The sequence below is a fragment of the Nocardioides sp. AN3 genome (genome assembly GCF_054653495.1).
In genome coordinates, this window is record NZ_BAAIGC010000031.1 from 1 (window position 1) to 57239 (window position 57239).

Annotated in this window: 49 protein-coding genes and 1 pseudogene (1 of these 50 running past the window's edge); 20 read left to right on the plus strand and 30 right to left on the minus strand. The window is 68.8% G+C overall.

All coding sequences use genetic code 11. The annotated features are described in order from the left end of the window. The first annotated feature begins 169 nt into the window (after positions 1 to 169). Positions 170 to 1636 (plus strand): MFS transporter, encoded by a 1467-nt coding sequence (locus ACYQ1K_RS23135; RefSeq protein WP_459985701.1) that lies wholly within the window; start codon positions 170 to 172, stop codon positions 1634 to 1636. A gap of 94 nt (positions 1637 to 1730) precedes the next feature. After that, entirely contained in the window at positions 1731 to 2870 is a 1140-nt protein-coding gene (locus tag ACYQ1K_RS23140; protein WP_459985702.1) for an acyl-CoA dehydrogenase family protein, read from the plus strand. 134 nt (positions 2871 to 3004) lie between these two features. Here ACYQ1K_RS23140 and ACYQ1K_RS23145 read toward each other — a convergent pair whose 3' ends face one another. Continuing rightward, on the minus strand, positions 3005 to 3760 hold the full coding sequence (locus tag ACYQ1K_RS23145; protein WP_459985703.1) for an SDR family NAD(P)-dependent oxidoreductase: 756 nt from the start codon (positions 3758 to 3760) through the stop codon (positions 3005 to 3007). 204 nt (positions 3761 to 3964) lie between these two features. Then, entirely contained in the window at positions 3965 to 5035 is a 1071-nt protein-coding gene (locus ACYQ1K_RS23150) for a zinc-dependent alcohol dehydrogenase (protein ID WP_459985704.1), read from the minus strand. A gap of 101 nt (positions 5036 to 5136) precedes the next feature. On the opposite strand from ACYQ1K_RS23150, the gene ACYQ1K_RS23155 reads away from it, so the two are divergent. From ACYQ1K_RS23155 to ACYQ1K_RS23165, 3 genes are all read left to right on the plus strand, one after another. Beyond that, positions 5137 to 5622 carry a VOC family protein gene (locus tag ACYQ1K_RS23155; protein WP_459985705.1) on the plus strand — a complete coding sequence of 162 codons (486 nt, stop codon included), beginning with the start codon at positions 5137 to 5139 and terminating at the stop codon, positions 5620 to 5622. Next, positions 5619 to 6065: a VOC family protein gene (locus tag ACYQ1K_RS23160; RefSeq protein ID WP_459985706.1), complete on the plus strand. Its 447-nt coding sequence runs from the start codon at positions 5619 to 5621 to the stop codon at positions 6063 to 6065. Before ACYQ1K_RS23155 ends, ACYQ1K_RS23160 begins: the two co-directional genes overlap by 4 nt. A gap of 103 nt (positions 6066 to 6168) precedes the next feature. Then, a complete protein-coding gene (locus ACYQ1K_RS23165; RefSeq protein WP_459985707.1) occupies positions 6169 to 7017 on the plus strand; it encodes an enoyl-CoA hydratase/isomerase family protein in 849 nt (282 codons plus the stop codon). Between the two features lie 64 nt (positions 7018 to 7081). Here ACYQ1K_RS23165 and ACYQ1K_RS23170 read toward each other — a convergent pair whose 3' ends face one another. The 9 genes and pseudogenes from ACYQ1K_RS23170 to ACYQ1K_RS23210 all read right to left on the minus strand — a co-directional run. After that, positions 7082 to 8233, minus strand: coding sequence for an acyl-CoA dehydrogenase family protein (locus ACYQ1K_RS23170; protein ID WP_459985708.1), 1152 nt, complete (start codon positions 8231 to 8233; stop codon positions 7082 to 7084). Between the two features lie 48 nt (positions 8234 to 8281). Then, the gene (locus ACYQ1K_RS23175) at positions 8282 to 9490 is read right to left on the minus strand and encodes a CaiB/BaiF CoA transferase family protein (RefSeq protein ID WP_459985709.1); all 1209 of its coding nucleotides are present in this window, start codon (positions 9488 to 9490) and stop codon (positions 8282 to 8284) included. A 163-nt stretch (positions 9491 to 9653) separates the two neighbouring features. Then, a complete protein-coding gene (locus tag ACYQ1K_RS23180; RefSeq protein ID WP_459985711.1) occupies positions 9654 to 10550 on the minus strand; it encodes an SDR family NAD(P)-dependent oxidoreductase in 897 nt (298 codons plus the stop codon). A gap of 39 nt (positions 10551 to 10589) precedes the next feature. Continuing rightward, complete coding sequence (locus ACYQ1K_RS23185) at positions 10590 to 11726, minus strand: CapA family protein (RefSeq protein WP_459985760.1); 1137 nt, start codon at positions 11724 to 11726, stop codon at positions 10590 to 10592. 60 nt (positions 11727 to 11786) lie between these two features. Continuing rightward, the gene (locus ACYQ1K_RS23190) at positions 11787 to 12428 is read right to left on the minus strand and encodes an SRPBCC family protein (RefSeq protein WP_459985713.1); all 642 of its coding nucleotides are present in this window, start codon (positions 12426 to 12428) and stop codon (positions 11787 to 11789) included. Positions 12429 to 12467: 39 nt separating this feature from the next. Then, the gene (locus ACYQ1K_RS23195) at positions 12468 to 14801 is read right to left on the minus strand and encodes a xanthine dehydrogenase family protein molybdopterin-binding subunit (protein ID WP_459985714.1); all 2334 of its coding nucleotides are present in this window, start codon (positions 14799 to 14801) and stop codon (positions 12468 to 12470) included. Then, positions 14798 to 15628 carry an FAD binding domain-containing protein gene (locus tag ACYQ1K_RS23200; protein WP_459985716.1) on the minus strand — a complete coding sequence of 277 codons (831 nt, stop codon included), beginning with the start codon at positions 15626 to 15628 and terminating at the stop codon, positions 14798 to 14800. Before ACYQ1K_RS23200 ends, ACYQ1K_RS23195 begins: the two co-directional genes overlap by 4 nt. Further along, the gene (locus tag ACYQ1K_RS23205; protein ID WP_459985761.1) at positions 15628 to 15930 is read right to left on the minus strand and encodes a (2Fe-2S)-binding protein; all 303 of its coding nucleotides are present in this window, start codon (positions 15928 to 15930) and stop codon (positions 15628 to 15630) included. The genes ACYQ1K_RS23200 and ACYQ1K_RS23205 overlap by 1 nt, the downstream gene beginning before the upstream one ends. A gap of 93 nt (positions 15931 to 16023) precedes the next feature. Next, a pseudogene (locus ACYQ1K_RS23210) lies at positions 16024 to 16161 on the minus strand (hypothetical protein); the annotation flags it as partial. Between the two features lie 356 nt (positions 16162 to 16517). On the opposite strand from ACYQ1K_RS23210, the gene ACYQ1K_RS23215 reads away from it, so the two are divergent. The 3 genes from ACYQ1K_RS23215 to ACYQ1K_RS23225 all read left to right on the plus strand — a co-directional run bounded on the left by ACYQ1K_RS23215 (position 16518) and on the right by ACYQ1K_RS23225 (position 19609). After that, positions 16518 to 17345, plus strand: coding sequence for a TauD/TfdA dioxygenase family protein (locus ACYQ1K_RS23215; protein WP_459985717.1), 828 nt, complete (start codon positions 16518 to 16520; stop codon positions 17343 to 17345). A 237-nt stretch (positions 17346 to 17582) separates the two neighbouring features. Then, positions 17583 to 18185 carry a glutathione peroxidase gene (locus tag ACYQ1K_RS23220; RefSeq protein ID WP_459985719.1) on the plus strand — a complete coding sequence of 201 codons (603 nt, stop codon included), beginning with the start codon at positions 17583 to 17585 and terminating at the stop codon, positions 18183 to 18185. Next, positions 18185 to 19609, plus strand: a complete 1425-nt coding sequence (locus tag ACYQ1K_RS23225; protein WP_459985720.1) for an MFS transporter — start codon at positions 18185 to 18187, stop codon at positions 19607 to 19609. The genes ACYQ1K_RS23220 and ACYQ1K_RS23225 overlap by 1 nt, the downstream gene beginning before the upstream one ends. A gap of 266 nt (positions 19610 to 19875) precedes the next feature. Here the strand turns inward: ACYQ1K_RS23225 and ACYQ1K_RS23230 are convergent, their stop codons facing one another. After that, positions 19876 to 20742, minus strand: coding sequence for an MBL fold metallo-hydrolase (locus ACYQ1K_RS23230; RefSeq protein ID WP_459985721.1), 867 nt, complete (start codon positions 20740 to 20742; stop codon positions 19876 to 19878). Between the two features lie 82 nt (positions 20743 to 20824). Here ACYQ1K_RS23230 and ACYQ1K_RS23235 point away from each other — a divergent pair, with 82 nt between their 5' ends. Next, on the plus strand, positions 20825 to 21433 hold the full coding sequence (locus ACYQ1K_RS23235) for a TetR/AcrR family transcriptional regulator (protein ID WP_459985722.1): 609 nt from the start codon (positions 20825 to 20827) through the stop codon (positions 21431 to 21433). A 236-nt stretch (positions 21434 to 21669) separates the two neighbouring features. On the opposite strand, the gene ACYQ1K_RS23240 is transcribed toward ACYQ1K_RS23235, so the two are convergent. After that, on the minus strand, positions 21670 to 22566 hold the full coding sequence (locus tag ACYQ1K_RS23240; protein ID WP_459985723.1) for an SDR family oxidoreductase: 897 nt from the start codon (positions 22564 to 22566) through the stop codon (positions 21670 to 21672). A 136-nt stretch (positions 22567 to 22702) separates the two neighbouring features. Here ACYQ1K_RS23240 and ACYQ1K_RS23245 point away from each other — a divergent pair, with 136 nt between their 5' ends. After that, positions 22703 to 23650, plus strand: a complete 948-nt coding sequence (locus tag ACYQ1K_RS23245) for a helix-turn-helix domain-containing protein (RefSeq protein ID WP_459985724.1) — start codon at positions 22703 to 22705, stop codon at positions 23648 to 23650. Positions 23651 to 23930: 280 nt separating this feature from the next. Here the strand turns inward: ACYQ1K_RS23245 and dmpG are convergent, their stop codons facing one another. Genes dmpG through ACYQ1K_RS23260 form a run of 3 tightly spaced genes read right to left on the minus strand, consistent with a single transcriptional unit; the run spans position 23931 to position 26616 of the window. Next, positions 23931 to 24956, minus strand: coding sequence for a 4-hydroxy-2-oxovalerate aldolase (dmpG, locus tag ACYQ1K_RS23250; RefSeq protein ID WP_459985725.1), 1026 nt, complete (start codon positions 24954 to 24956; stop codon positions 23931 to 23933). Next, positions 24953 to 25903, minus strand: coding sequence for an acetaldehyde dehydrogenase (acetylating) (locus ACYQ1K_RS23255; RefSeq protein WP_459985726.1), 951 nt, complete (start codon positions 25901 to 25903; stop codon positions 24953 to 24955). Before ACYQ1K_RS23255 ends, dmpG begins: the two co-directional genes overlap by 4 nt. Next, entirely contained in the window at positions 25900 to 26616 is a 717-nt protein-coding gene (locus ACYQ1K_RS23260; RefSeq protein WP_459985728.1) for a 2-keto-4-pentenoate hydratase, read from the minus strand. Before ACYQ1K_RS23260 ends, ACYQ1K_RS23255 begins: the two co-directional genes overlap by 4 nt. Positions 26617 to 26803: 187 nt before the next feature. On the opposite strand from ACYQ1K_RS23260, the gene ACYQ1K_RS23265 reads away from it, so the two are divergent. Continuing rightward, positions 26804 to 27586, plus strand: a complete 783-nt coding sequence (locus ACYQ1K_RS23265; RefSeq protein WP_459985729.1) for an IclR family transcriptional regulator — start codon at positions 26804 to 26806, stop codon at positions 27584 to 27586. A gap of 504 nt (positions 27587 to 28090) precedes the next feature. Here ACYQ1K_RS23265 and ACYQ1K_RS23270 read toward each other — a convergent pair. Both ACYQ1K_RS23270 and ACYQ1K_RS23275 read right to left on the minus strand, forming a co-directional pair. Beyond that, positions 28091 to 29152 carry a DUF4192 domain-containing protein gene (locus ACYQ1K_RS23270; RefSeq protein ID WP_459985730.1) on the minus strand — a complete coding sequence of 354 codons (1062 nt, stop codon included), beginning with the start codon at positions 29150 to 29152 and terminating at the stop codon, positions 28091 to 28093. 203 nt (positions 29153 to 29355) lie between these two features. Beyond that, positions 29356 to 29667 carry a hypothetical protein gene (locus ACYQ1K_RS23275; protein ID WP_459985731.1) on the minus strand — a complete coding sequence of 104 codons (312 nt, stop codon included), beginning with the start codon at positions 29665 to 29667 and terminating at the stop codon, positions 29356 to 29358. 337 nt (positions 29668 to 30004) lie between these two features. Between ACYQ1K_RS23275 and mobF the strand changes: the two genes are divergently transcribed. Continuing rightward, on the plus strand, positions 30005 to 36958 hold the full coding sequence (gene mobF, locus ACYQ1K_RS23280; RefSeq protein WP_459985732.1) for a MobF family relaxase: 6954 nt from the start codon (positions 30005 to 30007) through the stop codon (positions 36956 to 36958). A gap of 387 nt (positions 36959 to 37345) precedes the next feature. Here the strand turns inward: mobF and ACYQ1K_RS23285 are convergent, their stop codons facing one another. Next, positions 37346 to 37570 (minus strand): hypothetical protein, encoded by a 225-nt coding sequence (locus tag ACYQ1K_RS23285; protein WP_459985733.1) that lies wholly within the window; start codon positions 37568 to 37570, stop codon positions 37346 to 37348. Positions 37571 to 37953: 383 nt separating this feature from the next. Here ACYQ1K_RS23285 and ACYQ1K_RS23290 point away from each other — a divergent pair, with 383 nt between their 5' ends. The 4 genes from ACYQ1K_RS23290 to ACYQ1K_RS23305 all read left to right on the plus strand — a co-directional run bounded on the left by ACYQ1K_RS23290 (position 37954) and on the right by ACYQ1K_RS23305 (position 40908). After that, entirely contained in the window at positions 37954 to 38391 is a 438-nt protein-coding gene (locus ACYQ1K_RS23290; RefSeq protein ID WP_459985734.1) for an SRPBCC family protein, read from the plus strand. A 135-nt stretch (positions 38392 to 38526) separates the two neighbouring features. Then, positions 38527 to 39036: a putative immunity protein gene (locus ACYQ1K_RS23295; protein ID WP_459985735.1), complete on the plus strand. Its 510-nt coding sequence runs from the start codon at positions 38527 to 38529 to the stop codon at positions 39034 to 39036. 382 nt (positions 39037 to 39418) lie between these two features. Further along, entirely contained in the window at positions 39419 to 39670 is a 252-nt protein-coding gene (locus ACYQ1K_RS23300) for a helix-turn-helix transcriptional regulator (RefSeq protein ID WP_459985736.1), read from the plus strand. Between the two features lie 62 nt (positions 39671 to 39732). Then, complete coding sequence (locus ACYQ1K_RS23305; RefSeq protein WP_459985737.1) at positions 39733 to 40908, plus strand: tyrosine-type recombinase/integrase; 1176 nt, start codon at positions 39733 to 39735, stop codon at positions 40906 to 40908. Here the strand turns inward: ACYQ1K_RS23305 and ACYQ1K_RS23310 are convergent. The 3 genes from ACYQ1K_RS23310 to ACYQ1K_RS23320 all read right to left on the minus strand — a co-directional run bounded on the left by ACYQ1K_RS23310 (position 40878) and on the right by ACYQ1K_RS23320 (position 42513). Then, entirely contained in the window at positions 40878 to 41198 is a 321-nt protein-coding gene (locus ACYQ1K_RS23310; protein WP_459985738.1) for a type II toxin-antitoxin system RelE/ParE family toxin, read from the minus strand. The genes ACYQ1K_RS23305 and ACYQ1K_RS23310 overlap by 31 nt on opposite strands. Beyond that, positions 41195 to 41437, minus strand: a complete 243-nt coding sequence (locus ACYQ1K_RS23315; RefSeq protein WP_459985740.1) for an addiction module protein — start codon at positions 41435 to 41437, stop codon at positions 41195 to 41197. Before ACYQ1K_RS23315 ends, ACYQ1K_RS23310 begins: the two co-directional genes overlap by 4 nt. Positions 41438 to 41577: 140 nt before the next feature. Continuing rightward, positions 41578 to 42513, minus strand: a complete 936-nt coding sequence (locus tag ACYQ1K_RS23320) for a 1,4-dihydroxy-2-naphthoyl-CoA synthase (RefSeq protein WP_459985741.1) — start codon at positions 42511 to 42513, stop codon at positions 41578 to 41580. A 57-nt stretch (positions 42514 to 42570) separates the two neighbouring features. Here ACYQ1K_RS23320 and ACYQ1K_RS23325 point away from each other — a divergent pair, with 57 nt between their 5' ends. Further along, positions 42571 to 43032 carry a nitroreductase family deazaflavin-dependent oxidoreductase gene (locus ACYQ1K_RS23325; RefSeq protein ID WP_459985742.1) on the plus strand — a complete coding sequence of 154 codons (462 nt, stop codon included), beginning with the start codon at positions 42571 to 42573 and terminating at the stop codon, positions 43030 to 43032. A gap of 15 nt (positions 43033 to 43047) precedes the next feature. Here the strand turns inward: ACYQ1K_RS23325 and ACYQ1K_RS23330 are convergent, their stop codons facing one another. The 7 genes from ACYQ1K_RS23330 to ACYQ1K_RS23360 all read right to left on the minus strand — a co-directional run bounded on the left by ACYQ1K_RS23330 (position 43048) and on the right by ACYQ1K_RS23360 (position 54192). After that, positions 43048 to 43662 carry an ACT domain-containing protein gene (locus tag ACYQ1K_RS23330; protein ID WP_459985743.1) on the minus strand — a complete coding sequence of 205 codons (615 nt, stop codon included), beginning with the start codon at positions 43660 to 43662 and terminating at the stop codon, positions 43048 to 43050. Positions 43663 to 43794: 132 nt separating this feature from the next. Then, positions 43795 to 44058, minus strand: a complete 264-nt coding sequence (locus tag ACYQ1K_RS23335; protein ID WP_459985744.1) for a DUF1918 domain-containing protein — start codon at positions 44056 to 44058, stop codon at positions 43795 to 43797. Beyond that, the gene (recD, locus tag ACYQ1K_RS23340; protein ID WP_459985745.1) at positions 44055 to 45857 is read right to left on the minus strand and encodes an exodeoxyribonuclease V subunit alpha; all 1803 of its coding nucleotides are present in this window, start codon (positions 45855 to 45857) and stop codon (positions 44055 to 44057) included. The genes ACYQ1K_RS23335 and recD overlap by 4 nt, the downstream gene beginning before the upstream one ends. Then, positions 45854 to 49264 (minus strand): UvrD-helicase domain-containing protein, encoded by a 3411-nt coding sequence (locus ACYQ1K_RS23345; protein WP_459985746.1) that lies wholly within the window; start codon positions 49262 to 49264, stop codon positions 45854 to 45856. The genes recD and ACYQ1K_RS23345 overlap by 4 nt, the downstream gene beginning before the upstream one ends. After that, positions 49264 to 52692, minus strand: coding sequence for an exodeoxyribonuclease V subunit gamma (gene recC / locus ACYQ1K_RS23350; protein WP_459985747.1), 3429 nt, complete (start codon positions 52690 to 52692; stop codon positions 49264 to 49266). Before recC ends, ACYQ1K_RS23345 begins: the two co-directional genes overlap by 1 nt. An 82-nt stretch (positions 52693 to 52774) precedes the next feature. Beyond that, positions 52775 to 53521 carry a glycosyltransferase family 2 protein gene (locus ACYQ1K_RS23355; protein WP_459985748.1) on the minus strand — a complete coding sequence of 249 codons (747 nt, stop codon included), beginning with the start codon at positions 53519 to 53521 and terminating at the stop codon, positions 52775 to 52777. A 209-nt stretch (positions 53522 to 53730) separates the two neighbouring features. Continuing rightward, positions 53731 to 54192 (minus strand): PGPGW domain-containing protein, encoded by a 462-nt coding sequence (locus tag ACYQ1K_RS23360; protein WP_459985750.1) that lies wholly within the window; start codon positions 54190 to 54192, stop codon positions 53731 to 53733. 101 nt (positions 54193 to 54293) lie between these two features. On the opposite strand from ACYQ1K_RS23360, the gene ACYQ1K_RS23365 reads away from it, so the two are divergent. The 3 genes from ACYQ1K_RS23365 to ACYQ1K_RS23375 all read left to right on the plus strand — a co-directional run bounded on the left by ACYQ1K_RS23365 (position 54294) and on the right by ACYQ1K_RS23375 (position 56546). Further along, positions 54294 to 54542, plus strand: a complete 249-nt coding sequence (locus ACYQ1K_RS23365; RefSeq protein ID WP_459985751.1) for a M20/M25/M40 family metallo-hydrolase — start codon at positions 54294 to 54296, stop codon at positions 54540 to 54542. 295 nt (positions 54543 to 54837) lie between these two features. Beyond that, positions 54838 to 55503, plus strand: a complete 666-nt coding sequence (locus ACYQ1K_RS23370; protein ID WP_459985752.1) for a response regulator transcription factor — start codon at positions 54838 to 54840, stop codon at positions 55501 to 55503. Further along, a complete protein-coding gene (locus ACYQ1K_RS23375; RefSeq protein ID WP_459985753.1) occupies positions 55500 to 56546 on the plus strand; it encodes a sensor histidine kinase in 1047 nt (348 codons plus the stop codon). The genes ACYQ1K_RS23370 and ACYQ1K_RS23375 overlap by 4 nt, the downstream gene beginning before the upstream one ends. A gap of 133 nt (positions 56547 to 56679) precedes the next feature. On the opposite strand, the gene ACYQ1K_RS23380 is transcribed toward ACYQ1K_RS23375, so the two are convergent. Then, on the minus strand, positions 56680 to 57239 hold the 3' portion of the coding sequence (locus ACYQ1K_RS23380) for a COG4705 family protein (RefSeq protein ID WP_459985754.1). Its footprint extends 346 nt past the window's final position; the window shows 560 of its 906 coding nt (coding positions 347–906); its start codon lies off the right edge, out of view; it ends in the stop codon at positions 56680 to 56682.

Consider the following 57239-nt stretch of genomic DNA (forward strand, 5'->3'; position numbering starts at 1 on the left):
GAACAGGGACATCCGGGCCGCCTCCAGCGGATAACAGATCGAAAGCCGCAGGTCAGCCGCGCTGGCCTGCGGCTTCGTCCGTCGATCACCTCGGCGCTGTCCCCGGTGTCATGGGCGTCACTCAGGAAGGATCTACAGGTTTCCTGAGTATTTGGCTAGCGTAGTCCCCATGACGCCGCTGACCCTGGGTCGATGCGCACGCGCAGACGTCGCAGCCGCGGAAGCCTTCGACCTGCGCTTCAACGTACCGCTGATGCTGGGGTCGACACTGAACCCGATCAACAGCTCCATCGTCGCGACCGCACTGGTGCCAATCGCGGCGGCACTCGGCGTCCCGCTGGGCCGCGTGACCCTGCTAGTCACGGTGCTCTACGTGGCGAGTGCGATAGCCCAACCGGCCATGGGTCGGTTCGGCGAGGTCTTCGGTCCTCGGAGGACCCTCTTGGCCGGAGTGGCTCTCGTCGCCGCGGCCGGCACCGTCGGCGCGCTCGCGACTAACCTTGCCACGCTGATCATCGCGCGCGTCCTGCTCGGCGTGGGCACCTCGGCGGGCTTCCCGAGTTCGATGATGCTGATCCGACGCCGTGCCGATACGACGGGCGCGGCAGCAGGCGGCGCTCTCAGCTCACTCGTGATCGCCAGTCAGGTGACCGCACTTGTCGGTCTCCCGCTGGGCGGCGTGCTCGTCAGCCTCGCCGGCTGGCGCGCGACCTTCTGGGTCAATGTTCCCATTGCCGCCGTCGTCCTGGTGATGATCTGGCTTTGGACGCCGCCAGACCCCCCGGGACCCGAGCGGACATCTCGGCAGCTGCTCTCTGACCTCGACGTTGCCGGGATCGCACTCTTCGGCGCCATGTTGGCGGCGACGCTCGTGCTCTCGTCCGGCTTGCACGAGACCCGATGGGCATGGCTGGTCGTCGCCCTGGTGTCGGGGACCGCCTTCAGCTGGCGGGAGCTCCGAGCATGCCGCCCGTTCATCGACCTGCGCAGTATGTTCGCCAACCGGAGCCTTGCGGCGACATATGCCAGGGCCGCCGGCGGCATGCTCGTCGCCTACTGCTTCATGTACGGCCTGACACAATGGCTGCAGGAGACCCGCGGTCTCGCTGCCACCTTGACCGGTCTCCTGATCGTCCCGATGAGCGCCGCAGGCGCCCTCGTGAGCGCGCCTGTCGGCAAGAGCAACCTGGTCAGGGCGCCGCTGGCGATCAGCGCAATCGTCAGCACCGGGCTTGCTCTGGCACTTCGCCTGACGGGCCAGGGGACACCTTTGGCGGTCATCGTCCTCCTGACGACCATTGCAGGGATCGCGGTCGGACTGTCGACGGTGGGCAACCAGGCAGCAGTCTTCGACCAGGCCGCTGCACAGGAGACCGGCATTGCCGCCGGCTTGCTGCGGACATCGGGGTACATCGGTGCGATCGCCTCCGGAAGCTTGATCGCACTCGCCTTCCAGCACGGGCCCAGTGACGCTGGACTCCACCACATTGCCTCCGCACTGTTGATCGTCAGCCTGGTTGTCCTCCTCCTCATCGTGGCGGACCGCCGACTGCCGCGACGGATCGCTTCGACGGAGGCCCGAACCGCTCGGGACTCTCAGCTCCGCGTGAGCGCCGACAAGCGTCACTGCGTCTAGCGCATCTATGATCATGGTTGTAATATTCAGCAGTCAGCGCGTCGCCTCACCGCTCAGGTCCCCGGCGTCGCCCGGCGCCACGAAAGGACGAACAATGACCTTCTCCCCTGACGATTCCGCCGCCCTGGTCGACGTGGTCTCCACCTTCGCGCGGAGGGAGGTGGCCCCGCGGGTCGCCGAGTATGACGCGGCCGAGACGATTCCCGCCGACATCCTCGCCAGTATGCGCAACCTCGGCCTCTTCGGCGGGACCATCCCCGCCGATCTCGGTGGCGCCGAGCTGGACCACGCCACGTACGCAGCGACGATCGAAGCCATGTCGACGGTCGATCACTGCCTCGGCGTGCTGATGAGCATGCCGTCAGCGCTCGTCGGATCGGGCCTGCTCAAGCACGGCACGGCCGAGCAGCAGAAGCGTTGGTTGACGCCTCTGGCCAGCGGCGAGATCTTCGGCAGCGCCGGCGTGACCGAGCCGCAGTCAGGCAGCAACGTGGCCGCGATGGAGACTTCCTACCGGCGGGTGGGCGACTCGTTCATCATCAACGGCGCCAAGACGTGGATCACCAACATCGATCGCGCCAGCTTCATCGTCACCTTCGCGACACGGGACCGTAGCATGGGGCGCGCTGGCGTCAGCGCCTTCGTGATCCCGCTCGATACGCCGGGACTCTCGACGCATCCATTCAAGAACAAGCTCGGCTTTCGCCCCCTTGTCAGCGGCGAGGTGGTTCTGGCAGACGTGCACGTCGGGCCCGAGGCACTGCTGGGCGAAGAGGGCGACGGTTACAAGATCGCCATGGGCGCTGTCGAACGGGGCCGCCTGTCTGTCGCGGCCCGCGCGGTCGGCATGGCCCAGGGATGCCTCGAGGATTCCATCGCCTACGCTCAAGAGCGCGTCATCGCCGGCACCCCGATCGCCGAACACCAGCTCATCCAGGCCAAGCTGGCACAGATGGCTACGGAGATCCAAGCCGCACGCCTTCTGGTCCGAGACTGCGCCGCAGCCATGGACCGCGGCGAGCGTGGACGCACCGAGGCCAGCATGGCCAAGATGTACGCCAGCGACGTGGCCCAGCGTGTCGCTACCGAAGCGGTCCAGATCCACGGAGCATACGGCGTCTCGCCCGAGTTCCGCGTAGGTCGTGCCTATCGCGACGCCAAGGTGTTCCAACTGGTCGAAGGCACCAACGAGATCCACCGCCTGTTGATCTCGCGTTCCCTCCTGCAGCGCTGATCACCACGCTGACGGAGCGAGTGGACCGCGCTCCCGTGGTGGAGACCGGGGGACGTCCGCTCGGGCGACACCAGCGCGAGATCGGCTGCCGGGGCGGCGTGTCATCTGACGCGCACAGACACCGTGTCAGAGACTCAAGCGGCCGACCACCCTCCGTCAGCCGTCACCGCCGCGCCGTTCACATAGGCCGCTTCGTCGCACGAGAGCCACGAGATGAGTGCGGCGACCTGATCGGCCTCTCCCTTCTCTGGCATCGTCGCCTTGGCTAGCTGGGCACGCTCGAACGCCCACCCCGAGCGCGGGGAGGACTTGTGCATCTCCGAGTGCACACCCCCAGGAAGGGCGGCATTCGAGCGGATACCTTGAGGGCCGTAGTAATAGGCGATGCTCTTCACCATGCCAAGCAGCCCATGCTTGGTGGTCGCATAGGCCAGGCCGGCGGGCCCAGCACCCAGCGAGGCCCGAGAGCCGACGGTGACGATCGCACCGGCGCCGGCTTCGAGCATCAGGGGCAGGACAGCCCGGCACATTCGCATGACACCTGTGAGGTTGACGTCAACGACACGCGTCCACGTGTCATCGTCGAGGTCGCCGAGCGGTCGATAGCCATCCATGGCGCCGGCGACGTTGGCGAGTACGTCGATCCGTGGCCCCACCCGGTCGACCAGGGCATCCACGTCGTCCTGACGCGTGATGTCAGCCCGCACCATCTCGATGTCCAACTCGAGCTCCGCGAAGTCCTGCGCGGCCCGGATGCGCGTCTCTTCCGTGCGGTTACAACCGATGACCCGAGCCCCCTCCCGGGCGAAACGGATCGCGGCGGCACGGCCGATCCCGCTCGCCGCTCCCGTCACCAGCACGACCTTGCCAGCGTGTCTAGAGCAGTCCATGTCAACGCGCCTTTCGGGAGCTCGGAGGGGCGACATCCCAGTTGGGAAGTTGTTCATCCAGATACGGGTCACCGTGAATATCTGCCGAAGTCCTGGTCAATAGGCCTCCGATCCTTGTCGTTGGCTCAGCCTTGCCCTCGGATCGAAGGCGCCGAGGAGACCACCAGCGCGCGGGCGCCGCGCCTGTCACGCAGGCTGCGCGAGCTATGGCTCGATGCGGACATGAATCGGACGATCGACCGCGTCCGAGACGATCGTCGCCATTGCCTCCGGGACGTGATCAAGCCCGAACGAGGCGGTGGTCAGCAGGTCGAGTGCAGGGCACTGCGTGTTGAGCAGGTCGACCGACTGCTGCAGTGACGCTCGGGTCTTGCTGACTGGCCCGACGAGACTGAGGCGGCGCAGGCTGATGGTGTCGGCCTCGACAGGAAGCTCCTTGCCGGCCCCCTTGATTCCTGCAAGCACCAGTCGGCCACCCGGCCGAACGGCCCTGATGCCCTGCGCGATCGGTAGGACCGAATGGGGCGTCGTGTCGATGACCACGTCGACCTCCCGACCGAGCGCGTCGCGGATCTCGCTCGGCTCGCGACCCTCGAGAGCCAGTCCTCGGTCCGCACCCATGTCCCTCGCCAACGTCAGCCGCTCAGTGTCGCGCTCCAACCCCGCAAGGGTCACCCGCGCCCCGACGGAGACCGCCGCGATCACGCAGGCCATTCCCCGCGGCCCGGCACCCACGACGACGACGTCGCTGCCCTTTGCAGCACCTCCGGCACGGACAGCCCACTCGAACCCGTTCGCGAGCGGGTTGTGGAAGGCTGCGGCCGCGACAGGGACATCGGTGCCCAGTCGCAGGATGTCCGCCCCCGGGGCCAGGTACAGATGCGTGGCCATCCCGCCCCACAGCCCTGGCCGCTCGTTCGGCGAAAGGGTTCCATAAGACCTCGATCGGCAGTCACGGTTTGCCGCGCAGTCCGTACAAGCGCCGCATCGAATCGCGGAGTTGACCACGACCCGGTCGCCCGGCCCGACACCCCAGCGCCGGGCTGCCGAGGGCCCGATCTCCAGGACCCTCCCCACGGCCTCGTGCCCGAGCGCCATCGGGCTGGGATAGCCCGGAAGGCCCCCGTCGTAGAACTCGACATCAGAGCCACACAGACCATTCGACTCGATCTCCAGCAGCCCGTCGTCGTCGCCGATCTGCGGAAGCGGCACCTCACGGACTTCCACCTGCCGCGGCCCTGTGAGCACGACCGAGCGCGCCATCGTCATCGTCATCGCCATCTCCCTTCGTCGGCCGGACCAACCTGGCCCCGAAGCCCCACGAGCGAACGCCAGCTCTAGACACTGTGAGCGAGGCCACGCATACTATGTCTACCATGACTAGACTAAATGACCAACCGCGCCAGATATGGCACGCCGGCTTCATCGTCGACGACGTCGAGGAGGCTAAGGCCGAGCTCAGTGCCGGCATCGGTCTGAGCTGGCTCCCGACCCATGACGTCGACAGCGAGGTGTACGGTCCGGGCGACACCACCTACCGGATCACCTCGCAGATCGCGTTCTCCTCCGACTTCCCGCTCGCCATCGAGCTCCTGCAAGCCAACCCGGGCACCCCGAACGTGCGCCGCGGGCAATCCGCGTTCCACCACCTCGGATACTGGTCGGACGACCTGGTCGCCGAGGACGAGCGTCTCACCGCCCTGGGCTACCCCTGCATCTACTACCGCGACGACCCGAAGAACGGACTACGGCGCATCATGCTGAGCGAGGGCCCTTACGGCATCATCCTCGAGTCCTGCCACGTGCTGACCGAGCGCGCCGGGCTCGAGCACTTCTACCCCAACCTGGAGGCCTTCAAGTGATCTGGCACATTGCCTTCGCCGTCCCGAGCCTCGAAGAGGGCATCGAGAAGTTCAGCGAGACCCTCAAGCTGCGGAGCTGGACCCCTATCAAGCACTTCGTCGGCGACGCCACTGACGGCGACGGGAAACCGTATGTGATCGACACGCGGCTGGCCTTCGCCACCGACGGCCCCGTCGCTTTCGAGCTCTTCGAGTCTGCCCCCGGGACTCCCAACGAACCGGCCGAGGGCACCATCTTCCACCACATGGGCTACTGGGCCGGCGCCCCGACGATTCCGCAGGAGGGGGAGCGTCTCGCTACGTGTGAGTGGTTCCGCACCGGTGGTGACACATCCGCTGAGTCCCGCGCCGCCTTCTTCGCCAGCAAGATCGGCATCTGGTTCGAAGCCTGCAACCTGAACGCCGAGCGCAAGGGCCTTGAAAGGTACTACCCCGCTCGTTGATCCACACCCCCCCTTGCTCCGGGGCAAAGCCCGAGGTCGAACCGGGCTTGCCCCGGCCACGGAAGCGCCTCTTCGAGGCACTAAGACGATCCAGAGAGGTCCGATGAACGACGCCGCCGAGGATGTGCTGCAAGTCGAGCACATCGATCGAATCGCCCTTCTCACGATGACCAGGCCGCGTCGGCTCAATGCGCTCAACCGAGCGATGATCGGTGAATTCAAGGACGCAATCGACAGATTCGAACATGATGAGGGGACGCGGGTCCTCGTCATCACGGGCGGTCCCCGGGCTGATGGGCGGCCGTGCTTCTGCGCTGGAGCCGACGTCCACGAGGGCGCGGCCCGCGGCTCCGCGGGGACTGGGGAGCGCGAGTTCGACCTGGCGCGCGATGTCGCCGGCGTCTTCGACGGCGATCACCTCGGTGCTCAGGGCATCCGTCAACTCTGGCACCGCCTCGAGACCTATCCGAAGCCAGTGATCGCCGCCGTCGACGGCGTGTGCACCGGCGGCGGCGTCGAGCTCGCCATGAGCTGCGACATGCGCATCGCCTCGACAACGGCGCAGATCAGCGACCTCCACCTGACCAACGTCGGGCATGTCGGCGGCGCGGGCGCGACGAGCAGGCTCAGCCGCATCGTGGGACCCTCTGTCGCCAAGGAGATGATCTGGACCGGCAGGGTGCTGGACGGACACGAGGCTCACCGCGTCGGGCTCGCCAACCGCGTGGTCGCGCCGGAGGACCTCCTCGACACCGCACTCTCCCTCGGCCGCGAGATCGCCAGGCGGGACCCCATCGGGGTGAGGTTCGGCAAGGTGGTCGCGAACGCCGGTCCGGACCTCACTCTGGAGCAGGCCCTGCGCTATGACTACCTCGCCTGGACCACGCAGATGATCGAGACGGGCGGATTCGCTGCCACCGCTGACTTCGCAAAGTCGCGCGGTCAGCACTGACCCGGACGCGTATGGGTCCGAGCCCTGCGTCGTCCTTGTCGGCACGTCGGATGCCGACCCTCCTTCACCGGATGGCGTTCAGCCCCAGGATCTCGCGCCCCGCCATCAGGCGCTGGATGTAGCCGGTGCCATCCGGCACCCAGAGCATGCGAGCGTCGCGAAGCCACTTCTCCAATGGAAGCTCGCACGACAGGCCCATGGCCCCGTGCACCTCGATCGCCATGTTCGTCACCTTCACCGCAGCCTCGGTGGCGTAGTACTTCGCCTGAGAAGACTCCAGACGCGGGAACTCCCCGTCGTCGAGCATCTTCAGCGCCCGGTACGCGAGGTACCGGCTGGTATCGGTCAGCGTCTGCATCTCGACGATCGCCTTCTGGACCAGCTGGAACGAGCCGATCGGCTTGCCGAACTGCTCGCGAGTCTTGGCGTACTCGATGCTTGCGTCCAGTGCCCGCTGCATGAGGTGCACCGACATGATCGCGATCATGCAGCGGGCGCTCAGCCAGGACCTGGTCAGCGCGGCGACGCCGTCGCCGGGCTCCCCGCAGAGGTTGTCGTCCGGCACGAACGCGTTGTCGAGGGTGACCTCCCCCAGGTGGTGACGCTTGAGCCCCATCATGTCGAGGTCCCGCGCTTCGAAGCCCTTGGTCTCGTGCGGGTCGAGGATGAAACGGCCCACGATGCTGCGGCCGCGCTCGTCGGTGCCGACACTCGCGGCAACGAGCAGCACATCCGCGACCGCGGCATGGCTGCTCCACACTTTCTGACCTGTGATCCGATAGCCGCCGTCGACCTTCTCGGCCCTGGTGGCGATGCTCGTGACGTCGGAGCCGGCGTCCGGCTCCGAGATGCAGGAACCGGCCATCAGCTCACCGCTGGCCAATCCGGGGAGATACTTCCTCTTCAGATCCTCGGATCCCCCCATGCACAGGCGCATCGCGATGATGTCGTTCGCGCTCACGTCCATGGAGATCTCTGGCGGAAGCTCCTCGTAGATCAGGCCCAGGTTGACGTTTCCGAGCCCCGAGCCACCGTCCTCCTCGGGGACCCGGGCGCTGAGCACGCCGAACGGCTCCAGCATCCTCAGGACCTCTCGACCGACCTGCTCTGGCAGCGGCGCCTCAGGAAGGCTGTCCAGCAGCGGGGTGATCTTGTTCCTGACCAGCTCGCGCACCGTTCGCTGCAGGTCCTTTTGCTCAGGGTTGAGCTCGATCATGACGACGTCACCTTCTTCTAGGAGTTCATGGCAGCTGCGGCGTCCGACTCAGTTGCCGAGGTGGACCACGCCGGCCTTCTGCAGTTCATCGAGCTGGTGCTGCGGCAGCTCGAGCGTGCTGGCGAGCACCTCCCTCGTGTGCATGCCCGGATGCGGCGGCGCGACGTACGACTGCTGGATGCCGTCGACCTTGATCGGGTTGCCCAGCAGCTTGAGGGATTCGCCGTTGTGCGCCGGAACTTCGACGATCATCTGGCGAGCAGCCGTCTGCGGGTGCGCGAAGGCCTCCTCCGGAGTGAGGACCTCGGAGTAGGCGAGACCTGCCTGATCGAAGAGATCGATCCACTCGGCGGCGGTCTTGGAGCGGAGGATCTCCGTGGCCATGGCGCTCAGGGTGTCGAAGTTCGCCTCACGAGCCTTCGGGTCGGCGAAGCGCGCGTCGCTGAGCCACTCAGGGTGGCCGAGAACCTTGCAGAAGCGCTCGAACTGCGAGCGTCTCGTTGCCGCGATGGTGAGCGGCTTGTCGGCGGTCGCATAGGTGCCCCAGAAGCGCGGCGCTTTGTCCATCTTGAGCGTTCCTGGGAAGTTGAGGATCTGGACGCCGAAGCCGGCCATCCAGGTCATGAGCGAGTCGTTCATGCCGATGTCGATCCTGCAGCCCCGGCCGGTGGTCTCGCGGTGATGCAGCGCGGCCGGCACGGCGACCGCGACGTACATGCCTCCCACGAGGTCTGCCATGGGAATCGGTGCCGCCTGCGGCAGACCATCCTCGTCCTTGATCTGGCAGAACTGGGTGACGCCCGACTGGCCCTGGACAGAGATGTCGAAACCAGCCCTGAAGCGGTAGTCGCCGGTGGCTCCGAAGGCGCTGAGCTCGCAGAGGATGATCTTGGCGTTGACCTTGGTGAGCGCCTCGTAGTCCACTCCCAGCTTCTTGGCCACGCCGGGACGGAAGTTGTTGACGACGACGTCGGCTTTGGCGACGAGAGCGTAAAGGAGCTCAAGGCCCACAGGGTCGCCTAGCTTGATGGCCACGCTGCGCTTGCTGCGGTTGACGCAGAGGAAGTACGAGTCCATGTCGTCGATGCGGTTCTGCGCGTCGATCACGTCCCGAGCGTGCGTGCCTGTGGGCGGCTCCTCGATCTTGAGCACCTCGGCCCCCAGGTCGGCCAGGATCTGAGTTCCGAACGGCCCCGAGGTCGCCTTGGTCAGGTCGATGACGCGCACACCGTCGAGCAGTCCCGTGGGAAACGACATGGGCAAATCCTCCTATTATAATAAGCATAGTCATGCTATGTCGGAGATCGGAGTGTGACAAGCCGGGGTCGATGTCCATCACGCCGCCCGCGTGCCGATCAGCCCCCACGACGCCGCTCGGTGGACGTGTCGGCGAGCCGCGCACAGGCCGCTCGCACGTAGATCAGTCGGCGAGTCCACCGCCGACGCTGACCGATGTCCCGTTCACGTACGAGCCAGCATCAGAGGCGAGGAACGAGATGACGCTCGCCACCTCGTCCGCCAAGGAGAGCCGGCCGATCGTGACCCGGGGGAAGCTCGAGTCGAGGCTCGCGCTTCCGTTGTCGCCGGTCGACAGTGTCGCGATGGTGCGATCTGAGACCATGATGCCGGGACACACCCCGACCACGCCGATCCCGAGTCCTCCGACGTCGCGAGCGAGGTTGCGGGTGAATCCGATCACGGCCGACTTCGACGCGTTGTATACGGCCAGGTCGTCAACGCTGATTTTGCCACCCTCTGAGGAGACGTTGACGATCCGCCCGGAGCCCCGGCCGATCATCGACGGGAGCACCGCCCGGCACATGTGCATGACACCGAGGAAGTTGACCTGCACAACGCCATAGAGGTCGTCCAAAGCGAGGTCCAGGAATGTGCCGTGGTGACTGACCTTCTCGCCACCCGTCTTGATCGACCCCGAGCCGCCCGCATTGTTGACGAGGATGTCGATCCGACCCCACTCGGCGAGGACCGCCTGCACGCCGGCGGCGACGCTCTCGGGGTCGCCGACATCGACCGTGACCGGAAGCGTGGGGACCTTCCACCGCTCCGCGACCTCCTTGGCTGCGAGCGCCGCCGTCTCGGCGAAGATGTCCAAGATCGCGACACTGGCACCTTGCTCTGCGAGCCGGTGTGCGGTGCGATTGCCCAGTCCCGAGCCGCCGCCACCCGTCACGACCGCGACCTTGCCCGTCAAGCTGAGGAGATCGGCCGTCGACCGTTCTTCGCGTCCGAACGGGATCCTGTCGAGGTGGTAACGGTCGACGATCGATGCTGCAATGCCTGCGAGCCTGTCTGTCATGAAGATTCCTTCCTCGGACGATGGGCGGTCGGACCCGCATCACGCCAGGTCGACCACGAGCTCCCCGTTGCGCACGAGGAGACCGGTGTCGAACCCGGCCTTCCGGGTCACATCGATCTGGTAGTCGCACACCGTCTTGAAGCGTGGGTCGTCCCCGTCCAGCGGCTCTGGCTGTCCGTCGCCATTGATGAGGCAGGGCACCATCGACACCTTGCCGACTCGGCCGTCCTCGATCTCGGCTCGCACGATCACGGTGTTCCGCGCATCCGGATGGAACGGATAGATCGGGTAGTCCGGGTAGTACTGGAGGCCGAACTCCCCGAAGTGCTCGCGCATCTTCTTGACGCCCGCGCTGTCCCTGTACGGGGCGAGGTCGACATCCATCACGAAGTTGCCGGTGCCGTGGAAGATGACCTTTCCCCGGTAGACCTCGACCGCCTTGAGGATGTGTTGGTGCGTGCCGAGCACGAGGTCGGCGCCCGCATCGATTGCCGCCCGACCGAACTCCGACTCGTAGTCGGCGAGCACCACGGGCTTGAAGTGGATCCCCCAGTGGGCGCTGACGACGACGACGTCCGCCTCGCGGCGAGCTGTCGCCACGTCTTCCCGTAGCATCGTCAGGGTGCCGGCGCGGACGCGGGTCGTCACCTTGGCGTCGCACCCGGGCTGCTCCGGCTCCTCCATCTCGTAATGGGTGTCGACGAAGATCGGCGCGCACCCGGCTTTGCCCTGACCGGCCTCGTACCCCGGCCACAGGATCGACGAATACGCCAAGAACGCGATCTTCACGCCACCGCGCTCGACGATGGCGGGGGTGCGGGCAGCAGCGAGATCCTTCCCTGCGCCGCACACCGCGATGTCGTGGCCTGCCAGGTGCTCGAGCGTCTCGAAGAAGCCCTCGTAACCTGCGTCTAGATGGTGATTGTTCGCGAACGAGACGACATCCACCCCTGCCCAAGACAGCCCGCCGAGTTGCTCGGGATCCGAGCGCACCACTCCGCGCGCCGCGGGATTGGCAGACCAGTTCCTTGCGTAGGTCGACTCGCAGTTGGCGAACGTGACGTCCGCGGTCTCGAAGATCGGCCGTGCAAGCGCCAGTGCCGACTGGGGATCGTCCCGATTGATGGCGACATCGCCCACGGCCACCAACGAGACGCTCTTCGCCTTCTCGGTCATGCTCACTCCACTCTCCTCACGGTTGCCCGTCCGCGTGACGATCGCCCTCGCCCCTCTTCGTCAACGGCGGCGGATTCCGCGCGACCCGATCCAGACGAGGAGGAGCAGCGCGCCAACCGCAGGAAGCAACCGCTTAACGACGACCGGGCCCACGAGAGAGGTCAGCGAGATCGAGTCCACGGACTGCGGTCGGACATCGGCGGCCGCGTGGATGGTCGACGCCCGGGTCTCCGCCCGGGTCTCCGCCCGCTCCTCCGCGACGGAGAGTCGCTCCGCGAGCGCGCCGGCGAACTGACCCAGAAGCTTGTCGCCGACGTCCTTGATGAGCCCGCGGCCGAACTGTGCGGGCTTGCCGGTGATGTCAAGATCGCTGTCGACCAGCACACGCGTCAGCGACGGACCGACAGCCTCGAGACGCGCCGCGATGCGAGTGGCAGCCGTGCCGTTCCCGCGTGAGTCTCGCCCTGACGCCGCGAGCACCAGGCGATGCCCGACGGGATCCTTCTCGACGTACTCTGCCGTTCCCTGGTACGTCATCACGATCGGCCCGAGCTTCAACTTCATCGTGCCTTCGAAGGTGTCACCGTCGAGCGACGTCAACGTCGCGCCAGGCATGCAGCTGGTGACCAGTTCGAGGTCCAGGAGCGAGTTGTACACCGAGTCAGCGGCACGTGGGACGTCGAACGAATGGCTGAGCTGCATAGCGGTCCTTTCGGAAAGGTGCATCGTGTCGGAGCGTCGTCATTTGACGGTCTGAAGGGCTTCCCACACGCGCAGAGGGGTCAGAGGCAGGTCAAGGCCCCGGAGCCCGAGGTGGGCCAGCGCGTCAGTCACCGCGCTGTGTGTCGCGGCGAGGGAACCAGTGGTGCCGGCTTCACCCAGCCCCTTGGCACCCAGCGGGTTGCGAGTCGTGGGCGTCACGGTGTGCGCCGTGTCGTACGACGGGAGATCCGCTGCGCTGGGCATCCCGTAGTCGGCGAAGGTCACGGTCAGGGGGTTGCCTGCCTCGTCGAACGAGCTGGTCTCGAACAACGCCTGCCCGATCCCTGCCGCCAGCCCACCGTGAACCTGGCCCTCCGCCAGGAGTGGGTTGATCACGACGCCGCAGTCGTCGACCGCCACCACGCGCCGAACCGTCGCCAACCCCGTCTTTCGGTCGACCTCGACGACCACGACGTGGGCGCCGAAGGGTGCGGTGCCGCTTCCCTGGTTGAATCCTGGGTCCGCGAACAACCGCGGAGCCAGCTTCGGCGAGCGGACGCGGTCGTCACGGACGGCGACGGCCAACTGGCTCCAGCTCAAGACCTGCCCTGGCACCGCTCGCACTCCAAGGCCTTCACCCGGGACCACCTCGATGTCAGCGGTGGATGCCTCGAGGACCCCGGCGGCCACCGCACGTGCCTGCTCGAGAACCTCGTCGGCGGCGCGACGCACGGCGCTGCCTCCGACCTGCGCCGAACGGGATCCACCGGTCCCCGCACCTTGCCTGACCCGAACCGTGTCGCTCTGCACGAAGTTGATCGACTCGACTGGGACACCCAGTGTGCTGCTCACGATCTGCGCGTAGGTCGTCCAGTGCCCCTGGCCGTGTGCGGAGGTGCCCGCGACCACGGTGACCTGCCCGTCGTCGTCGACCTCCAGCGACGCATACTCCGCCTGGAAGTCAGGGAACGCTGCCGAGTTCTCCACATAGACGCTGACGCCGATGCCGAGGAGCAGGTCGTCGCCCTTCTCGTGTCGACTCCGCTGCTCCTGTCGGAGACTGTCGTAGTCCGCCAGTCGAAGGGCCTCATCGAGTGCCTTCGCATAGTTGCCCGAGTCGTACTCCTGCCCCGTCGCATTGACGTAGGGGAACTGTTCGGGCTTGATCAGGTTCCGTCTGCGAACCTCGACGGGGTCGAGGTCGAGGCGGGCGGCGAGGTGGTCCATGGCGCGCTCGATCCATTGGATGGCCTCCGGACGACCAGCTCCGCGGAAGGGACCGACTGGGGAGGTGTTGGTCACGACGCCGCGGATGTCGTACGTGACATGCGGGATGTCGTAGACACCGGTCGCCAGGGTGCGCGCCGTCATCGCCATGCCGATACCGGTGCCCGGGTAGGCACCGAGGTCGGAGGTCGCCAGCACTTGGAGGCTCTTCACGACACCATCGTCGGTTGCCTCGAGGACGACGTCGAAGACGTGGCCCCGGGCCTGCATCGTCAGCAGGTTCTCCGTGCGTGTCTGTGTCCAGGACACCGGCTCGCCGAGGTATCGGGCGATAGCCGCCACGAGTACGTAGTCGGGCTCGGCGGGGGTCTTGCCTCCGAACCCCCCTCCGACGGCGGGACTCACCACATGCAGGTCGTCAGGGTTCATGCCCAGGATCGACGCGGTCAGATCGCGGAACGCGTGCGGCATCTGAGTTGAGACGGTGAGCTTCAGCGCGCCACCGGCAGCAGGCTCCGCGAGACAGGCTAGGCCCTCCATGGGTGCCACCGCCATCCGCGGGTTCGTCGTTCGGCACTCGATCCGAACCGCACTCTCCACACGGGAGCCTGCCTCGTAGGGAATGGCCACGACGACGTTGGACCCGAGCTCGGGGAAGAGGAGCGGCGCGCCCTCTGCCAGCGCGGAGTCGATGTCCGCGACGGCAGGGAGGGGGTCGTAGTCGACGAGGACCAGCTCTGCCGCGTCCGTGGCCTGCATCAGCGTCTCGGCGACCACGACGGCGACGATGTCGCCGACGAACCGGACCTTCGACCCGGCCAACGGCCGACGATGGACGGCGTCGGGCAGCATCTGGCCGAAGTTCGGCATGAACACCGGGCTGACGTCGAGGTCGTCCGCCGTGAAGATCGCCACGACCCCCGGGGCCATCGCGGCCTCGTCTGTCTCGATGGAGACGATCTTGGCGTGCGCCAACGGAGACCGCACATACACCGCGTGCAGACATCCCGGGGGGCGGAGATCGGAGGTGAAGTGATCGGTACCCGTCAGCAGCGCCTGATCCTCCAGTCGGAGCTGGCGCGCGCCGACGCCGGAGGGGGCCTCAGGATTGGTCCCCCGATGATCCGTGGCCACATCGGTCGTCATCGCGCACCTTTCGCTTCCACGAGAGCTCTGTGCAGGAGGACTCTGGCAAGATCTCGGCGATACGCCGATGTGGCAGTGCCGTCAGTCGCCGGGGCTGTGTCAGCGTCTGCCAGTGCTGCGACCGCCTGGGGTGCGGCTCCGTCGCGCAACGCCTTCTCGGCGGCACGGGCGCGCACTGTCGTTTGCCCCATGTTGACCAGCCCGATCCCCGCGCCAGTCTCGAACACCTGGTGAGCCACACCGACGATCGCCCAGTCGAGCGACCGCCTGCGGAACTTCTGAAAGCTCCAGCCGCGCTGCCCTACCCACGGCACCCGCACCTCGACGAGAAGCTCGTCGGGCGCCAGGACCGTCTGGAGGAAGCCTCGGTAGAAGTCGTCGATCGAGATGCTGCGCCGACCGCTCGGGCCTTCGGCGACAAGTGTCGCTCCCAGCGCCATCAGAGCTGCTGGAAGGTCTGCGGCGGGGTCGCCGTGGGCAACCGAACCTCCGAGGGTTCCGCGATGACGAATCTGCGGGTCCCCGACCGAGGCCGCCGTGCGCTTCAGGAGCGGGACCCCGGCAGCGAGCAGATCGGAGTCTTCCAGATCGGCATGCCGCGCCAGCGCCCCGATCGCGATGTCGCCACCTTCGCGTCGGATGTAGTCCAGCCCCCGAATGGAGTCGAGGTCGATGACCACAGCCGGAGTGGACATCCGAAGCTTCATGATCGGCAGCAGGGAGTGCCCACCAGCCAGCGCCTTGGCCTCGTCGCCGAAGTCGACCAAGAACTTGATGGCCTCGGAGACGGACGAGGCCCGACGATAGACGAAGGCTGCGGGAGTCATCAGCCCTCCGATACTGGGATCAGGACCTCGTCGCCCGAGGCACCAGCGGGGTTAGCAGCAGACTGCGCCGCAGCAAGCACCGCCTTCACGATGTTGTTGTAGCCCGTGCATCGACAGAGATTGCCCTTCAGACCTGCACGCACCGATGCTTCGTCGCGCGCTCGGCCCTCCTCGATGAGGGAGATCGAGGCCATGACCATGCCTGGTGTGCAGAAGCCGCACTGCAGACCGTGATGCTGCCGGAACGCCTGTTGCACAGGGTGCAGACCGCCATCGGCGGCAATGCCCTCGATCGTCGTCACCTCGTGCCCATGGGCCTGCACGGCCAACACCGTGCATGACTTCACTGAGCGCCCATCCATGAGCACCGTGCACGCACCGCAGGAGCTCGTTTCACACCCGATGTGCGTCCCCGTCAGGCCGAGTCGGTCGCGAAGCACATGTACCAGAAGCTCCCGGGGCTCGACGTCGATTCGACGCCTCTGCCCGTTGACGCCCAGATCGACGAGGACGTGTTCCTGCTCGGGAGACATCCGACAACAACTCCTGCGTTCGATCGGGGCGGATAGACGCGAGCCCCTCGGTGGATGTGGCACGGCGTGGACCGGTCGACCCGGTCCGCTGGCGAGCAACAGTCTAAACCTTCATACTGTGCGCATGTAATGTCCCTCACAGTAGAGATCAATCGCGTGATCGTCAATGCGGGCGCATCGCGGCCGCCAGATCAGGGATCGGCGCCGTAGGCCGACGAGACGGGGTTGCATCTCAACGGTCGGAGATGCACAGTTATCCTGTAAGTATTGGTGATCGAGGCCACTCCATGTGGTTCGACGACCATCGGCCACCCTCGCCCGGAGGCTTCGACCGGCGAGGAAGAAAGGAAGACACCGTGAAGACTGTCCCGGTCACCGGCTACGTCGGGCTCGAGGTCCAGGACCTCGACCTCTCCAACCCCTTCACCGAGGAGGAGCTGGCCGACCTGCGCCAGGCCTTCGACGAAGGCGGCTTCTTGCTGCTGCGCGGCCAGAACCTCACCGACGAGGAGCACGACCGCTTTGTGAAGTCCCTCGGCCGGCTGCACACGTTCCGCTGGGGTACGCAGGTCGAATACCTCTCCAACGTCCTCCAGGACAACCCCAGCCTCGCCGGCGACCGCCGGCTGCTGTTTCACAACGACGGTGCCTACCGGGAGAAGATCGCCTGGGGCACGAGCCTCTACGCTCAGGACGTCTCGCCCACGTCTCCCCCGACGGCTTTCGCCAACAGCGTGCGCGCCTACGAGCAGCTCCCCCAGGCCGTCAAGGACAGGATCGAGAACCTGCACGGCTACAACATGTTCGACAAGAACTCCAAGGAGCCGGAGCAGATCCGGATGCGCCTGCGTGACTACCCCGAAGGCGCCGACACGTCCGGCATCGAGTCCTACACGCACCCCGTGGTGATCACCTATCCTCACAACGGCAAGAAGGCACTGTTCGTCAACGAGTTCAACACCTCGCACATCGTCGAGTACGGGCCTGACTCCGATGAGGGAGAGGAACTCCTGCAGACCCTCTTCGCCGCCCTCTACAACGACGACAACACCTACGAACACGCCTGGACCAACGGTGACCTTGTCCTGTTCAACAACCTGACGGTCCAGCACGCCCGCACGGGCCGTATCGACCACAACCCCCGCACCCTGCGACGCCTCGTCCTCGAAGACGTCAACTGGTGATTGCTCACTGAGTCACCTGGGGCGGGCTCCACCTCCGCCGGGTCGGAGCCTGCCTGGGCGGTCGACAGCCACTGCGCGCACGCTCCTGCCACGGCTCCATCCGGTGAACCGCCTGTCCGTCCCTTCTAACCGACGTGACGTGGAGCACCGCCAGGACGGTGTCGCATCACGTTGCTGTCCCGTGATGGCCCGACCATGTCGTTCAGCCCGCGTGGCGAGACAAGAGGAACCACAGCATTGACCAGCGTTCACGAGTTCGAGATCCAAGCGGCGGACGGCACCTTCGTGTCACTCGCCGACTACGCCGGCAGGTTCTTGCTGATCGTCAACACCGCCAGCAAGTGCGGACTGACTCCGCAGTTCGAGGGCTTGGAGGCGCTCTACCGCCGACGGCGCCGTGATGGACTCGAAGTCATCGGGATTCCGTGCAATCAGTTCCGCGGACAGGAGCCCGGCACGGACCAGGAGATCCAGGGGTTCTGTCGGACCGTCTACGACATCACGTTCCCGGTGTTCGCCCGGGCTCAGGTGAATGGGCCAGACTCCATCCCCCTCTACCAGTTCCTGCGCTCAACGGCGCCGGGAGATTTCGGCCCGCAGTACGGGGACTTCTACGACGCGGTTTCCCGGATCGTTCCGGACGCGCGACCGGGCGACGTGCGCTGGAACTTCACGAAGTTCCTGGTCGACCCCCAGGGCGCCGTCGTCAAGCGGTACGAGCCACCGGTGGTGCCCGCCGAGATCGAACGCGACCTCGAGCACTACCTCACGGCGCGGGGGCCAGGAGTCGAGGTCGTCACCGCGGACGGGGCTGCCATGTCGGGCGCGGACACGCTCTGATGGCGCGCGCGAGTGCCTCGCGCTACCGCGTCACGTTCATGGTGCTCGCGGTGGCCGTGAGCTCGTACTCGGTGCAGCAGTCCCTCTTCATCCCGGTGCTCCCCACGATCCAATCGGAGTTCCACACTGACCAAGCCAGTGTGACCTGGGTCGTGACGGCATATCTGGTCTCGGCGGCCGTCGCAACCCCCATCCTCGGACGACTCGGAGACCGGGCGGGCAAGCAGAGGATCCTCGTCTCCGGCCTGGCAGCGATGGCCTTGGGCTCGTTTCTGGCCGGGTTCGCGACCCACATCGGCGTGCTGATCGTGGCTCGCGTGATCCAAGGCGCCGGTGGAGCAGTGGTGCCGCTGACATTCGGCATCATCCGCGACGAGTTCCCTCCCGACAGGGTCGTCAGCCGGGTGTCGTTCGCCACGTCACTTTCGGCGATCGGCGCGGCGGCGGGCATCGTGCTCGGCGGCCCCATCGTCAGTCTGCTGGGCTTCCACTGGCTGTTCTGGTTGCCCGGGATCGTGTCATCCGCCGCGGCAGTCGCTGCCCGCCTGTTGGTGCCGGAGTCACCCGTGCGCCGACCGGGGCGCGTCAGCGCCCTACCGGCACTGCTGCTGTCGGGCTGGCTGATATGCCTACTGCTTGCGCTGAGCGAGGGCGGCGACCACGGATGGACGTCGGAAGGCATCGTCGGGATGCTCGCAGGCGCCGCGTTGCTCGCACTCGCCTGGGTCGTTGTCGAGCACCGCGCGGAGTCCCCGCTCATCGACATGGCGATGATGCGGATGCCCGCGGTGTGGAGCGTCAATCTCATCGCTCTCACCACGGGCTTCTGCATGTTCGCCACGAATGCGTTCGTACCCCAGCTCGTGCAAGCACCGCGGTCGACCGGCTACGGCTTCGGCGTGTCGATGACGGAGGCGGGACTGATGCAACTGCCGTACCCAGTCGGCATGTTCGCCGTCATCGTGGTGTCCGGGGCCCTGGTGCGCCGGTTCGGGGCGAAGGCGGTCATCATGGGCGGCTCGCTCGCCTCCGGATCCGGCGTGCTCCTGATCGCACTGCTGCATGCGGCGAAGTGGCAGATCTACCTCGGAAACACCTTGCTGGGTCTCGGGGTCGGCATCGTCTTCATCTGCCTGTCGACGTTGACCGTATTCTCTGTCCCGCCCGATCAGACCGGGGTCGCGAGCGGCATGATGACCAACATCCGTGTCATCGGTGGATCCATCGGCACCGCCGTCACGGCCAGCATCGTCACAGCGGCGGTCGCGCCGGGCCAGATCGCACCCGAGACAGGCTACGTCCATGCGTTTGCGACGCTGGGCGCCGGATTCATCCTGACCGCCGTCCTGACCCTTGCGATCCCGCGAACCCCATACGCGGGACACGTCGATGCCCCGGCTCCGGCGCCCTCGGAAGTGGCTTGATCTCTCGGTCGCTGGGTCGGATCCCACCCATCGCGTTCCTCGTGGCTCTGGCTTCCCAACGGGGGCGCGCTCGCGTCGATGCATGCGGCGGGAGTCGCATCAGTCGGATCGACGACTTCGCCCCGCTACCCCGTTCAGCTCGAGGACGGGGAACGTCCAGCCTGCATCCCCGACACGATCGGGTCCCGTAGCACGACCGCCGGGACTCAGAGCGCGGCACAAGTGCGAATTCGAGGAGGCTGCGCGAGAGTCCCCAGCAGGCGCCTTCAGCCCTGCGGCTCGTCGGTCATGGCGTCGACCCACGTGTCGTCTACGGCGATCCTGCGAAAGGACGGGCTGTTCAGATGCGCTGGAGCGATGACGACCCCTCCTGACTTGGCCTGTGCGAGCAGCTCGGCGCGTGCGTCCGTGGCGACCTGACGATCCACATCAGTCATGAAGTGGATGTCGCGGTCTACGAGCTGTCCCGGATGCTCGATGAGATCCCCGGTGAACCACAGTTTCTCTCCCCTCGATTCCAGTGACACGACGACGTGACCGGGTGTGTGACCGGGCACAGGCATGATCGCGACCCCGGCCGGAAGGTCGGAGGCATCGAGCTCGCCGTAGGTGCGAAGTACGCCGGCCGCCTGGGCCTCCTCGAGGAGGGAACGGGCCGGATCGTTCGCATCGACGCCGCTGACGAGCTCCGCCCAGTCATCGGCGCCGTAGTAGGCGATCGCGTTGGCGAAGAACGGTTGCCCATCCTTCATGAGCCATCCGACGTGGTCGAGATGCAGGTGCGTCACAAGCACGAGGTCGATCTCGTCAGGACTGACACCGACCTCGGCGAGCGCCGCCGGTAACGCCCCGGATCGGATCAGGAGCGCCGGCGGGTTGCTGAGGCCGTCGCCCGCGGCCAGCTCAGCAGGGAATGGCATCGACAGCTCGCCCCCACCTGCGTCGACCAAGAACGTGCCCGACGGTCCCTGAACGAGGTGAGCACCGATCCGGATAGGGAACGTGCCGGTCTCGTCCAGCAGGCCGGGGTAGTTCGCGAAGTCGGCGCCTGGATAGGCGGACGGCGGAAGGTGCGCCTCGCCGTCGCGCAGGACAGTCACGGTGAATTCACCAACGGTGAGCTGCTCGGTCATGGATCCCTCTCAAGTCGGTGACTAACTTTCTGTCAGCCTATGACAGAAAGGCATTGCCTGTCACCTGATGCTATGGTGAGGCATGCAGGAACCGCCCAAATCGAGACCAGGCGTTCGAGCACGTATGCGGCAGGCCATCAGGAGTGAGCTCGCTGACGCCGCGCTGCGCTCCTTCCTCGACGTCGGGTTCGAAGCCACAACCGTGAGTGCGATCGCCGCAAGCGTCGGCGTCTCAGAACGCACGTTCTTCCGCTACTTCCCGGCCAAGGAAGATGCCGTTCTGGAACCCATCGAGGCGTTCGGCGCGAGCATCGCCGAGACGCTGCGTGGCCGACCGGCCAGCGAGTCCGCTCTCGACGCCTTGCGGGCAGCGTTCGACTCCGTCGCCGACGCGATCACAAGCAAGCCGGACACCATGGCGGTCGTCATGCGACTCAATCAGGCAGACCCGGCGCTGCGGATCAGACACTTGCGGCAGCAAGAGCAGTGGATCAGCGTCCTGATGGTCGCGGAAGAGCATCGGGTGGGGCCGACCGCATTCGATGCTTCGGTCACCAGACTCCGCTGCGCAGCGATGATGATCGCGTTGGAGAAGGCGCTGGTGAGCTGTCTCGCGCATGACGACTTCACTCGCGTCGGCGCGGAGCTGGACATGGCGCTCGAGCAGCTTCGATCTTTCCTTGCCCATTGATCGCCTGGCTCTGAGCGTCGACCTTTGCCTGGTGTGAGGGGACCAGTTCTCGCCGCCGGGATGACTTCGGCGACTGTTCTCTCCGTCGGGTCGGACCGCTGTGGCAATTGATCGTCGGGTCGGACCGCTGTGGCAATTGATCGTCACGTCCGCTGCGAGGCAACCGAGGCGCCACGAAGGTCGTGCGGGCGAGCACTCGTCCATCTGCCCGTCACGATCGCGGCGAAGCCAGCCGATCACTGCGACGCTCGGCCATCGGTCCAGTCGGTCTCAGACGCCGTGTCGGCCTGTGCCTCCACGTCAGCGAGGCGGATGTTGAGCGCGGCTGTGAGGAAGCGGTGTGCGTCGCTGCCGAGCACCACACGCAGCGGCGCGGGCTCGGTCTCGGCGGCGGCGATGATCTGCGTCGCCATCTTCGCCGGGTCGCCGAGCGAAGGGCGGCTGCGGTCCTTGGCGCCGCGAACCATCGCTGCCGGAGTTGCGTCGTAATCGGTGAGCGGCTCAGCGAGCTTGAGGCTGTCGAAGCGGAACTCCGTGCGTGCGCCTCCCGGCTCCACGATCGTGATGCCGATGTTGAATGGGGCGACGTCGAGGGCAGTGGACTCCATGAAGCCCTCGATGCCCCACTTGCTGGCGTGGTATAGCGAAGCGCCCGGGTTGACGGCCTGCCCGCCATAGGTCGACATCTGGATGATGCGGCCGCCGCCTTGGGCTCGCAGGTGGGGAAGGGCCGCACGGACGACCTGGATGGAGCCGATCAGGTTGGTGTTGATGATGTCGGCGATCTGCTGGTCCGTCACCTCCTCAGCCGCACCGAACAGCCCGAAGCCCGCGTTGTTGACGACGACGTCGACGCGGCCCAGGGCGGCGACTGCCTCGTCAACGACCTGTCGGACCTGCGCAGTGTCCGTGACGTCGAGCAGCCCGACCCACAGCCGGTCACCGTACTGCCGGATGAGGTCATCGACCGACCCTGCCTTTCGAACCGTGCCGGCGACACGATGACCCCTGGCAAGAAGCTGCTCGGTCAGCTGCCGGCCGAAGCCGCTGTTGATGCCGGTGATGAACCACGTCCGCGTGGCGGCGTTCGACGCGAGGTTGCTGCCGGAGTTGTCGCTGGGGATGATGCTCACTTTGAGTCCTTTCTTGGTCACTTCGACCAGGGAACAGCAACAGCCTGGCTCGGCCAGCGCCTGCGAGGCAGAGCCCCGGTTCTACTGGTAGTCGGAGGGACAGGCACTCGCTGCTGCCGGCGGCTAACGTGGTCACGTGAGTCGATCTGCCGCCGACAATCCACTGGGCGACTTCTTGCGAGCGCGTCGTGAGCTGGTCCAGCCTGCCGATGTCGGTCTTCGCACGACAGGACGACGCCGCGTCGCCGGCTTGCGACGTGAAGAGGTCGCGATGCTTGCCGGTATCAGCCAGGAATACTACCTACGACTCGAGCAGGGGCGCGACCGCCGCCCCTCCGTGCAGGTCCTGGAAGCACTCGGCACTGTATTGCAACTAGACGCCGAGGGGACGCGGTACATGGCCGAGCTCGTGCTGGATCGACCACGTCAGCGCCCTGTGAAGGCGTGCGAGCGCGTACCGGTTGGCGTTTACATGCTGTTGGCAACGGTGAACATGCCAGCTTTCGTAGTCAACCGCTACCGCGACGTCGTCGCTTCGAACGATCTTGCCCTGATGCTCTCTCCGCACTTCGCGGCCGGAACGAACCGCCTGCTGGCGCTGTTCACCGATCCGGACGCACGCCACTATCACCCGGACTGGGAGCAGAACACCGCGAGCGTCGTGGCCCAGCTGCGGGCCGATGTCGGGAGCGAAATCGACGACCCGCGGTTCCAGTCCTTGGTCGGCGAGCTGTCGTTGAAGAGCGAGCGTTTCCGGCAACTGTGGGCTCGCCACGACGTGCGCCTCGGCGGCAGCAGTTCAGGCACGATGCACTGCCCACTCGTCGGCGAGCTGGAACTGCACCGGGAGAAGCTCTCAATTCAGGGTGCCGACGGGCTCACCTTGGTGATCTATCACGCTGCCCCCGGTTCGGTGTCTGAAAGGCGGCTCACCGAACTGGGCAACCTCAAGGCCGAAGGTAGCTCCGCTGCTCCGCGGCAACGCCCGAGCGACGACGCCACGGCCGCCTCGTTCGCTGGCGGGCAAGACAGCAATCAGCGCCCCTCAAGCGGCTACAGCACTCCGCCCGATTGGAACATCTGACCCGCTCTGCCGAGACCAAGTCCGCCGCAACGCTTCGCCGGAGGCGTCATGGGGAGGGGGTGACTGCGCTGCCGGAACGCGATCCAACATGGTGGCCGCCGAGGTGCAATCGAGGCGGTGTGCGGCATCGGCCTGCAGCGTCAAGCGAATGGCCCTGACCCGCGCTACCGCTGGTCAGGGCCGCTTTCGCGCCTGAAACCTCATCGGGCAGTTCCGCCCGTATCCGGAACGGCCGCGCATCGCACGACCACCGGCTCATCCCTTCTTCCGGAAGACCGGGTCAAGCAGGCTGACCCTCTCGGTCAGCGAGGAGGTTGAGAGCGATGTCGATGATCATGTCCTCCTGGCCGCCGACCAGCCGCCGGCGGCCGCACTCCATGAGCAGGTCGCGAACGTCGACGTCATACCGGGTCGCGGCGTTTTCGGCGTGCCGCAGGAAGGACGAGTACACCCCTGCGTACCCGAGGGTGAGAGTCTCCCGATCGACCCGGACGGGGCGGTCCTGGAGCGGACGGACAATGTCGTCGGCGGCGTCCTGCAGCTTGAACAGGTCACAGCCGTGCTTGAAACCGACCAGGTCGGCGACAGCGATGAATGCCTCGATGGGGCAGTTCCCCGCGCCGGCGCCGTGCCCGGCCAGGGATGCGTCGACCCGGAAGATCCCGTTCTCGACTGCAACCACGCTGTTCGCGACGGAGAGGGAGAGGTTCTCGTGGGCGTGGATGCCGATCTCGGTGGCCGGGTCGAGGACGTCGCGGTAGGCGCGGGCGCGGGCCGCGACGTCATCCATGGTGAGCCGGCCGCCGGAGTCGGTGATGTAGACGCAGTGGGCGCCGTAGGACTCCATCAGCTTGGCCTGCTTGGCCAGCTCGTCGGCGGGAGCCATGTGGGAGAGCATGAGGAAGCCGGAGACGTCCATGCCGATCTCACGGGCGGTCGCGATGTGCTGGGCCGAGACGTCGGCCTCGGTGCAGTGGGTCGCGACGCGGACCGAGCGGACCCCGAGGGAGTAGGCGGTCTTGAGGTCATGGATCGTGCCGACACCGGGCAGCAGCAGGGTGGTCAGTCGGGCGTGCTTCAGGACCGAGGCGGCGGCCTCGATCCATTCCCAGTCGCTGTTGGAGCCGGGCCCGTAGTTGACCGACCCGCCGGCCAGCCCGTCACCGTGAGCTACCTCGATGGCGTCCAGGCCCGCCTCGTCAAGTGCGGTCACGATCCGCTTGACATCGCTCGGGGTGATCCGGTGCCGCACGGCGTGCATGCCGTCACGCAGGGTGACGTCCTGGACGAAGATCGGGGTGCTCACTTGGCGGCCTCCTTGGCAGCAGCGATGTGCTCGGCCATCTGCAGGGCGGCCGAGGTCATGATGTCGAGGTTGCCGGCGTACGCCGGAAGGTAGTGCGCGGCGCCCTCGACCTCGAGGAACACCGACACCTGATGCGTGGGCCGGGGCGAGTCCTCCGGGATGAGGGTCTCGACGGGCTGGTCGGCGGGGATCTCGGTGATCTGCACCTGCTGCTTGAGCCGGTAGCCGGGCACGTAGGCAGCGACGTCGCCGACCATCTTCTCGATGCTCTGCTTGATCTCGTCGTGGGTCGCCGCGTCCGGTGCGGACACGAGAGCGAAGACGGTGTCGCGCATGATCAGCGGCGGTTCGGCGGGGTTGAGGATGATGATCGCCTTGCCGCGCATCGCGCCACCGACGCCAACGATCGCGGCCGAGGTGGTCTCGGTGAACTCGTCGATGTTGGCCCGCGTGCCGGGTCCGGCCGACTTCGAGGCGATGGAGGCGACGATCTCGGCGTAGGGGACCGGGACGACGCGGCTGATCGCTGCGACGATCGGGATGGTGGCCTGGCCGCCGCAGGTCACCATGTTCACGTTCGACGCGCCGAGGTGCTCCTCCAAATTGACTGCCGGGATCACGTAGGGGCCGATCGCCGCGGGCGTGAGGTCGATGAGCCGCTTGCCGAGCGGGGCCAGTTTCGCGGCGTTAGCCTCGTGGGCCTTGGCGGAGGTGGCGTCGAAGACGATCTCGATCTCGTCGAAGCCGGGCAGCGCGATGAGTCCGTCGACGCCATCAGCTGTGGTGGCGAACCCGAACCGGGCAGCCCGGGCGAGCCCGTCGGAGGCGGGGTCGATCCCGACCATCGCTCCCATCTCCAAGTGCTGGCTGGTGCGCATCACCTTGATCATCAGGTCCGTGCCGATGTTGCCCGAGCCGATGATGGCGACTTTGGTCCTCTGGCTCATGCTGCTCCTCCGAGGGTGAAAGTGACCGCGCCGAGGCCGGACACGGTGGCTTTGACGGTGTTGCCGGGCTCGATCGGACACATGGGACCGAGGGCGCCGGACAAGATCACCTGGCCGGCACGCAGCGGGTCGCCCAGGTTCCGTGCGACGCGGGCGAGCCAAGACACAGCGTTCAAAGGATCGCCCAGACACGCCGCGCCAGAGCCGGTGGAGACCTCTTCGCCGTCGATGGACATGGTCATCTCGGCGGCGATCGGGTCGAACTCCGCCAGGGTGCGGCGATGGGGACCGAGGACGTAGGCTCCCGAGGAGGCGTTGTCGGCCACCGTGTCACCGAAGCTGACGTCCCAGCCCGCGACACGGCTGCCGCACACCTCGATCGCAGCCACCGCATAGTCGATCGCGCAGCGCACCTGCTCAACGTCGAGGTCACCTTCGACCAGATCGTGCCTCAGGACGAAGGCGATCTCCGCCTCGGCACGGGGCTGGAGCACGGCGTCCGCCGGGACGGTGTCCCCGCCGGCGTACGCCATGTCGTCGAGCAGCACACCGAAGTCAGGCTGGTCGACACCGATTTGCCGCTGCACGGCAACGGACGTCAGCCCGATCTTGCGGCCGACGACCTTCGCACCGGCTGCAACGCGGGCCTCGACGTTGAGCCGCTGGACGGCGTACGCCACCTCGACGTCGTGCCGCCCGATCAGATCACGCACGGGCGGAACGGGGGCGCCACTGGCGGCGGCGTTACGCAGACGAGCCGCCGCCTCGACGACGGCCGCTGAGTCCACCGTCGGAGGCGGGGGCGTGGGTGTAGGTGTCATAGGGAAAGCCTCGCCGCCCGTCCTGTGGGTCGCCACGGAAAGGTTCCACTCACTGGAACCTGACCGGTAGTCTGGAGAGGTGCCCGGCGACGTCTTCTCTCAGCGGACAATGGACCTCAACACCGTCCTCGGGAAGGCGGTCGCAATCCTTCGGTCCTTCACGCCGGAGGATCAGGTGCTCTCCCTCGCGGAGTTGGTCAGGCGCACCGGACTGCCGAAGGGTTCCGCGCACCGCCTCGCTGCCGACCTCGTCGGCTACCAGCTGCTCGACAAGGTCGCGGGCGGCTACCGGCTGTCCGGCGGCCTCTTCGAGCTCGGCATGCGGGCATCGGCCGAGCGCACCCTGCTCGAGCTCGCCATGCCCTTCCTCCAGGACCTCTACGAACGCACCCACGAGACTGTCCACCTTGGCGTCACTGACGGCCAAGCGGTCGTCTACGTGGCGAAGATCGGCGGTCACCGGCAGGCGCGAACCCCCTCGCGCATTGGGGGGAGGATGCCGCTGCACTGCACGGCCATCGGCAAGGTGCTGCTCGCGCATGCGGAGCCTGTGGTGCGCAATGAGGTGCTGACCTCGCCGTTGGAACGGCGCACGCCGCACACGATCGTTGCGCCCGGACTGCTCCGCCGCCAGCTCGACGCCGTGCTCGAGAAGGGCGTCGCCTACGAGCGCGAGGAGTCGACGCCTGGCCTGCTTTGCGTCGCGGCACCCGTCCTCGACCCGCACGGCGGCACCGCACTCGCCGCGATCAGCGTTACCGGGCCGGTGGGCCGTTTCCGGCCGGACTCCCACACGGCCGCGGTGCGGGCGGCGGCCCAGGCGCTCGGGAGCGTGCTCGCGAGGCGGCAGTCGCCACGCTGACGACGCCCGCAACCAATGGCCGCAGACACTCAAAGCAGGCGACGCGGAGACCAAGATGAACCGCACGCCAGCTCCAACTGCTCGATCGCAGTACGGCGGCCAAGCAGACAGGTGCAAAGCCGGAGCGTCTAGACGCAGGAGGATCACCAAAGGTCGGCGCGCCGCTCTATGAGGGCGGTGATGCCCTGGGGTCCTTTCCCCAGATCAGCGCAGCAATCTACGCTGAGCGCCGCTTTGCTTCTAGGCGTATTCGGCACAGGCGGCCGTATGGCACCGGAGCTCGCCAGCCACGGTCAGACACCCGACTGCCGCGGTGGCCGACGGATCGGCAGTCCGGTTGACGCGCGTGCGAGACCAGCGATGTCGGCAGCCGGGACCGGCATTGGGACATGCGGCGGTCTCAGATCGCCGTTGTTTGCCGGATCGGGTCGGTGTCGGCCGCGCCGACGCTCGGTGTTGTCGTCGTCGGCCGGTGATGCGCGAACGAGGCAGAGCTCGGGCTGGTCATCTGGGCGGGGTCTGCCCGGGCGGCGTTTCACTTCTGAAGGAATCAGCCGGCGGCGATCTACGTCCGGAGCGTGACCCGCTCATGACCTGAGAAGGGTCCTTTGCCAGCGTTTCATCTCGGAAGTCGTCCCATACGCGGGGTGGGAGCGCCGATTCCTGGGCCAGGGAGACGATCTGAGCGAGGGGGCTGTCGCGTTGCTCGGCGGGGATGCGGTCCAGGGCGCACCAAGCCAGTGCGCCGTTGCCGCGCATCCATCCTGCCAGTGCGGCGAGCACGGCTGGGCCGGCGACGAGTTCGTCAGGCGCGCGGCGGGTCAGGTCGTTCCAAAGGGAGCTCAGGCTCTCGGCCGTGTCCTGGCCGATCTGGTAGGACAGTGCCGCCTGGTGGCCGCCTTCCGCGGCCGCGAGCATCATGCGCGCGGCGTCAGGATCCGAGAGTGGGCGCCGGTCGTCGGCGAATCGCTCGGCCCGGGCCAATGACCACTGCCGTTCGACGGCGCGTGTGCTGGCCGCTGCGTGCTCGATGACGGTGGGCAAGACTCTGCGGACGGATTCGGGGTCGCCGTGCAGGGACTGCTTGAGGCTGACCCGGGAGGCGGCCGGCATCCGGTGGCCGTCGTGGACGACATGGGCGTCGATGATCGACTGGGTGCGGGCGCTGCGGGGGCCGGTGTTACCGGTGTCGAGCTGGACCCAGACGTCCTCGCCAGCCCACAGCCGCTCGCGTATCTTGAGTCCGGCCTCACCCAGTTCCCGGGCGACGCCGGCGCTCGCGACCTCGGCACGCTCACGCTCGTCTGAGAACGCGATGAGGAGCACCTCAGCACCCGGGTGACGGCGGTAGGCGTTCAGGATCGCTGCTTCCATCTGAAGCTGCTCCCCCGGTCGGGTCGGCAGTCCGATGCAGGCGTTCGGTGCGCCGGGCTGTGCGGATGCGAGAACGACGAGCGCCTCGTCGATCTGATAGCCGATCAGGTGCGGGATCGCGGCGATCAGCTCATCAGGGTTGCTCACCTTGAGCGTCGGCTTGGTTGTTGGATCTTCCTCTGGTCGTGGCATCGGGGCCTCCTTCGAAGGAGCGGTCGAATGTCCGCCTGACCTCCAGAAGTCAGCGAGCCCGGCGCTCGTGCCCAGCGGACATGCCGCGGCTTTCCCGGGTCTCGTCGCTGCGATGCCCGCGTCACGAATGCTGGGCAGAGCCGGGCGGGCTAGTCAGACACCGTCCGCGTTGCTGATGCCGCTGGCCTCGCCGTCACGACCAACTACTTGTGCTTCGGTAGTGCGATCTTCCGCAGCCGAGTCGCCTCGGCCAGGTCAACCGTCCCTTCGCACCATTGCGTCGCCTCCCGCAGACTCAGACCCTCGACCTGAGTCATCTGCACCAGCGCTTCCCCCGCCCGATCCTCGGCCTCGCCGACGACTTGGTCTCGCTCGGCGAGTGCCGCGATGACCGTGACCGCGAGGTCCTCGAGCCGCAGGTCCTTGGCCCGCTGCTCAACACGGCGCCGGGACTGCCCTTCCCGCGCGGCCCGCCGCGCGTCGGCGCGCAGCGCCTGCTTGCTCTTCTCGCCCATCGGTTGATTCCCCTCGGTCGCTGGAACGTCTTCTCCGGACGACACTGCCGCCCGCGCTCGTGACCGCTTCGGGACGAACGCATCCGACACCCGCATCAGCCGAGCCCCAGCGACCCAGCACACCGCGCAGCCACGCCATAACCTCGCCATGACCTCGCCATCCGAGCGCTCGCCATGCAAGCCCACGACCAGTGACCCGAGGCGAGGAACGTTCCCTCCTCCGATATGCCAACGTTGAAGCCGAACACGCCTCTTGCATTCCAGGCGCTGAGCGAGAAGTCGGGGCGCGTGACGTGGTCACGGAGCGCGCCTTCGCCGCCGTCTGGCTGCTGTGACGATGAGCATCCACAAGTTGACCGCTGGCAGTGGGTACGACTATCTCACCCGCCAGGTCGCGGCGATGGATGCCACCGACAAGGGCCACGTCGGCCTCGCTTCCTACTACACCGAGCGCGGCGAAACCCCCGGACTCTGGCTCGGGTCGGGCATGGCCGGCATCGACGGCCTCGACGCCGGTGACGTCGTGACCGCCGAGCAGATGCAGGCGTTGTTCGGCTCGGGTCATCATCCGCTCGCCACCCAGCGTCTGCGCGAGCTCGACAAGCGGATCGGCCGGCCCGGCGTACCGGCGCCGAGCGTCGGCGAGGTGCGGGCGGCGACCCGGCTCGGTGCCCCGTTCAAGATCTATACGCGCGATGTCTCGGCGTTCCGGATCGAAGTCGCCCGCCGGTTCGCCGAGAGCAACGCGACGGCTGGGCTGCCGTCCGATTGGGCGATCCCCGCTGACGAGCGGGCCCGGATCCGGACCCAGGTCGCGGTCGAGTTCTTCCGCGCCGAGCACGGCCGCGACCCCGCGGACGCGAGGGAGCTGGCCGCCACCATCGCCAAGCACTCCCGACCCAAGACCAGCGCGGTGGCCGGGTTCGACCTGACCTTCTCCCCGGTCAAGAGCGTCTCCACGCTGTGGGCGGTCGCCGACCCCCATGTCGCGGCGACCATCGAACGGGCCCATCAGGCTGCGATCAGCGACGCCTTGTCGTTCGTCGAGAAGCACGCCTTGTACACCCGCACCGGTACCAGCGGGGTGCGGCAGGTGAACGTCCGCGGCCTGGTCGCGACCGCGTTCACCCACCGCGACTCCCGTGCCGGGGACCCGCAGCTGCACACCCATGTCGCGGTCGCGAACAAGGTCCAGACCCTATCCCCTGACGGGTCCGGGAAGTGGCTGGCGATCGACGGCCGCATCTTGTTCAAGGCCACCATCGCCGCCTCGGAGACCTACAACACCGCCCTGGAGAAGTACCTCACCGCCTGGCTGGGAGTACGGTTCGAGACCTGCCCCCGCGAGGATGCCCGCAAGCGTCCGCTGCGCGAGATCGCCGGCGTCGACCCCGCCCTCAAGGCTCGGTTCTCCAAGCGTCGGACGTCGATGGAGGCCCGCCGCGCCGACCTCGCCGCCGCCTTCCAAGCCAGCCATGGGCGGCCCGCCACGCCGGTGGAGATGCTCAAGCTCGACCAGCAGGCCACCCTGGAGACCCGGGAAGCCAAACACGAACCCCGTACCCTGGCCGAGCAGCGCACTGCCTGGCGCGCCGAGGCCATCGATGTCCTCGGCAGCGAGCGAGCGGTCGGAGAGATGGTCGCGAAGGCGATCAATCCCACCGCCCCGGCCACTGCGTCTGCCGGCGCCCCCGGTGCCGAGGATGCGCTCGTGCGCGCGGACGCGGCCTGGATGCGAGAGGCCGCTGCAGCGGTCACCGCCACGATGGAGGGCGCCCGCGCGACCTGGCAGTACTGGCACGTCTACGCCGAAGCCCAACGCCGGGTCCGGCTCACCGACATCGGGCCGGACAAGGTCGATGACCTGGCCCAGCTGCTCACCCTCGAGGTCCTGGAGAACCGCTCGGTCAGTCTCGCCAGGACGCCCCTGAGCGATCCGAACAGACCCGCGCAGAGCCCGCAGGGCCGCCCGGAGGGCATCGTGGAGCCGGCGGTGCTGCGCCGGATCGACGGGTCCTCGGTCTACACCGTCGCCGGCTCCGAGCTGTTCACCTCCACGCGCGTCCTGGAGGCAGAGCAACGGCTGGTGGCCGCCGCGGGCCGCCGCAATGGGTTCACCGTGCCCACCGCAACCGTCGACCTCGCACTGCTGGAGTCGACCGCGAACGGGGTCACCCTCAACCCCGGCCAAGCCACCCTCGTCCGCGAGATGGCCACCTGCGGGGCGCGGCTGCAGCTAGCGATCGCCCCCGCCGGGTCCGGCAAGACCACCGCCATGAACGTGCTCGCCCAGGCCTGGACCCGGGCCGGCGGCACCGTCATCGGCCTGGCCCCCTCGGCCGCGGCAGCAGCCGAGCTGCACAAGCAGATCACCCCGAACACCAGCACGCACACCCACTCCGCGCATGGCGACCCGGACAGCAACAGAGCGGCGCGCGGGCACACCGACACGCTCGCGAAGCTGGTGTGGGCGATCGGCCCGCAGGAGCAGCGGGCCCCAAGTTCGGTGTCTTCAATGCCGGCGTGGGTCGAGCAGATCGGGCCCGACACGCTGGTGGTCATCGACGAAGCCGGGATGGCCGACACCGTCTCCCTCGACACCGCCGTCTCCTACATCCTCGCCCGCGGCGGCAACGTCCGGCTCATCGGTGATGACCAGCAGTTGGCCGCGATCGGCGCCGGTGGAGTCCTGCGCGACATCCGCGCCACTCACGGCGCGCTCCAGCTGAGCGAGCTGATGCGGTTCACCGACGCCGCCGAAGGCGCGGCCTCCCTGGCGCTGCGCGAGGGCCGCACGGAGGCGCTCGGGTTCTACCTCGACAACCAGCGGGTGCAGGTCGGCGACCTGGCCACGATGACCGACGCAGTCTTCACCTCCTGGCGTATCGACCGCGAGGCCGGCCTTGACGCTCTCATGCTCGCCCCGACCCGCGACCTGGTCGCCGACCTCAACCACCGCGCCCGCAGTCACCGCCTCCGCGAAGTCCAAGCCGACCAGGTCGGGCGGGTACGGCGCCTCGCAGACGGCAACGAGGCCTCGATTGGGGACCTGATCCTGACCCGCAGCAACGACCGCCGGCTACGGATCTCGGCCACCGACTGGGTCAAGAACGGCGACCGGTGGCAGATCACCGCAGTCCACGACGGCGGTGACCTCACCGTCCAACACACCAAGAATGGCCGGCGGATCCGGCTCCCCGCCGCCTACGTCGCCGAGTCCACCGAGCTTGGCTACGCCTGCACCGTGCACACCGCCCAAGGTGTCACCGCCGACACCACCCACGCGCTGGCCACCGGCGAGGAAGCACGCCAGCAGCTGTACACGATGCTGACCCGCGGCCGTCAAGCCAACCGCGTCTATCTCGGCGTCGTCGGCGACGGGGACCCGCACAGCGTCATCCGCCCCGACCTCGTCCACCCCCGCACCCCGACGGAGGTGCTGGAGTCGATCTTGTCTCGCGACACCTCACCCAAGTCCGCGACCACCTTGGCCCGGGAGGAAGCCGACGTCGCGACCTTGCTGGGCCAGGCCACCCAGCGCTACACCGACGCCCTCCATGTCGCCGCGGAGCAGGTCCTCGAACAGACCCGCCCGGGCGTTGTTGCGCGGCTGGAGGAGGCTGCCGAGCAGCTCCTTCCCGGCGTGACCGACGAGCCGGCCTGGCATGGCCTCCGGGCGCACTTGATCCTGCTCGGCGCCGCCGGCGGCGACCCGAGCGCCCTGTTCGCAGCCGCCGCACACGAGCGGGAGCTGGCCACCGCCGACGACCGGGCCGCCGTGCTGGACTGGCGACTGGACTCCTCCGGGCTACGCAGCAACGGACCCGGGCCACTGCCCTGGCTGCACGCCGCCCCGGCCGCGATCACCGCCCACTCCGACTGGGGTCCCTACCTCACCGCCCGTGCTGACCTGATCACCGGCCTCGCCGGACAAGTTCACGACCGCGCGACCCAAGCGGCCGGGAACGGCAGCCACACGCCGGTGTGGGCGGCCAACGGCACTCGCATCAATGCCTCCACCGTCGGCGACATCGAAGTCTGGCGGGCCGCCATGCAGGTCGACCCCGACGACCGGCGACCCACCGGACCCGCCCAGCCGCAGAAGGCAGCCGGCACCTGGCAACGCCGACTCAACCGCCACCTCACCGGCAACCGCACGCCCGCGCTCCAGGAATGGCGTCACCTGCTCGCCAGCCTCTGCACGAGCCCTACCGATGGCGCTCGCGAGGGCGACCGCGAGGGCGACCGCGAGGGTGTCGCCCCGGGCGTGGCTGGGGACGACTTCACGCCGCTGTTGGCCGAACGGCTGGCCGCCATGACGCGTGCCGGGATCGACGCCCGCCGTCTCCTCGAGACCGCGCGGGCGGCCGGACCACTGCCCGACGTCCACGCCGCCGCGGCGCTGTGGTGGCGCATCTCCCGGCACGTCTCCCCCGCCGTCGCCGCCCGACTCGACGACCACGACACCGTCACCATCACCGCCTGGACCGGGCAGTTGGTCGACCTGATCGGTGCCGAACGCGCCGGCCGGCTCCAAGCCAGCAGCTGGTGGCCCGCCCTCGCCTCGGTGGTCGACCACGGCCTGCAACGCGGCTGGCCCCTGACCACCATCCTGGGCCGCAGCATCCAGACCAGCTCGCTGCCTGACGACGTCGATGACTGCCAGGCCCTGATCTGGCATGCCTCGATCGCACTCCACGATCTCCCCACACACGACCCCGAAACCTCCGCCTACGGCGAGGCAAACAGCGCAGACGACATCGCCCCACCCGCGGACCTCTACGACGGCTACGAGCCGGTCTTCGATCCCGACATCGACGCCGCATCCACGCCCGAGGAGGGCTGGGTTCCCGTCGAAGGTCAGGTAACCGGTCCTGCTGCCAAGCCCGACGCCGACGTTCGCGCGAACAACGTCGACGACGACCTCGAGAACGAGTCGGATGAGGAGATCGAGAACGAGTTCGAGGTTGATCGGGCGTTGATGTTCGCCAAGTTGGTCCGTGACTACCGGGTCATCAGTGAGGAGCAGCTGTGCACCGATGCCGACCTGAGGCGTCAGTTCGCACGCGCTGATGCCTGGCGCGACTGTTCGCTCACCCGGCAGCGGATGCTGGAGATTAATCGCCTCACCCTGGGCTACTTTGAGCAGCAGTTCACGCCCGATTCCTGGGGACGCCACTACCTGGCCGACCGGTTCGGCATCGACCTCGCCGAGCACAGCATTGGCAGGCACTTCCATCCCGGGCAGGCCCCGGCCGGCTGGACGAACCTGGTCAACCATCTGCGCCGCCAGGGCGTCACCGACGCCGAGATGATCATCACGGGGGTCGCCAGCATGACCGCCAACGGGCGGCTCATCGACCGGTTCCGTGACCGCGTCGTCTTTCCCATCACAGCTCCCGGCAGCGCGGGCCACGGTGAAGGCCAGGGTGCAGGTCAGGGTGGTGAGCTGGAGATTCTCGGCTTCGGGGGGCGCCGCCACCCGAGCCTGTCCGACCGCGACAAGAACGCTGGCCCGAAGTACCTCACCCCCGACACTCCACTGTTCCACAAGGGCGACCAGCTCTTCGGCACCATCGACGACCTCCTCGAGCACGGTGCGATCCCGGTCGTGGTCGAGGGCCCGATGGACGCCCTCGCCGTCACCCTCGCCACCGCCGGCCCGACCAGCGGTTCTCACCTCGGGCGCTACGTCGGCCTCGCACCGCTAGGCACCGCGCTCACCGAGGAGCAGGCGATCGCGCTCGCGAGACTGTTCCAAGCCACCGGCCGCGACCCGATCGTGGCCACCGACGCCGACCTCCCCGGACACCTCGCCGCCGAGCGGGACTTCTGGATCCTCACCGGCGTCGTCACGATCCCCGCCAAGCTCGAAGGCGCCCGAGCCCTGCTCGCCCGAGGCGTCCCAAACCAGCAGCCCGCCGATGCGGTCGGCGTCAGCGTGACCACAGTGCGCAAGTACCTGCGCGGCGACGTGGTCGTCCAGCGCCTTGAGGTCATCGGACAAAGCCTCTCCAGCGACCTCGACGGAACCCGCTGGCCCGGGCCCGGCCCGCTCGATCACCGACTGCAGGAACTCGCTTCCACCCTCGACCGCGCCACCGACCTGGTCGCCCGGCTCGCGACACGGCTGACCCCAGAAGCCTCCGACGTCGGACTCGACCTCGAAGCAGCGCGCGTCCGGACGCTACACACCGCCTACCTCGCCACCCACGGCGTCCGCCTCGCCCTCCGCGACGACGGACGTGCACGCGTCATCACGCCCGGTCAACGAGCACCCAAACCCGCTGGCGGCCGCGGTCGATACGACGTCGGACCCGCCGTACGCTGGCTCGAACGACTGGCGGTGGCCGAGCACATTCTCGCTGGCGGTCTCGACGACAACAGGTACGCCACCGCACTCACCCACGAGCATCACCCACCCGCGATCGGCCTGCCCCGGCTGCACGAGGCCCTGGGCCGTTGGGACATCCAAGTCCACCGGACCATGGTCGAGCAGCCCCGAGCAGTTGACATGGTCCTCATCGCCCGAACCCAAGGCATGCTCGCCGGCGCCAGCGTCGCCCTCCTCCAAGCAGCCGCCACGAGCGGAGCACTCGACCCCGCCTACGACCCCGCCCGAGCAGGCGCCGCGATCACCCGGAGCGGAGAAGCCTGGACCGACCTGGCCCGCCGCTGGTTTGACCTGACCGACTTCTCGGTGCGCCTGACCCCCGAACTCGCCGAAGCCGCTGCCGAACTGCGTGCGGCATGCCACGAGCTCACCCACACCGCCGACCAACTCGCCCCCATTGCCACCATCGCCACCCGAGTTGACCTCGGCGCGGCGATGAGCCCGTTCGCCGCGGCCATACACGCCTCCGTCGACGTCGCCGAAGCAGCCAAGGTTCCGCTGATCGACGGCACGGTCCTGACCGGTTCCGCCCGAAAACTGGCGGCCCGCCTGCGCGAGGACATCGAGCAGCTCTCAGCTCGCGGGCCCGGCCTCGGTCACGTCCTCGGTTCCGACGATCACGACATCAGCACATGGATCTCCATCAGCGACATCGTCCACAGTCGCACCATCTCCCTCCCCGAGCCCATGCTCGACACCCTGCGGGCGTCTACGGCGCTGACGGCCCTGGCGGCCAGCGGCGCAGCGGCGGCCGTCGCGCACATCGAGCAATGGATCCCGTCGCCGCGGCAGCCCGGTCTCGAGGAGACACGGCCGACGATGGGCGCACATCGACCCACGCCCCCGATCCCGCCGCAGTCCGCGACAGTCTCCTTCACCAGAGCGGCGCTGCCATGAGAGGTGCGACCCCGTCCGACTCAATCAGCTCGACCGACCCCGTCACCAAGTCGCTGGCGAACACTCCTGGCGTTGCCGTAGGCGTCCGCCGCAACTGAGTCGCGCGACACGTCGGCGCGAGCGGCTCAGGAGCACTCCAAGCAATGCAGGGCCGGTGATGCCCAGGCGGACCACGACGCTAGTCCCGCAACGCCCGCAGAAGACGCACTTGAATCGTGCGACGTGGCTAGCGCCGTCGGGGCCCGACTCGCAAAGAGTCTCGGTAAACCGGCGCGCCGAGAGCAGCACCCAAGCCGACGGCGACGCGCGCTGCACTCCGCCGGGTTGGCGCGGTTCATCCGCGTCGCTCCGCCGCCGCTGACTGCGTCGCTGATGCACAGGGCCGGGTTAGAGGATTGCGCCGCGTGGCGCGAGTTCGATCGAGGCAACGCCTCGCGCGAACAGCACGAGCAGCCGACCACCGTGCTGGCAACGAAGGACGCCGGGGTCTGATGCCAGCGTCGAGATGACGTGTTCGAGGACCTGGTCCTCTTCGGTCACATCTGGATCTTCATACTTGACGTCGGTGTGATCGCCGCTTGTGAACCGGACACGAATGACTACTTCTGCCATGAAGGCACGCTAGCCGCCGAGGTGCTCACTGCGATGCAACCACCGTGCCTCGGCGACACCCATCTCAGAGTGAGGATTCGCTGCAGTCGGTGACCTGATCACTCATATCGGCAGTGCTGCCGGGGTTGTCCTAAGCTAAGAGATAGGATCTGCGGGAGTTGCGAGCTCGGATGCGGAAGTGACCGGCGACCAGGCGCGCATTGGTGTCGCATCCCACCGTGGGAGCCTGGGCGCTGCGTCTTCCTGCCAGCAGTCGGCGCGATCTAACCCCGATCTAACCCCGCGTCCCTACGCCGCGTGCGGGCGCGAGGATCACGGGCAGGCGTTCAGCAGGACACCCCGCCTCCCTGCACCGCGACTGTGCCGCAGCGCATACTCGGGACGTGGACGTCGATGTCGTGGTCGAGGCGCTGATCCCCTTTCCTCGGGAGGATGTCGCTTCCTATGCGGGCAACCCGACAAACGCTCCCGAGTGGTACGCCAACATCCAGACCGTGCGCTGGCGGACCGCACCACCACTCGCCATCGGGTCGCAGATGGACTTCGAGGCCGCGTTCCTCGGGCGTCGGCTGTCCTACACCTACGAGGTCGTGGATCTGGTGCCGGGACAGCGACTGGTGATGCGCACGGCAGACGGGCCGTTCCCGATGGAGACGACCTACACCTGGGAGGAAGTCGCTGGTGGGACCGTCATGAAGCTGCGAAACCACGGCGCGCCGAAAGGATTCTCCACGGTGGCCGCGCCCATGATGGCCAGAGCCATGAAACGGGCCATGCGCAAAGACCTCAGCCGCCTCTCGCAGCAACTCGCCAATCGCTAAACGTCCACCTCCGGTCGGCTGAGTCCGTCAGAGACTCGGTCGCCCCCACTCGAGCGCGGCACACCGCCGATTCGGCCCGATGGGCGAGGGGCCTGCCGGAGCTCTGCGACGCGGATCGACTGGCAGGCTGGTCACATGATCCTGCCGAAGGTCCGTGACCCGCGCCTGGTCACCATCCGCCGGGGTGGGTCGCTCACTGATGCGGATCATCGGCGCCTTGCCCTTTGGGCTGCCATGTGCGCAGAACACGTACTGCACTTCTTTGAGGACGAGAACGCATCGGAGGCTCGGCCACGCGACGCCATCGAGGCGGCACGGAGATGGGCCCGCGGCGATATGAAGATGACGGCTGCTCGGGCTTGCGGTGGACACGCGATGGGTGCGGCTCGTGCGTTGCGCGGGGCCGCCCGCTATGCCGCGTTCTCCGCCGGTCAGGCCGCCTGCGTCGGCCACGTGGCCGAGCACGACCTCGGCGCCGCAGCCTACGCCATCAAAGCCGTGCGCGCAGCGAGCCCAGGCGACCCCGCCGCGGGTCGAGCCGAGCGTGACTGGCAACGCGGGCTCCTTGACGAGCCGATTCGGGAACTCGTCCTCGAGGACCAAGCCCGACGCAACGCGATCTGCTGGTCCGTCTTCGCGGACTGACAGGCGCACTCATCTCCCACAACCGGCGCGTCCACGACCCGCGTCACTCCGCCGCTTGAGGACACCGCGCCGCCCCTCTCGCCGGCCGAGGGCCGCGATCGGAGACGATCCACCCTCAGCCGGCACCCGCCTCCTTCACAACTGCAACATCGCGATGAGAGGCAAACGGCGCCCACACATCCGCGCATCCTTCGCGTGGGCACCAGACCGTGGCCGCCTTCCTTCGGGAAGCAGACGACGATCTCGCACCCCCGATCGGAATCAGCAGTGCACCGCATGCCCGCACCAATAGGAGCAAGAAGGCGAACCTGGCTACCAGATCTCTCCTCCGACAGGCGGCACGGCTAGCCACCATCAGCACCCACTCACAGGAGCCACGCTCATGACCGTCCAGCCCATCAGATCCAACGCCGACCACAATCCCCACCCGGGGCCTGATCGCACCACGGAGGACGAGATGCTCACCCTGCAGGAGGCCTGCGCGTTCCTCCGCGTCCCCGAAGGCACCTTGCGCTACTGGCGCCACCTTGATTGTGGCCCGCGCAGTTTCAAGATCGGACGCCACGTCCGTTACTGGAGGGCCGATCTCATCCTCTGGCTCACCGAGCAGACCAACCGTCCACAGCACGGCTGATTCGCTCGAGCATTGACCCAACACGAGCGCATGATGAAGACCTCTCGGAAGGGATGACAGTCATGGGCACAGTGTGGAAGGAACGACAATCATGGCGGGCCTCGTACCGCGATGAAGCAGGCGCCCGGCACACGAAGTCGTTCAAGAGGCAGGTCGATGCCAAGCGGTGGGTCGCCCTTGAGGAGTCGAAAGTCGTCCGGGGAGACTGGATCGATCCTTCGGCCGGCAAGATCACGTTCGCCGCCTTCTACGCCGACTGGTCGCCACGCCAGCTATGGCTGTCGTCTACGCGCGAGAACGCCGACCTGGCCACCTCTCGGGCAACGTTCCGCGACCTGCCGCTCCGTGCGATTCGGCGCTCGCACGTCGAAGCGTGGGTCAAGCACATGGCGGTCAACCTCGCAGCGACGACGATCGACACCCGCTTCACGATCGTGCGAGGCGTGTTCCGTGCGGCGGTCGCCGACCGGCTCATCCCCACCGATCCGACGATGGGCGTCGTGCTGCCGCGCAAGCGAAGGTTCGAGGCGGCGATGCGGATCCCCACCACGGCCGACATGGCGAACCTCCTGAACGCCGCCGAGCCCGCAAACCGGCCGACGTCACGACCCGGTTTCACGGCGTTCGTCGCCTTGTGTGCCTTCGCCGGGCTGCGCCGAGGTGAGGCGCTCGGTGTGCAGGTCGGCGACATCGACTTCCTGGCCCGAACGTTGCGCGTCACCCGACAGCTGCAGCGTGCCAAGCACGCCGACGTCGAGGCCGGCAAGAATCTCGTCACGGCTGCCGGCGGTATCACGGTGGTCGTTCGGCCGCCGAAGTACGAGTCCGAGCGAACCGTCTACCTACCCGACGAGCTCGTCGCGATCCTCTCCGAGCACGTCCGCCAGCACACTCCAACGGGTGGGCCAGACCGGTGGCTCTTCGACGAACGCGGCAAGCCGTGGCACGACAACCTCGTTGACTACCGGTGGCGTTCGACTCGGACAGACGCCGGGGTCGCGCACAAGCTTCACGACATGCGGCACTACTTTGCCAGCGGACTGATCGCGGCCGGATGCGACGTGGTCACCGTCCAACGTGCCATGGGCCACGCCTCTGCCACCACGACTCTGAGCACCTACGCCCACCTGTGGCCGACGGCCGAAGACAAGACTCGGGCAGCAGCTTCCGAGATGGCCGCCGCAGTGTTGGCCACGGGACTGACACCTCAGGGCGATGCCACGCGGTCACGCCAGTAGCCGGGCCGACGCTTCACGTGAGCCACCGCCACGATCACCAGGCGACCATCGCGGAGAAAGTAGACGACCCGGTACGGGAAGTCGCTGACACCCTTGGAGCGCACGACCGGCTCGCGCTCCCAACCTGGCCAGACCGCCCACGACGCCGGCGAGTCGACCGCTGCATCGATCCCCGCCCGCACGGCAACCTCGAACTTCTCACCCAGGCCGACCCCTTGCTCGTCGTACCAGTCGACAGCCGCAACAAACTCGGCACGGGCTTCCGGATGGAAGTCGAAGGCGAGGGTCATGCGCGGCGTTCGGCTCGCCGCTCCGCCAACTCCGCGAACACCTGATCCCCTGGGATCGTCTCGACCTTGCCGCTGAGGATGTCGTCCACCCGAGTCGAGATCTCGTCGGCCCACGCCGGATCGTCTGTCTCAGGATCGACGACCTCGAGTGACTCCAGAAGCCGGAGGGCGACGTCCTTGCGCACCGACGGAGGCAGGGCGAGCCCCGCCTCGTAGAACTCCGATGCGCTCAGCGACATGCCAGCAGTCTACGTGCAGCCGACAGCCTTGCCGAGGAAGTAGCGACAGCCCTGGCGGTTCCACCTCGATCGTCTCTCGTGACACGCATCTGACACGCATCGAGGGTGAACAGGCGTCTGACCTGCGCAAACAGCCCGATTCAGTAGTACCAGGGGTACGGCGACCAGTCAGGCTCCCGCTTCTCCAGGAACTGGTCGCGGCCCTCCTGTGCCTCGTCGGTCATGTACGCCAGCCGCGTCGTCTCACCGGCGAACAGCTGCTGCCCGACGAGCCCGTCGTCGAGCAGGTTGAAGGAGTACTTCAGCATCCGCTGGGCGGTCGGACTCTTCCCGTTGATCTTCCGGCCCCAGTCGAGAGCGACTTTCTCGAGCTGCGCGTGGTCGACGACGCGGTTGACCGCGCCCATCTGGTGCATCGCCTCCGCGTCGTACTCCTCGGCGAGGAAGAAGATCTCGCGGGCGAACTTCTGGCCGACCTGACGCGCGAGGTAGGCGGAGCCGTAGCCGCCGTCGAAGGAGCCCACGTCGGCGTCGGTCTGCTTGAAGCGCGCGTGCTCGCGGCTCGCGAGCGTGAGATCGCAGACCGCGTGCAGGCTGTGCCCGCCGCCGGCGGCCCAGCCCGGCACGACGCAGATGACGACCTTCGGCATGAATCGGATCAGCCTCTGGCACTCCAGGATGTGCAGCCGCGCGAGCTTGGCCTTGTCGATGGGGTTCGGGGCGGTGCCGGCATCGTCGTGGCCCGCGGTCTCGTACTGGTACCCGGCACGACCGCGGATCCGCTGGTCCCCGCCGGTGCAGAACGCCCACTTGCCGTTCTTGGCGCTCGGCCCGTTGCCGGTGAGGAGGACGCAGCCGACGTCGGCGGAGGTGCGGGCGTGCTCGAGGGTGCGGAGCAGCTCGTCGACGGTGTGCGGGCGGAAGGCGTTGAGCACGTCGGGCCGGTCGAAGGCGATGCGAACGGTGCCGTGCGCCTTCGCTCGGTGGTATGTCAGGTCGGTCAGGTCCTCGAAGCCGGGGACTGCGTCCCAGTCGGCTGGGTCGAAGATCTCGGACACTCCGTCGATGGCGCTCATGGACGCTCAACCTAGCCGCCCTGGAATAGCAAAGACTCGCGTGGTCTTCTGGAGGTCATGACTGATCTCCTCGAAGGCGAGTACGAGCCGAGCACGCAGCAGTGGGTCCGCGACCAGGTCGAGCTCTATGAGTCGACCGGAGGCAAGGAGGGCTGGTATCTCCGCGACCGGGAGGACTGGCCCATCGTGGTCATCACCTCCGTGGGCGCGAAGTCGGGCAAGCTCCGCAAGAACCCGGTCATGCGGGTCGAGCACGAGGGTGCCTACCTCGCGGTCGCCTCGAAGGGCGGCGCACCGCAGCACCCGGTCTGGTACCACAACTTCCTCGCCAACTCCGTCGTCCAGCTGCAGGACGGGCCCGAGCCCGCGCTCTACAAGGCGAGGCTCATCGAGGGCGCGGAGTACGACGAGTGGTGGGACCGCGCGGTGGCCGCCTACGAGCCGTACGCCGACTACAAGCCTCGCGCCGAGGCCGCCGGTCGGACCATCCCGCTCTTCGTCCTGGAGCCCATGGACTGACCGCTCTCTGCCGGGTCAGGGGCGGGCGATGGAGGTCGCGAGGGACACCAGGTGACCGAGGCGAGCGAGCTCGGAGTCGAGGAACTCCGGGCCGCCGCGGCGCCCCATGACGACGATCTCGTTGCCGTCGATGCGTGCGCCGGCATACAGGCTCTCGTCGTCCGGGTCCCCCTCGACGTCGAGGCGGCACGCGTGCTCGATCTCGACGAACGGCAGGTCGGCCGGCGCGGACTCGGTCGCTGCGATCAGGCCGTTGACGCGGTGGATGCGCGCCGCCCAATCGGCGCGAAAGGTGTGCGGCAGCACGTCGACCAGCCGCGTGAGCGCTTCGTCGGGGGTCTCGGTGAGGTCTTCGACCGCCTCGAGGTCGAGGAAGAGGTTCCCGCCGGCCGCATACCGGCTGATCCAGATCACCTGGACCCCGTCGAGGGCGTTGCAGGCCGAGACGATCGAGTCGGGCATGGAGCCGGGTGCCGTCTCGAGGAGCACGTCGTCGACCGCGAAGCCGTTGTGGCTCTTCTCGACGATCTCGATCGCCTCGATGTCGCCGCCGGCCTCACCGATGGCGCTGGCCAGGCGGCCGAGCGAACCGGGGACGTCGGGCAGCTCCACGCGGAGTAGGTAAGGCACGCGATGACAGTAGCGGGCCTTGATGTCCGCGGCACTTCGTCGACACGTCCGGCGTGAAACGCCGGACGGGTCGGTCCACGGCCGGTCCCGGCCAGTCCCGGTCAGTCCGGGTCAGTCAGGGCCAGTGCCCGGTCAGTCCTCCGGTGGGATGACGTGGGCGTCAGGGCCGGGATAGACGAGGCCCTCGTGGCCGTCGGACCAGCGCACGACGTACGGCGGGGTGCCGTCGGCGCCACGCACCTCCATCACCTCGCCCTCGCGACGACCCTCACCGACCACGTGCCCTTCGATCCTCAGGTGGTCACCTACGTTCGCGTGCATCGGCGTGTCCTCCTCATGACGTCGGTCCACGTCCCACCATGCTCCGCCAGCGGCCAGCCCCACAAGAGCGATCACGACGGAGAATCAACCCGGGCGCCGTCGACCAGTCGCCGCTGCAGGCCGGTCGCGCGCAGAGCGCGTCGGCTCACGGCCGCGCGCACCGACTCGGGCGTGCCGACGACCCGCACCCGGTCCTGGGCACGGGTGACGGCCGTGTAGAACAGCTCCCGCGTGAGCAACGGCGAGTCCTCGCCCGGCAGCAGCACGCTCACTGCCTGCGCCTGGCTGCCCTGGCTCTTGTGGACGGTCATCGCATGCAGGGTCTCGATGTCGCCGAGCCTCGAGGGCGCGTACGTCGCCAAGCCGGCGCCGGCGATGACCGCGACCAGCCCGCTGTCGGACTCGACGACGACGCCGGTGTCACCGTTGAACAGGCCCAGGCCGTAGTCGTTGGCGGTGACGAGGATCGGGCGGCCGGCATACCACTCGTGCCCTCGCGCCGCGCCGACCGGCAGGTCGACGGCCTCGCTGAGCCAGCGCTCGACCTCGCGGTTCCAGTACGCCGCACCCCACGGCCCCTCCCGGTGAGCGCACAGCAGGCGATGCCGGTCGGCGGTGGCGACCGCCCTGGCCGGGTCGGCGGCCAGCGCTGCCTCGCGCAGGTCGAGGGCGTGCCGCGTCAGGTCGTCGCGCAGGCGCTGCATGGCGACGGCGTCGTCGGGGTCGACCAGCTCCAGGGCCGGCTCGCCCGACGTGAGCAGCTCGACAGCCCGGACGCCGTCGCCGTCGCGCACCGCCGCGGCCAGGCTTCCGATGGCCTCGCCGAAACGGTGGGTCGTCCGCAAGGCGGCGACCGTCGACGGCGCCCGCTGGGTGAGTCCGACGACGAGGTCGGAGAGCAGGGCGCCGGCCTCCACCGAGGCCAGCTGGTCGGGGTCGCCGACCAGCACCAGCCGCGCGTCGGGCCGGACCGCCTCGATCAGCCGCGCCATCATCGTGAGGGAGACCATCGAGGTCTCGTCGACGACGATCACATCATGCGGCAGCTTGTTGCCGCGGTGGTGCTTGAAGCGGGTCGACGAGCCCGGACGCCACCCGAGCAGCCGGTGCAGGGTGCTGGCCTGCAGCCGCTCGACCCGCGCCCGGTCGACGTCGGTGAACCGCTCGGTGTCCCCGCCTCGGAGCGCGGCCTCCTCGACGGCCTCCTGGAGCCGTGCGGCGGCCTTGCCCGTGGGGGCGGTGAGGGCGACGCGCAGCACCCGTCCCTGCACCTGCGCCTGCTCGCCGACCAGGGCCAGGAGGCCGGCGACCGTGGTCGTCTTGCCGGTGCCCGGTCCGCCGGTCAGCACCGTCGTCCACTGCCGCGCGGCCGCGAGGGCGGCGGCACGCTGCTCGGCGAACCCGGCCCCTGGGAAGAGGCGTTGAGCACTCTCGGTCAACGTCAGCTCGTCCACTCGCGGAGGTGGTGCGGCGAGGCGGACGAGGAGGTCGTCGCGGACCTGGCCCTCCTCGCGGTGGTAGCGGTCGAGGTAGAGCAGTCCGCCGTCCACCTGGATGACCGAGCTCCGCGTCAGCGGGCTGGCGGCGACCTGGTCGAGCCAGACCCGGGCTTCCGGCCATGGCAGCGTGTCGTCCTCGGCCGCGACCGCCTCCAGGTCAACACAGACCGAGCCGAGGCGCGCCGCCCGCACGGCCAGCCCAACGGCGAGACGCACGGCCTCCGACGGCTCGCCGACGAGCTCCGCCGTGCGGGTGGCGACATGGACGTCGGCCGCGGTGAGCACGCCGGCCTGGTTGAACTCGCGCAACAGACCCGTCGCATTGAGAGCGAGCCGCGCATCGCGCGGGTCGTCGCTCTCCCATCGCTCGATCATCGGTGACACGCTCCGTCCAGAAGGTCGGAGAGGGCGATGACCAGCGACGCCGGTGGATGCCACGAGAAGACGCCCGTCGGCTGGCCGTCGACGACAGGGGTGTCCGGCCCGAGCATGCCGCGGACGTAGAGGTAGAGCACGCCGCCCAGATGCGTGGCCGCGTCGTAGCCCGGCAGGCGCCAGCGCAGGAACCGATGCACCACGACCGAGTAGAGCAGCGCCTGCAGCGGATAGTGCGAGTGCAGCATCGCCTCGGCCAGCCGGGCCGGTGTGTAGTCGGCAGCCGTCTGCTCGCCGAGGAGGTTGGTCTTGTAGTCGACTACGACGAAGCGGCCACTCGGGAGCCTCAGCATCGCGTCGACCGAGCCGGACAGGTAGCCGCGGAGGACCTGGTCGCCGAGCGCAGGGCCTTCGAGTCGGTCGGCGTAGGGACGAATCGGGTCGTCGTCGCCCAGGTGCTCGCGCAGGAGGACCGCCACCTCACGCAGGAGGACCTCGGGCCGCGCCCCGCGCGCGTCGCCACCCGCCAACGGGAACTCGAACTCCAGCTCGCGCAACCGGTCGCGCAGCGGGATCTGGGCCAGCGTCAGACCGTCGGCGAGGGGCCCGAGGGAGGTGTGATTGAGCGGCATCAGGCCGTCCGCGAGCTCGGCGGGGCTGGCGGCCACCGGCCACCATCGGAGCTGCTCGGTGACGTGGGCGAGGAGCTCCTCGCGCAGGTCCGGAGCGTCGGGATCGGCATGCTCCAGCACCGCGTGCACGAGAGAGCCGAACGTCGCGCCCGCCGGGAGGCCGGCCATCGGGGAGAGGAGCGTCTCGAGGGGGGTCTCGATACGGGTCTCGATACGCTCGCTGGCGCTCGCTACTCGACCTCCGGGATCGCTGGGGCTCGCTACTCGACTATCGGGAGCCTCGCTGGTCGAGTAGCCGGAGCCGCTGGGCGAAGGCGTATCGAGACCATCGTCGTCGTCCTCCTTCGCACCCACCTCCGGCTCGGAGGCGACGTGGGACGCGGGAGCGGCGTCCTCGATGCGGATGAGGCCGGAATACGACGTGCGACGCCAGGCAGTGTCGACGGAGCGGTCGAACGACCGCGCCGACAACGCCCCGACGGCGTCGGAGTCGGGCGCTGGCACCGCGGGCGCGACCTCGGCGATCTCGTGCGTGGGTCCACCGACCTCGGCGACGAGGTCGAGCACGCGGGCGACGTACTCGTCGTCGCGCACGTCCATCAGGTCGGGGACCACCGGATCGCCGGGGCGACGCCCGAAGATCAGCCGATGCAGCGGACCTGTCGGCGTGTTCGTGGTCGGAGCCCACCAGGCGACGACCTGCGACTGGGCGCGGGTGAGGGCGACATACAGCTCGCGCATCTCCTCCCCCAGCTCCTCGGCCTGATGCCGGGCGAGGTGGTCGGGCCAGCGGCCGCCGCTGCCGGTCACGTCGAGTGTGCGCCGCGGCCGTCCGCAGGTGTCGTCGTGGAACCGGGCAACCTCGCTGGGAAAGGGGAAGTACTGGTAGGCGAAGGGCAGGTAGGTGATCGGATACTCCAGGCCCTTGCTGCCATGGACAGTGACGACCTGGACAGCCGCCGCGTCGGAGTCCAGCCGCCTGGGCCGCTCCGTGGCGGCGGTGCGGCGCCGCTCGTCGCGGAACCAGCCGAGCAGCGCCGTCAGACCCAGCCGCTCGCGAAGGGCGACCTCGTGCAGCAGCTGGCCCAGGTGCCGGACGTCGGTCAGCAGCCGCTCGCCGTCCTGCTCGCCGAGCACACGACTGGTGAGCCCGCGCTCCTCCGCCGCCTCGACCAGCGCGGCGACCCCGCGGCTGCGCAGGAGCAGGGCCCAGCCGCGCAGCGTGTCGGCGATCCGTGCGGTCAGCTCTTCGCCACCTTCGTCGAGCTCGGCGGCCGTGCGGCCGAGGAAGCAGGTCAGGGCCGCAGCCCGCACCAGGCCGGACCGGTGGGGCGACTCGAGGGCCTCGAGGAGCGTGAGCCAGGCGTCGCCGGCCGGCGTCTGGAAGACGTCTCCGCCACCCGCCATCACGGCGGGGATGCCGCGAGCGGCAAGGGAGCCTTGGACGAGCTGGCCCTCGGCACGGGTCGCGACGATGACCGCGACCTGACCGGCGCGCACCGACTCCTCACACCAGGTCGCGCCCGAGGCGAGCAGCGTCGCGATGTCGGCCGCGCAGTCATCGGCGATGAAGGCGCGGGCGTCGCGGGCGGAGATCAGGCCGGCCCTGGTCAGCCGGAAACGCTCGCGTCTGACCTGCCGCAGCCGGAAGGGCGACGGATGCGGAGCACCGATCAGCCGGGCGCCGCGGTGGTGCGCGGTGACCTCACGCACGACGATGCCCGGGTCCCCCAGGGCAGCGCCGTCGAGCACGACCTGGAGGCGGCGCACGAGCTCGTCGTCGCTTCGCCAGTTGGTCGCCAGCGTGGCCTGCGTCGCCGCGGTGCGAGCGGCCTCGAGGTAGGTGACGACGTCGCCGCCGCGGAAGCCGTAGATGGCCTGCTTCGGGTCGCCGATCAGGACCATCGTCGCGTGACCGGAGAACGCCCGGTCGAGGACGTCCCACTGCACCGGATCGGTGTCCTGGAACTCGTCGACCAGCACGATCCGCCAGCGCTGGCGCATCCGGCTGCGGGCAGGGGCATGCTCGTCCTCGAGGGCCGTGGCCAGACGGCTGAGCAGGTCGTCGTAGGAGAGGATGCCGAGTCGTCGCTTGCGCCGGTCGACCTCGGTGCGCACCGCGCAGGCGAACGCGACGCGCGCGGTGCCGCGGGGGTCGTCCGGATCGGCCTGTGCGATCGCGGCCTGGGGATCGTCGATGGCCGTGCGGGCCAGCGCCAGCGCCGTGTCACGGTCGAACGGCGGTGGGGTCCGCTCGCCGCCGTAGGTCGCCAGGTAGAGGTCGTCGACGACCTCGACCACCAGCTCGTCGACCGACTCCACCAACGTCGCGCCCGCGTCGGTGTCGCCGGCGACCCCGAGCGACCGCAGCACGATCTGGCAGAACTGGTGCGTGGTGGCGATGGTCGCGGCGTCGAAGGCGGCGAGCGCGTCGGTGAGGCGACGATGCATCAGGGGCCGGTCGGCCTCCTCGCGCAGGAGGAAGTCGATGAGGGTGTTGGCACGGTCGGCCGACTCGGGGTCGGCCAGGGCTCGCTGGGCCTCGACGAGCTGAGCCCGCACCCGCTCGCGCAGCTCCTGGCTCGCGGCGCGTCCGAACGTGATCACCAGCATCTGGTCGAGCTCCGCGACGCCCTCGGCGATGTAGCGGGTCACGAGCGCACCGACGGTGAACGTCTTGCCGGTGCCGGCGCTCGCCTCGAGCAGAGTGGTGCCGACGGGCAGGGCACCGCAGACGTCGAAGGCCTCCGTGCTCGTGACGGCTGGAGCGCTCATCAGAAGCTCCCCTGCTCGGCGATGAGGAGCGGGCTCCACAGACGGAGCGCGAGCGCACCGAAGCGAGTGCTCTCGCCCGGATAGTCCTCCCCGTCGAAGGGCGGCCCGTCGAGCCCGGGAAGGCCGGCGCCCGGCCCCCACGCGCGCACCTGCTCGGGGTCGGACTGCTCGCCGGGGAACCGGCCGTCCTCCCAGTCCCAGCCGGCCTTCTGCAGGGCGGCATCGGCCGTCGCCTGTGTGCGTCGTTGGCGCGCGTAGCCGAAGGAGGCCTTCAGGGGCAGCGGCAGCGGCTCGGTCAGGCCGCGGTCGCGGAGCGCGACGAGGTCGCCCAGGACGGCGAGGGCCGTGTGGTCGAGGGGCCCGAGCTGGGAGAGCGAGTACGGCGTCCGCGCCCTGCTGTTGGTCGGCCGGCCCAGCGTGTGCGCGGTCCACGCACGGTCGTCGTCGGAGGCCGCGAGCGCCAGCAGCCGGATCCAGGACTGCAGGCGGTGCGTGGCGCCCAGGCGGCTGTAGGAGACGGGCACGAGGCGGTCGCCGTACACCTCGGCGACGGTGCCTCTCAGCCGGCGACCCCCACCGAGGTCGACGTCCACGTCGACGGACGTGGCCGGTCGCGTGCGCAGGGCGAGCGCCTCACGGGCGATCGGCTCGGCCTTGCCGCTGATCCCGGCGAGCAGCCGCCAGCCCAGCTGCCCCGGCGGCAGCTGAGCCCGTCGCCACTCCTGCTGACGGGCCTTCTCCACGGGCTCCCCCCGCAGGAGGTCGTGGAGCACGCGGTCGCCGACCGACCACTGCGCGAGGCTGTCGATCTCGACGGGCAACCCGTCGTCGAGCGGCTCCTCGTCGCGGGGCAGCGCCAGGTCGAGTCGCTGGCGGAAGAAGCCCCGCACCGGGCTCTTGAAGAAGTCCACCAGCTCCTCGAGCGAGACGTCGGCGGCCGCCGGCGCCGGCAGTGGGCCCTCCAGCAGCGGGGGGACGGGGCGCCGCTCGCTGAGCGCCGCCCGGGCGCCGGCGAGCGCGGCCCGGTCGAAGCTGAACGGCTCGCCGGGCGTCAGCTCCCCGGCCACGAGGTTGCGCCGGTCGAACGGCTGGAGCGGATGGCGCACGGTCACCGCCTCCGAGACGGGCCGGCCGTCCTCGGTGGAGGCGGTCAGGTCGAGCGTGTCGAGCAGCTCGCCGAGAGGCACGGCGGGTGGCCGGGGCTGGCCGGAGAACTCGTTGGCCCCCGTGTAGGTGACCACCAGCGTCTCCGTGGTCGCCATGATGGCGTCGAGGAGGAGCTGACGGTCCTCCGTGCGGGGGTCGCGCTCGCCGGTGAGCGGCGTGCGGGCCAGCAGGTCGTCGCCGTCGACCGTGCCCACGCGGGGGAAGACGCCGTCGTCGAGGCCGAGCAGCGCGACGACCCGGTGCGGGACCGACCGCATGGGGACCATCGTGCAGACGGTGAGCGTGCCGGTCCGGAAGTTGGCGCGCGTCGGGCGCCCCGCCAGCCGGTCCGCGAGCATCGCACGAACGTCCGGGAGACGGAGCACCGCGCCACCTGCGCCTGTTCCCACCACCGGCTCTGCGCCCGCCCCTGCTGCGGCCTGCCGGACCCGCCCGAGCTCGCGAGCCACCTGCCCCGCCTGCCACGCCTCCGTGGCCGGCACGCTCGTGAGCGCGCCGACGCCGTCCTCGAGAGCGTCCAGCCATTCCTCGAGCGGCCGCGCCCCCACGAGCCGGTCGGTGACGTCGCGCAGCCGGTGGACGAACTCGGTCAACCGCCCGACGAGCTCGATCTCCCCGCTGCCGACGTCGTCCAAGGGGAGGGTGCGGTCCAGCCAGGCGCCTGCGTCGTCCGACATCGCCACCCCGGACAGCAGGCGATCGAGCCCGAACTCCCAGGTGTTGGCCACATATCCGGCCAGCCCGAAGTCGGCGCGGTGCTCGGCGTCGAACGCCCACCGGATGCCCGCCTCGCGTGCCCAGTCGGTCAGCTGGTCGAGGTCGTCGTCGCGGAAGCCGAAGCGGCGTCGCACCGGCTCGCTGTGCGCGAGGTCGAGGACGTCGCCCACGCCGGCACGCCCGCCAGCCAGGTCGAGCAGCCGGGCGGCGACCGAGAGCAGCGGGTTCGTGCTGTCCAGGGCGCGGTCGGCGAGCCGGACCCGCAGCTGATGCGCGGGGTGGCCCTCCTCGCCGACGACCTCGGCAAGGCCGAAGCCCGCCGCGATGAGCGGGGCATAGGTCTCGATGTCGGGGCACATCACGAGGACGTCTCGCGGCTCGAGGGCCGGATCGTCAGCGAGGAGGCCGAGCAGCACCTCGCGCAGCACCTCGACCTGCCGCGCCGGCCCATGGCAGGCGTGCACCTGGACGCTCCGGTCCCCTCTCCGCAGCGGCCGATCGGCGGCCGGGCCGAGTGCGTTCGCCTGCAGGTCCGCCTGCAACCAGCGGAGCAGGTCGCCGTGCCGCTCACCGGCCGAGCCCGTTCGCGGGGTGTCACGTCCGGGCCCCGAGAGCGGGTGGTGCTCATCGGTCGCGGGCGCCACGCGAGCCAAGGTGCGCTGCAGCTCGCGCACGTCGCGGCCGAGGGTGGACAGCAGGGGGTGACCGACGACGTCGTGGGAACGGTCGTCGGCCCGAGCGACGGAGCCCGTCGCCGCGAGTGGTCGCAACGCCTCCCACAGCGCAGCCGACGGATGCGGCAACCACACATGGACCTCGCGGTGCTCTCCCAACGCGCCCAGCAGTTCGACCTCCGTCTGCGGGAGGCGCGTGTGGCCGAAGAGCGAGAGCCGCTCGGGGAGCTCGAACTCGCCGGGCACCGCCTGCAGCCTCGCGAGCGTCTCCGTCTGGCGCTGGTGGGGCGCGGCTGCCTCGACACGCGCGGCCAGGCGTCGCCACAGCTGCGGCTGCCACGCCAGGTCCGCGGGCACCGGTCGCCCGCAGCCGTCGGTGTCCTCCCCGGCGGCCCAGTCGGCGATCAGGCCGGGTCGCTGCACGGCGTACGACGCGAAGAGCCGTGCCAGCCGCCGCGCGACCGAGAAGCGCCGCCCGCGACGCAGGTCGCCCTCCTCCCCTTCGAGCCCGTGCCCCACGTGGCGCGCGAGCGTGGCGGCCCACGGCTCGCCGAGCGAGTCGTCGATCGCGGAGAGCAGAGGCCACACCAGCGAGTCGGGCGACCACGGGTCCTCGTCGCCGGTCCCGGCCACCTCGGCGAACAGGGACCACGGCGAGCGGAACTCCACCCCGGCGCAGACCCCGTCATGGCCGCCCGGCGCCGCCCCGAGCCGGTGGGAGAGCCGCTGGCTGAGCCACCGCTCCACGCCCTTGGCCGGCACGACGACGACGTCGGTCGCGAACGGGTCGGCCGGCGGCACCGCGAGCAGCTCCCCGAGGGCCTCGGCGAGCTGGTCGGTGCGCGGTGCGCGGTGCAGGTGGAGCGACATCGACACGCAACCTACCCAGCGCGACCGACAGTCCGAGACGCGCCGTTCCCCGCCGCCCCTGGGGCCGTCGGAGAGGAGGCGCTCAGACCAGCAGGTGCTTCGGCTCCACCGCGGCCACCAGCGCGCCTGCGACGGAGCGGGGCGACGTGCGCCGACGCTCGGCGAGGACCGCCCGTGCGCCGGCGGCAAGCGCACCGACGCCCGCCGGCTCCTCGCTGCCGAAGAGCGGGGGCGTCCGCCGGACGGGAACCTCGACGATCCGCGCCCCCGCGCGGGCGAGCTGGCAGGCGATGGTCACGTCGACCTCCGGTGTCCAGGATCCGCGCTCGCCCTGTGGCAGGTCGAGCCGGTCACGCTGGTCGGCCCAGAAGCCGTAGAACCCGTGGCCGAGGTCGCTCAACTCGACGCCGATGACACGCCGGCCGAGCCACGCGAGGAGGCGGTCGGCGCCGGCGGGACGGACGTGCGGGTCGACGTACCTCGTGCCCTTCGCCATGTCGGCCCCTGCGACCAGTGCCTCGACGAAGGCCGGGACCTCATCGGGGTCGGCCGAGCCGTCGATCGGAAGGGTGAGGATGATGTCCCCCGCCGCACGGGCGATGCCCTCGGCCAGCGCCGCGGTCCGTGAGACGCCGGGCCGGATCAGCACGGTGGCGTCCGGGCGCGCCTGGCAGGCCGCGTCGGGCGTGCCGTCCCCGCTCCCGCCGTCGACGAGGATGACCTCGTCGGCATCGGGCAGCTGACGAAGAAGGAAGCCGACGTTCGTCGCCGCGTCCAACGCAGGGACGACGATGCTGACCCGCCGTGTGTGAGCTCGATGCTGGCCCATGTCTAGTGATCCCCCATTGAGCGGCGTCCCACGGACCCCCTCCGCTGGATCGCCGGTTGAGAAAGTACGTCCGCAACGACGCATGCGCCAGCGCCAACAGAACGGTAAGGAAGGTCCTGTCTTCGCAGGTCAGAGCCGCTTTTCTGGCAATCGCCCGGGCGCAACACTGTGGGGCAGACGTGACCGGCCGTTACCGATCAGTGAGGCCGTCAATGCTCAGCCGCCTCATCGATCTCGCGGTCCAGCTCCGCGCGCGCCTCGGGATGCCCGTGGAAGCGGCGATAGCTGTAGACCAGCAGCGCGAGCGCGATCAGGCCGGACAGCTCCAGGGTGACCCCGGTCCACCTACCACCGAGCAGCCAGTACGACGCCTCGAGCGGCCACCACTCCGGCGCGGGCGGCTGGACGGTCCAGAGCAGCCCGAGTCCGAGGATCACCAACGCGGCGATCGTCGAGAGCACGATCCGCGGCCAGGTCTCGACGCTGTCGGCCGCGCCGCGCAGCGCCCGCAGCCGGACCGGCTCGACCCGCCGCTCGGCCCACTCGTACTGCTGGGAGAGGAGCAGCAGACCGGCGAAGATCATGAGCAGGCCGGGGCCGGGCAGGATGAGCGCCGCGATCCCCGCGACGACGAGAAGCCAGCCGACCGTCTCGAGCACCAGGCGCTTCACAGACCCGAGCGTGTCAGATCGAGCCAATGCGAGGGGCAACCTCGCCGCACACGCGACGCCGGACACGGGATGATCGGTGGCGTGACCGTCCGGAGGAGTCGGTGAGCCCGACCGTGGACTTCGACGCCGGCCTGCGCGACGAGCTTGCCGCTGCGCTGCACGCACCGGTCTTGGCGACCGGGGCGTGCCATGACGCAGGCGTCTTGAAGGACCACATGCGCACCGCGATGGTCTTCGTGCGCAACCCCACCGGCGTCTCGCACTCGCCGGCCGAGCACGTGGAGGACAGCGACGCCGAGGCGGGTGGCGAGGCGCTCGCCGTCGCACTCGCCGCTCTGCTCCGGGGGTGAGCGGCGGGGGCTGGTGGGGGCTGGTGGTCTCGATACGCCCTCGCCGGGGCTCGAGCTACTCGACCAGCGAAGGCTGGCAACTCGACCAGCGGGGGCCAGCGACTCGACCAGCGGTCCGCGGAAATGGATGGAACCCCTGGCGTCTCGGGTCACCAGGGGTTCCGAGGAAGAGATTGCCGCATCAACGAACCCCCTGTCACCGGTTTCGGAGATTTTCTCGGGTAAATCCTCGGACGTCGCTCGAGCCCCGGCCCGTCGTCAGGTTCCCGTCAGGTTCGCGCGCAAGACTCGCGACGTGGCCAAGGTGGGACTGTGCGAGGACGACCCGGCGATCCGCCGGGTCGTGACGGAGGGCCTGCGACTGCACGGCCACGAGACGGTCGTCGCGTACGACGGCGGTGAGGCGCTGCGGCAGTTCGCCGACGACCCGACGCTGGACGTCCTGGTGCTCGACATCGGACTGCCCGACGCCGACGGTCGCGACGTCTGTGTGGCGCTGCGCAGCGCGGGTCAGGTGGCTCCCGTGCTGTTCCTCACCGCCCTCGGCGAGCTGCACGATCGCCTGGCGGGCTTCGCGGCGGGCGCGGACGACTATCTGGCCAAGCCCTTCTCGGTCGCCGAGCTGGCGGTCCGGGTCGACGCACTGGCCAGGCGTGGCCGCGTCGTGACGCCGAGTGCCCCGGCCGAGCTGGTGCTCGACCCGGCTCGCCACGCCGTCGTCTGTGGTGAGGCCGAGGTCCTCCTGACGCCGACGGAGTTCCGGCTGCTCGCCGCCGTGACCTCACGACCGGGCGAAGTGGTGCGGCGACGCGCCGTGATCGCGGCCGCCTGGCCCGACGGTGCCCATGTCAGCGACAACACCCTCGACTCCTATGCGACGCGGATCCGTCGCAAGCTCGAGCAGGTCGGGTCGCCGCTGCAGCTGCGCAGCGTCCGCGGCGTGGGCTATCAGCTGCGGTGAGGACACTCAGGGGCAAGCTCGTCGTCTCGACGGTGCTGATGGCCGCAGCCGTGATGCTCGTCCTCGTCGTCGGGACGCAGATCATCCTCGAGCTCACCGCACGCCGCGACGTACGGGCAGCGCTCCATGCCAGGCCCGCGCAGGCGATGGCGGTCTATGACCGCTCCGAGCGGTGGGCGCTCGGGGTGACCGGGGCACTCGCCGTGCTGGTGGTGGTCCTCGTCGGCTGGCTCGCGTGGTCGCTGACGCGTCGGGCGCTGCAACCGGTGCAGCAGATGGCCGAGCGCGCCGCGGACTGGAGCGAGCACGACCTGTGGCACCGCTTCGAGATGGGCCCGCCGGTCAACGAGCTGGCCGCTCTCGGCGCGACGCTCGACCACCTGCTCGACCGGGTCGCCCAGGCGATCCTCTCCGAGCAGCGGCTGACCGCCGAGCTGGCACACGAGCTTCGCACCCCGTTGACGGCGATCGCCGCCTCGACCGAGATCGCGCAGCTGCGTCCGGACGGCGACCCCGCAGTGCGCGAGGACCTCGCCGAGATCGCCGACGCGGCCGAGCGGATGTCGCAGGCGATCTCGACGCTGCTGGAGGTCGCTCGCTCCCCGGAGTGGGTGCGCGCCACGGGCCGCTCCTCGGTCGGCGAGGTGGTCGAGTCGATGGCGCCCCTGGTCCGCCGTCCGCTGACCTTCCACACCGAGGTGGAGGCGGACCTGCCGATGGTGGCGGCGCCGACCGAGCTCGTCGTACGTGCCCTGATGCCCCTCGTGGAGAACGCCGCGCGCCATGCCTCGACCGACGTCACACTCGCCACGCGCGTCGTCGCGGACCGGATCGAGATCCAGGTCCGCGACGACGGCGTGGGGGTGCCGGTCGAGCTGCGCGAGCGCATCTTCGAACCGGGGACGAGCGACTCCGGCGGGACGGGACTGGGGTTGGGTATCGCCCGCCGGGTCGCCCGGTCAGTGGGTGGTGACGTCGTGCTCTCGCCCGACCTCACCGAGGGTGGCTCCACCGTCTTCGTCCTGCGTCTTCCGCGAGTCTGAGGGCGGCAGCGCCACAGCGGCGGCCATGATGCGACGCGCGTCCTGACCGCAACCTGACCGCCTTCACCCCAAGCGGTCAGGTTGCGGGGTCCCAGCTCCAGCGACGCAGTGCGGCGACGCAGCCCGGCGACCGTCAGGAGACGAGCTCGCCGTCGGGGTCGTCGTCAGCGGCGAGGACCGACTCGGTCCGGTCCCCTGCCTTCCGGGCGAGCTCGGAGCCCGCCAGCTGGCGCCGCTGACGCGCCTCGTGGGCGCCTTCCTCGTCGCTGTGGGTGACGGCGACGTAGCCGACGAGCAGCGCGAAGAGCAGGAGTCCGACGGCCGTGACCGGGCCGGTCCCCCAGCCGAGCCCCTGCTTGGTCGCCATCCAGTCGGCGACGCTCGCCCCGAGGGGGCGGGTCAGGGAGTACGCCGCCCAGAACGTCACGACCGTGATCGCCGCCGATCCGGCGGTGCCGCGGCGCCCGGAGGCGACCCAGACGGCCAGCGGCACCAGCATGAGGGCGGCGAAGAGCACGATCGACCAGGCGAACCCCATGTGCAGGTTCTGCGCCGTGGTGTCGCCGAGGGCCGTGCCCAGACCGAAGGTCATGAGCACGGTCCCCCAGTAGAACCGCTCGCGTCGTGCGGTCGTGATGGAGTGCACGGACAGCGTGCCCTCGCTGCGGCGCCACCAGGTGAGCAGCGCGATGA

What these genes read in the sequence shown, in the direction of transcription:
- ACYQ1K_RS23135 (WP_459985701.1), top strand. Translation starts at nt 170, where the DNA reads ATGACGCCGCTGACCCTGGGTCGATGCGCACGCGCAGACGTCGCAGCC.
- ACYQ1K_RS23140 (WP_459985702.1), top strand. Translation starts at nt 1,731, where the DNA reads ATGACCTTCTCCCCTGACGATTCCGCCGCCCTGGTCGACGTGGTCTCC.
- ACYQ1K_RS23145 (WP_459985703.1), bottom strand. Translation starts at nt 3,760, where the DNA reads ATGGACTGCTCTAGACACGCTGGCAAGGTCGTGCTGGTGACGGGAGCG.
- ACYQ1K_RS23150 (WP_459985704.1), bottom strand. Translation starts at nt 5,035, where the DNA reads ATGACGATGACGATGGCGCGCTCGGTCGTGCTCACAGGGCCGCGGCAG.
- ACYQ1K_RS23155 (WP_459985705.1), top strand. Translation starts at nt 5,137, where the DNA reads ATGACTAGACTAAATGACCAACCGCGCCAGATATGGCACGCCGGCTTC.
- ACYQ1K_RS23165 (WP_459985707.1), top strand. Translation starts at nt 6,169, where the DNA reads ATGAACGACGCCGCCGAGGATGTGCTGCAAGTCGAGCACATCGATCGA.
- ACYQ1K_RS23170 (WP_459985708.1), bottom strand. Translation starts at nt 8,233, where the DNA reads ATGATCGAGCTCAACCCTGAGCAAAAGGACCTGCAGCGAACGGTGCGC.
- ACYQ1K_RS23175 (WP_459985709.1), bottom strand. Translation starts at nt 9,490, where the DNA reads ATGTCGTTTCCCACGGGACTGCTCGACGGTGTGCGCGTCATCGACCTG.
- ACYQ1K_RS23180 (WP_459985711.1), bottom strand. Translation starts at nt 10,550, where the DNA reads ATGACAGACAGGCTCGCAGGCATTGCAGCATCGATCGTCGACCGTTAC.
- ACYQ1K_RS23185 (WP_459985760.1), bottom strand. Translation starts at nt 11,726, where the DNA reads ATGACCGAGAAGGCGAAGAGCGTCTCGTTGGTGGCCGTGGGCGATGTC.
- ACYQ1K_RS23190 (WP_459985713.1), bottom strand. Translation starts at nt 12,428, where the DNA reads ATGCAGCTCAGCCATTCGTTCGACGTCCCACGTGCCGCTGACTCGGTG.
- ACYQ1K_RS23195 (WP_459985714.1), bottom strand. Translation starts at nt 14,801, where the DNA reads ATGACGACCGATGTGGCCACGGATCATCGGGGGACCAATCCTGAGGCC.
- ACYQ1K_RS23200 (WP_459985716.1), bottom strand. Translation starts at nt 15,628, where the DNA reads ATGACTCCCGCAGCCTTCGTCTATCGTCGGGCCTCGTCCGTCTCCGAG.
- ACYQ1K_RS23225 (WP_459985720.1), top strand. Translation starts at nt 18,185, where the DNA reads ATGGCGCGCGCGAGTGCCTCGCGCTACCGCGTCACGTTCATGGTGCTC.
- ACYQ1K_RS23230 (WP_459985721.1), bottom strand. Translation starts at nt 20,742, where the DNA reads ATGACCGAGCAGCTCACCGTTGGTGAATTCACCGTGACTGTCCTGCGC.
- ACYQ1K_RS23235 (WP_459985722.1), top strand. Translation starts at nt 20,825, where the DNA reads ATGCAGGAACCGCCCAAATCGAGACCAGGCGTTCGAGCACGTATGCGG.
- ACYQ1K_RS23255 (WP_459985726.1), bottom strand. Translation starts at nt 25,903, where the DNA reads ATGAGCCAGAGGACCAAAGTCGCCATCATCGGCTCGGGCAACATCGGC.
- ACYQ1K_RS23270 (WP_459985730.1), bottom strand. Translation starts at nt 29,152, where the DNA reads ATGCCACGACCAGAGGAAGATCCAACAACCAAGCCGACGCTCAAGGTG.
- ACYQ1K_RS23275 (WP_459985731.1), bottom strand. Translation starts at nt 29,667, where the DNA reads ATGGGCGAGAAGAGCAAGCAGGCGCTGCGCGCCGACGCGCGGCGGGCC.
- mobF (WP_459985732.1), top strand. Translation starts at nt 30,005, where the DNA reads ATGAGCATCCACAAGTTGACCGCTGGCAGTGGGTACGACTATCTCACC.
- ACYQ1K_RS23285 (WP_459985733.1), bottom strand. Translation starts at nt 37,570, where the DNA reads ATGGCAGAAGTAGTCATTCGTGTCCGGTTCACAAGCGGCGATCACACC.
- ACYQ1K_RS23295 (WP_459985735.1), top strand. Translation starts at nt 38,527, where the DNA reads ATGATCCTGCCGAAGGTCCGTGACCCGCGCCTGGTCACCATCCGCCGG.
- ACYQ1K_RS23300 (WP_459985736.1), top strand. Translation starts at nt 39,419, where the DNA reads ATGACCGTCCAGCCCATCAGATCCAACGCCGACCACAATCCCCACCCG.
- ACYQ1K_RS23305 (WP_459985737.1), top strand. Translation starts at nt 39,733, where the DNA reads ATGGGCACAGTGTGGAAGGAACGACAATCATGGCGGGCCTCGTACCGC.
- ACYQ1K_RS23310 (WP_459985738.1), bottom strand. Translation starts at nt 41,198, where the DNA reads ATGACCCTCGCCTTCGACTTCCATCCGGAAGCCCGTGCCGAGTTTGTT.
- ACYQ1K_RS23315 (WP_459985740.1), bottom strand. Translation starts at nt 41,437, where the DNA reads ATGTCGCTGAGCGCATCGGAGTTCTACGAGGCGGGGCTCGCCCTGCCT.
- ACYQ1K_RS23320 (WP_459985741.1), bottom strand. Translation starts at nt 42,513, where the DNA reads ATGAGCGCCATCGACGGAGTGTCCGAGATCTTCGACCCAGCCGACTGG.
- ACYQ1K_RS23325 (WP_459985742.1), top strand. Translation starts at nt 42,571, where the DNA reads ATGACTGATCTCCTCGAAGGCGAGTACGAGCCGAGCACGCAGCAGTGG.
- recD (WP_459985745.1), bottom strand. Translation starts at nt 45,857, where the DNA reads ATGATCGAGCGATGGGAGAGCGACGACCCGCGCGATGCGCGGCTCGCT.
- ACYQ1K_RS23345 (WP_459985746.1), bottom strand. Translation starts at nt 49,264, where the DNA reads ATGAGCGCTCCAGCCGTCACGAGCACGGAGGCCTTCGACGTCTGCGGT.
- recC (WP_459985747.1), bottom strand. Translation starts at nt 52,692, where the DNA reads ATGTCGCTCCACCTGCACCGCGCACCGCGCACCGACCAGCTCGCCGAG.
- ACYQ1K_RS23355 (WP_459985748.1), bottom strand. Translation starts at nt 53,521, where the DNA reads ATGGGCCAGCATCGAGCTCACACACGGCGGGTCAGCATCGTCGTCCCT.